Below are 57,671 nucleotides of genomic sequence, written 5' to 3' on the forward strand. Positions count from 1 at the left end.
CAACTGCAACAGGTGACGCACGCCTGTTTTCAGGTGGCGTCCTACCCAGGCTACATCGAGCTGGCGCGGCGGCTGAATCAATTGATGATCGGCGACGAGCCTTGCAAGAGCGTGTTTTTCACCAGCGGAGCGGAAGCGGTGGAAAACGCGGTGAAAATCGCCCGCGCCCACACCGGGCGCAGCGGCATCATCGCCTTTGACGGCGCCTTTCACGGCCGCACATTACTGGGCGTGACGCTGACCGGCATGAGTCAGCCCTATAAACAGAATTTCGGGCCGTTTCCCGGCGATATCTATCGCATTCCTTACCCGAACGCCTTTTACGATATCAGCGAACAGCAGTGTCTGGCGGCGCTCGACACGCTGTTTGCCGTTCAGATCCAGCCGGAGCGGGTGGCGGCGATCATCATCGAGCCGGTGCAGGGCGACGGCGGTTTCCTGCCTGCGCCGGCCAGTTTTATGCAGGCGCTGCGCGACATCACCCGCCGTCACGGCATTGTGCTGATCTGCGACGAAATTCAGAGCGGCTTTGGCCGCACCGGCAAACTGTTCGGATTCGAACACAGCGGTATCGTGCCGGATCTGGTGACGGTGGCGAAAAGTTTGGGCGGTGGGCTGCCGATTTCCGGCGTGATTGGCCGCGCCGACATCATGGACGCGCCGTTGCCGGGCGGGCTGGGCGGCACCTATGGCGGCAACGCGCTGGCCTGCGCGGCGGCGCTGGCGGTGCTGGACTTGATGGAAGAGGGGCATCTGCTGGCGCGCGCCAACCAACTGGGACAGCAACTGCGCGCCCGGCTCGACCAACTGGCGGAAAAATATGCCTGTATCGGCGAGGTGCGCGGCGTCGGCTTTATGCTGGCGGCCGAAATGGTGGACCCGGAAACCCGTCAGCCGGATGCGCAACTGGCCCAGAAAATTCTGGATTTCGCCTGTCAGGAAGGGCTGCTGCTGATCAAGTGCGGGTTGCATCGCAACACCATCCGTTTTCTGGCGCCGTTGGTGACCAGCGATTCCCAACTGGAAGAGGCGCTGCACATCTTTGATATCGCGCTGGCGCGCGCCAGCGGTCGGCTGGGATAAGGCGAGGGCGGCATGGTCTGGATCGCCTGTCAGAAGCGTGTTATATCACTTTGGTTGCAACCACGTGCCGCAGTGATCCTGCCGCCTTGATCAAGAAGAGGTGCTATGAACGGCTTAATGAAACTTGACCGCATCGATATCAATATTCTGGTGCAGCTACAAAAAGACGGTCGTATCAGTAATGTGAACCTCGCGGACGCGGTAGGACTGTCTCCCAGCCCTTGCCTGCAACGGGTCAAACGGCTGGAGGCCGCCGGTTTCATCACCGGGTATGAAGCGCATATCAACCTGACCAAAATCACCGACTCGGTGACCGTTTTCACCGAGGTGACGCTGGCCGGTCACCGGCGCGAGGAGTTTGTCCGGTTTGAGAACGCCATCCGCGACGTGGATGAACTGATGGAGTGCCACCTGATCACCGGCGGCTATGACTACCTGCTGCGGTTCATCACCCGCAGCATCGAGCACTATCAGGATGTGATCGAAGGCCTGCTGGACCGTAAGGTCGGTATCGACAAGTACTTCAGCTATATCGTCATCAAGTCGCCGATCATGAAAAGCAGCGTGCCGTTGCGCTCGCTGCTGACCCGCCAGACGCACGCCGATTTTCCGTTGCCCTGACCCCGCCGTTGCCCTGAACCAACATGGTAGTATTCGCCCGCTGGCTCCGTTGCTAGCGGGCGAATACACGACAGCGCACCCCGGCCTGCGCCGGGGCGTGGCTTATTTCCCCATCATATCGGCCAGTTGCTTTTCATCGGGCAGACCAACGACCTGTTGCAAGGCGTTGTCGGCATTCATGTAGTAGATCGCCGGGGTGGCGTTGGCGCCCAGCTCGTCGAGCAATTGCTGGTTGTATTGCAGTTTTTTCACCGTCACGGCCGGTGTGGACTCCGGGAGCGGCGGCACGGTTTTCCCGTTGGATAACTCAAAGTCGCGCCAGGCTTGGGCGGGGTCTTTCGCGCTGAGGATGGCGGCGGCGTAACGGCCGCTGTCCGGGCGGATAATGCCGACCAGCAAGGTGCGTATCTGGACTTTACCGGACTCCACCCAGGGTTTGGCCATTTCCCAGAACTGTTTGCAGTACGGGCAGAACGGGTCGGCGAACACCACGATGGTGCGCGGGGCGTCCGTTTTGCCTTCGGCAATCCACGGCGCGCGTTCCAGTTTTTTCCACATTTCCCGCCCCGCCGGCAGGTAGAGCGTTTTTTCAATCAGCTGTTCGCTCAGGTTGTTGCCCTGTTCGTCGTACATATAGCCAGAAATAGCGTGCTTGCCGTCCGGCGTCAGGTAAATCGTGACGCCCATTTTTTGATATTCGCCCAGCCAGCCTTGCAAACCGCCCGGTGCGGAAAAGGGTTTGATGAGTTTAATCCCCTGCTTTTCGAACTGTTTGACGGCCGGGGGAATCGGCGTTTCGGCCTGCGCCGATACGGCGACAAGTAGGGCGGACAGCAGTAAGTAACGGTATTTCATCATGATATCTCGATAAATTTTCATGCGTTGACGGTCATTGTGCCTGCGGAAGAAAACGGGGTGAAGCATTGAGGGCGTTCTTTTCGGCGGCAAGGCGATATCGCCCGGCATGTGAACGCGATGTTGAGCCATCTGCTCTGGCACGAAACTGTAGCGGCGTGTGAGACGCGTGCCGGTCGTACGCTACCTATCCTCCGTCGTCGTTCACCGTTAAGGCCTATCATTGCGACGGGCTTTCAGCAGGCTGCCGGTCATGGGAACAGTCTGGAGCGGTCCGCCTGCATGGCTTCGGCAATCAGGCGGAAGTCATGCTCGCTGATGGAGAACAGGCCAAAGCGCAACGCGTAGCCCCAGTTCGTCCGGCCGGCGGTGAAATCAAGGCGGTCCAGCAGCGGGCGGATGGGCGCTTCCACGCCGCCCGCCCAGTCGATGTCGCGGCGATGTGGCACAAAGCCGTCTCCCATATCGAACCGGTAGGGATCGCCGCGTTTTATGATGCCGATGGCGGTGAAATGCTGGTGGCGTTCCTTCCCTTTGAAAGTCTGGTTGGGTGAGTAATAGACGAACCCGTCGCCGGGCTTTGCGCGTTTCAGAGCGCTGAGTTTGCCGTGGCAGACCTGGATGTAACCCCCGTCGAGCGCGTACCGGACGTGTTCGGCACAAACCACGCCGACCCAGTAATGGCGTGGTGGGTTCTGGTCAGGGGGACATGGCGCGATTGGGGCGAGGGATGACATGGCGTTTCCTTCTCGGTTGAGTCCCGGAAAAGGTACACGCGGCCACTGACAGATTGTGTCAGCAGTGATGGTCAACCGTGATTGTCATCAGGTCTTTCCAGCGCTGATTCCGGCCCATACCGGCTACTGGGCCCACCGGCTACTGAATGGTGCGGTTGCGCCCCTCGCGTTTGGCGGTGTAGAGGTTTTTGTCCGCCAGCGGAAATAACTGATGCACCGTATCCACCAGATATTTGCCCGGCGTCGGCGCATGCGCGATGCCGATGCTGACGGTGACCGGCACCTGCTGCTGGTTGAACATAAACGGGGTCTGCTGGATGGTCTGGCGCAGCCCATCGGCCAGCCGATAAAACGCCGACGGGCTGTGATTGAAGCAGACTACGGCGAACTCTTCTCCGCCGATGCGGCTGACCAGCCCCGGCGTGGGAATGGTCTGTTTTATCACGGTCGCCACCTGACGCAGGATCTCATCGCCGCAGTCGTGCCCGAAGCTGTCGTTGATGTTTTTGAAATGGTCGATGTCGATCAGCATGATATTGACCGAACTCTGCAGCGATTTGACGCTCTGGCCCTGTGCCGTCAGCGCTTCGGTAAAACCGTAGCGCGACAGGGTTTCGGTCAGAAAGTCATGGCTGGCCTGTTGCAGCAGGCGGGCGTTCAACTGGCGAATGGTGCGGGCGTTGGTCGCCATCATCAGCGGGCTGAAAATGGTGGCGGCGATGCCGATGCGGGCGATGGTGACCTGATGCATAAACAGCGGATCCTGCGAGCCATACAGCGCGTAAACATGTTCCGCGGTCAGAATCAGTTCGGCGGACCCGATACACAAGGTGATCAACCGAATCAGCCACAGCGGATAGACGATGGCGCACCAGGTCAGCGCCGGTAACGGAAACGCCAGAATGGCGACCGGGCCGAGCAACGGGGCTACGCAGATCGACAGCAGCAACAGCAACAGCGGCAGCGCGTCCGGCAGGCGCAGCGCCGGGAAACGCAGCGGGATTTGGCTGCGCAGGGTCAACAGCAGCGGCAGGAACAGTACCGCGGTGTAGAACTGGTCGCTGAACCAGTTGAGAAAGTTGCTGCGAAACACCGCAGCCGGAAAACGGGGCCAGGGTTGTTGCGCCAGCGCGCCGACGATGCCGCAGGCCAGCGCCGCGATCATGCAGGCGACGAAGACATACAGCGAACTGATCATGTCGGTTTCCCGGCGGGCAAGGAAACCGGGCCAGTTGAGCAACTGGGTGAGGACGACGATAAAGGCGATATTGGCGGAATTGATGGTAAACGCGGTCAGTCCCCAGCCGTAAAACAGCGAGTCCTGCAGGATCATCGCCGCGTAGGAAACGGCGTAATACCAGGGCGTATTCAGATACCGGCAACGGTAAAACAGCGCGGCGATGATGATGTTCACCGGCCAGAATACGGACAGGCCAAGCTCGGAAAGCCGGGCGTGCGCACCGATGTTGCAGCCTATCAGCGTCACCATAAAGACATTCAGGCTGTTTAACCCGGTGCTGTCGTTTTTAAATAAAGCCAAATTCAGATGCATGCCGTCAATCCACTTTCCGTTTATAGCCTTCCCCTGGCGCTATGTCGCTGGCGGCCTTTGCTGCGCTCTGGCAGCGGCGGGTCATGCGTAGAGCCGGTATGATACATCGTTATAGATAAAAGGTATGAAAAAAGCCTGTTTAGCACTGTTTCCCTTCTATTCTATTTCTGACAATTCGTTACGAGCAAGCAAACGAATATGAGGTAGTGTGTCCTTTTGTGATTGGCGCCGGCCCGCGCCCGGCGATATCGGCATGCGTGACGATACGATAAATAAGGGGATGATCAGGATAGGAGAACAACGGAAAGAATATAACAATGAATCATAGCGTTAGCAGGCATCCGGGCGGCATCGCCGATAGGCTTCTCACCAGGTTCGCCGCACGACGACCGCCATACGGTTTATACCCAAAATAATTCGAGTTGCAGGACAACACGACGCTGGCGTGTTGAACAACGCACCTGCAACTTGAAGTATGACGGATATATGCTTTTTAATCCTGTCACAGCGATACCGGGCATTAACTTTTTCTCACATTAATTGTTCCGTCAATAAACCTACCGTAATGATTATCGTCAGGCCGCCGGCGATCCGGCCGACGATTGGACGAACCGCTTTCCGGATGACCCGGCGTTTATGCGATAAATAACGGCGATGCGGGACGCGCGATTTCGGGCGTCAGCGAAAGCGCCAGGCGGTCAGGTGCCGTTCCGCCAGCGTGATGAGCCGATAAAACAGCGTGCTGACCAGTGCTATCAGCACCACGCCGGCGATCACCCGTTCCGACTGAAACAGTTGCTGGGCGCGGATCATCATGCTGCCAAGTCCGTTGCCGGAGGAAATGAAGTATTCCGCGCCGATGGCGCCGACCCAGGCGTGCATCAGCGACAACCGCAGCCCGGAGAACAGTGCGGGCAGCATCGCGGGCAGCGTCAACCACCGTAGCCGCTGCCGCACGCTGAGGCGCAGCACGCGGACGGTTTCCAGCAGCGACGGCGGCAGATGGCGAAGGCCCTGATAGCTTGCCAGCAGCGCGGGGAAAAACGCCGCCAGTGCGATGAATGCCACTTTGGCGCTCTCTTCCAGCCCGAACCAGGCGGTGAGCAGCGGCAACCAGGCAAACAACGCGACGCTGCGCAGGGCGGAGAGCAGCGGCGTCAACAGGCGATCGGCAACGCGGCTGCGGCCTAACAGACAACCCAGCAGACAACCCAAACCCGCCCCCAGCGCGAACCCCGCCAGCGTGCGGAACAGGCTGGCGCTCAGCGCGGATGTCAGTTCTCCGCTGCCGAACCCGGCCAGCAGGGCGGTAACGACGTCATCGGGTGCGGGCAGAAACGCGGCATGCACCCAGCGCTGATAGGTGACAAGCTGCCAGAGCAGGCACAGTAGCGCGGGCAGGAGCCAGCCCGCCAGCGAGTGCCAGGCGGCGTGCGGCGTCGGACTTTCGTGACTCAGCACCGGCGCGGGCCAGAAAATCCAGCGTCGCTCCAGTCGTTGCAGCGCCTGCTCGCCCGCCAGACCGAAAGCGCCGATCGCCAGAATGCACACGAACACCAGATCCAGCATAAACAGCTGGCGGCTTTGCACCATCAGGTAACCCAACCCTTCGCTGGACGCCAGCAATTCCACCGCGATCAACGATACCCAGCCTTGCGAGAACGCCAGCCGCGTGCCGGTCATCACGTACGGCAGCATGGCGGGGATTATCAGCCGACGCAGCCGGGTCAGCCAGGGCAGGCGCAGCGTGCGCGCCAGCTCGTAGAGCGTCTGCGGCGTCTGACGGATGCCGGCGCAGGCGCAAAGCGTGACCGGCACCGTCACCGCCTTGATCAGCACCACCAGTTTCAGCGCTTCGCCGATGCCCAGCGCCAGCATCAGCAGCGGGATCCAGGCCAGCGTCGGAATTTGCGCCAGCACGTTGAACAGCGGCATGCATAGCCGGTCCAGCGTGCGGCTAAGACCGAACAGCACGCCGAGCGTCAGGCCAAGCGCGATGCCGCCCGCCAGCCCGATCGCCAGCCGGGCAAGGCTAACCCGCAACTGAGGCGCCAGTTCCTGCGGGATGAAGTCGCGGGCGCTGTCGGCCACCGTGGCGGGGGAAGGCAGAATTTGTTCCGACATCCAGTCGTAGTGGCTGGCGAGCCACCAGCCGCACACCAGCAGCAGCGGCATCAGCAGTGCGCTGCACGCCGCCGACAGGCGGGCGGAGGGCCACGGTCGCGGCGGGTTCAGCGTGAGTTTGGGCATCATCGGCATTATATGGCGCGCCGTGGTCACTTGCGGGTTAGCAGCGACAAACGGGTGATGCCCGCTTTTTCCAGATCGGCCAGCAGCGCGGCCACCGCGCCATAGTTGGCGGCGTCTTCCGCCTGCACCTGCACCACCAGCTCCGGATTGGCGGCTTTGGCCTGTTGCAGGCGCGCCGTCAGCGTCTCGCGGGGCAGGGCTTCCTGGTCGATAAACAACTGCTGCGACGCATCAAGGCTTACCACCAGCGGGCGTGGCGAGTCGGCCGGCGCCACCGCCGCCGTTTTAGGCAGACGAATCGGGATGCTGTTGGTCAGCATCGGCGCGGTGACGATAAACACCACCAGCAGCACCAGCATCACGTCCACCAGCGGGGTGATGTTCATTTCGCTCATCACCTCGTCATTATCGCGGGAAGCAAACGCCATGATTACACCACCTCCCGGATCGTCTGCACCGCATAAGGCGCGGCCGGTTGTTCCGGGGCGAGACGGAATTCCTGCGCCTGCGCCACGCTGTAAATGTCATGGGCAAAGTCGTCCATGTCGGCCACTTCCAGTTTCAGCCGGCGCAGAAAATAGTTGTAGATCAGCACGGCGGGCACGGCGACGGCGATACCGATGCCTGTTGCGATCAGCGCATTGCCGATGGGGCCGGCGACGGTATCCAGACTGGCGGAACCCGACTGGCCGATCGTCTGCAAGGCCGCCATGATGCCCCACACGGTGCCGAACAGGCCGATGAACGGCGATGTGGTGCCGATGCTGGCCAGCAGCGCCAGGCCGGTTTCCAGCGAGCGGCGCTCGCGCTGAATTTGCTGCTGCAACGCCCGCTCGACCCGGTCCTGCAGATGCGCGATCGGCGTAATGCGGTCTTTCACCCGTTCCAGCGTCAGTTGCGTGGCGCGCGCCAGATTCGCCAGCGCGCCGGGCTGGGCGACGTCGCGCAGCGCCGTATCGATGTTTTCCTGTTGCCAGAACAGCTGGCGGAACTGTTGATTACGCCGCCGCTGGCGGGCGTACTGCGTCAGCTTGAGCAGCCCGATGGACCAGGTGACTAGCGAGAAAAACAGCAACAGCAGGATTACGCCCCCTTCCGGGGACAGCAGAGCGATGTGTTCGAGCGTCATAATAATGAATGCCTCTATGAGTTCAGGGTGAAATCGACAGGAACCACGACCCAACCGCTTTCCGGCTGATCGCCCCGGCGGGCCGGTACGAACGACCAGTGCTGCACCGCCTCGCGGGCGGCGTCGTCCAGCGCCGGGTGACCGCTGGAGCGTTGTAGACGAATGGTTTGTACCTTGCCGTCCGGTCGTACCTGGACATTGAGCAGCACCGTGCCTTCCCAGCCGCGGTTGATCGCCACATCCGGGTAAGCGGGCGGCGGGTTGCGCAGATACGCCGCGCTGGCGGAAGGCGGCGTCACCGTTGCAGCCGCCGCCGGTGCCGCGGCAGGGGTCGCCGTGGCGGTACTGACGGGCGCGCTCTGCGGCGCAGGCGTCGCCGACTGACGCGGCGGCGACGGTTTTTTAGCGAGAGGTTTGACCGGTTTCGGCGTCTTCCGCGCCGCGGTTTCAGTGGCGCGCGTTGGTTGTGGAGGCGGTGGCGGCGTCAGCGCTTGTTCATCCACTGGCGGTTCATCCACTGGCGGTTCGACAGCGGGCGGCGGTTCGACCGGCGCGCTATCGGTCGTTGGCGTCGCCTCAGCCGGCGCAGCGGCGAATTCAATGATTACCGGCAGCGGGCGCGGCGGAACCAGCGTCGGCGACGGACGCAGTGCCAGCGGCACCAGTACCGCGGCGTGCAACGCCAGCGCCAGCGTGAGAGTGAGCCACGTTTCCGAACGCCGCCCGGCCAAAGCCTTCGGCCAGACCGGCGCAATAGCGCGGGTGGCCGCCCGGGGGGCCGCGCTATTGCCCGATGTATCCGGCCAGTTGACGCTGGCAGCCCCGGCGTACAGGGGATGAGTCATGATGGCGTTACTCCTCAACTGAATAAGAGCCTGACCCGTCTGGGCCGTTCAGGCGGTATGCTTTACTCGCCGATGATGCGTTTTACTCGCCAATAGTTTTTTACTTGCCAGTAGTATTTTTTACTCACCAATAATGCGCTTTGCGCGTCAATAAGGCTGGTGCAGCGAATATCCGCGTGGCTGAGCGCCTGTTGGAGCGGCTTTTAGCAAAAATACCGGACCATAAAATAAATAACGGCGTTGTCGATTTTTAATCATTTGCCTTTGATGTCAAATGCCATATCTCTATATCAATATGCCGTCTTTTATTGGTTAGACCTGATGGTATTCCTGCGACATCCGCCGTTATTTATTTTATTTCCCCGCTCAGATGGCATTTACCCTAATCGTCGGCGGGAAAAAAAGGCTAATGCATCATCGGTATAGTTTTTTTGCGTTTGCTGCATGAGGCGGGCAACGCCGGTATTTCCTGTTTTAGTTAATTCATAAAAATACAAATGACATTTTTATATTAGCCAGTTTATTTCCCACCCTTTAAATGTTGCCGAAGCAAACACAACAACAGGGTCCGCTGATGACTTTTCACGCTGGGGGAAACATGAAGCAAACGGGAAAACACTGGTTACTGTCCGGCCTGCTGGCCTTAACGACGTTCTGGCACGCGGGCGTGCAGGCGGCCGGCGCCACCGAGATCCGCATTGCGGTATCGGATATCGGCGCCGGTTCTCAACCGAGCGGCGGCGGGCTGGTGGATCTGATTTACAGCCAGAAACTGCTGGAGCGGGAGTTCGCCCGCGACGGCATTAGCGTGCGCTGGTTGTTTATCAAAGGCGCCGGACCGGTGATTAACGAAGGCTTCGCCAATCATCAGATCGACATGGCGTATCTGGGCGATCTGGCCAGCATCATCGGCCGTTCGCGCGGGCTGGATTCGACGGTGATTGGCGCGGCGGCGCGCGGGGTCAACCACTATCTGGCGGTGTCCCGCGGCTCGCCGATCCGCCGGTTGGAGGACCTGAAAGGCAAGCGGGTGGGGCTGTTTCGCGGCACCGCGGCGGAACTGTCGTTCGTCACCGCGCTGCACTCCCGCGGGCTGAGCGAATCAGATATGAAAATCATTAATCTGGACTTCGCCGCCGCCAGCGCCGCGCTGGCCGCCGGCCAGATTGACGCCACCTGGGGCGGCAGCAACGCGCTGGCGTTGCGTGACAAAGGGCTGGCGGATATCGCGGTATCAACCCGCGATTTGCAGGGCGCGGGCCAACTGACCGGGTTGATTCTGGTCGCCGGTGATTTCGCTCGCCAGAATCAGAATCTGTTGACACGTATTATCAAGGTGCAGAAAGAAGCGTCCGCGTGGGCCAGTCAGCCCGCCAACCGGGATAATTATATTCAGTTGCTGGCGGCGCAATCCGGTTATCCGGAAAAATTGCTGCGTGAAGATTTAGACGGTATGCCGCCATTATCACAGTTATTATCGCCGGAACTGGACCCCGCTTTTGTCGCTATTCTCAAACAGTCCGTTGCGCTGGCGTATGACGCGAAATTAATTCGTAAATCCTTTTCGGTGGAGGAGTGGCTTGATAGCTCATTTTTAAAACATCAACGCTGATTTGTTTCTCATTCATTATTTTCTTCTCTCCGCCTTATTTATTGTCGCGCTGACGCGGCAAGGGCGGCTTTATTTAAAAACTGGGGGTGGATATGCGCAATAAAAAAACGATGTTCTGGCGATACCCGGTCGTTATCGGCAGCGTGCTGGCGATGCAGGGGCTGGCGCAGGCGGCCGATACGCCGACGACGGCGGCAAACGCCGTTGCGACGCCGGAGGCCGCGACAAATGCCGAGGCCACGGCGGCCCCCGCGCAGGCGGTACGGCTCAAACGGGTACAGGTCAACGCGCAGCGCCGTCAGGCGCAGCAGCAAACCAGCCTGGCGTCGGTGGTGGAGGGGAAGGAACTGGAGCAGGATCGGCTCTACCGCTTTGAAGATCTGTCGCAGGCGGTCACCGGCGTGGATATCGCCGCGGCGGATGCGCTGGATACCCGGGTGACCATTCGCGGCATCGGCGACGGCGGCGGCAGCGAAATCAACATCGGTATGCCAAGCAGCGTCGGTCTGTTTCTGGACGGGGTCTACCTGTCCCGCCCCGGCATGTTGTCCAACGACCTGCTGGATATCGATGCGGTCAGCGTATTGAAGGGGCCGCAGGGTACGCTGTACGGCTTTAACACCACCGGCGGCGCGGTGGATATCCGTAGCCGCAGGCCGACGTTCAAACCGGAAGTGTCGCTGGAACAGTCGTTCGGCCAGCGCGGCTACGTGCAGTCCAAACTGATGGCGTCCGGCGCGCTTGGCGATAACTGGGCCGGGCGCATCAACCTGTCGCACACCGAAAAGGGCGGCTACGTCTACAACGTGCAAAACGGCCACCAACTGGGCGGCAGCAACAGCAACGGCGTGCGCGGTCAGTTGCTGTACCAGCCGGATGACGGCTTTAGCCTGCGCATCATCGGCGATTACAGCGAGGCGACCAGCTACCCGGTGATGTCGCTGGTGGACAGCTACCCGGTCGGCGGCGTGGATCAGTTCCGGGCCCGCGCCGCGGCGGTCGGGGCGCGGGTGGTGGACGGCCGTCAGGTGGCGCTGGACGACGAAACCAAAAACCGCGTCGCGCAGGGCGGCGGCTCGGTGGAAGCCAACTGGCGGCTGCGTAACGGCTATACCCTGAATTCGCTGTCATCGCTGCGTTATTTCCGCTTTTTGCCGGGCACCGCCGACGGCCTGAGCATTCCGCTGTATCAGGACAGCGGCGCGGACGCCCGCGACCGCACCTGGGGGCAGCGCTTCTGGGTGGATTCGCCCAAAGGCGGCCTGGCGGATTATTCGTTCGGGGTGGATTACTGGGGCGAGAATCTGGACACCTTCGCGCATGACCGTTACTACAACAATGCGCGCGTCACCCGCTGGTACGGCAACACCAGCAACACCGGCAAATTCGTACAGCGTTTCGGCGCGTTGGAAGACACGGTGTATTCAGCCTTTGCCCGCAGCACCTGGCATCTGGGCGACCGCTTCGACCTGACCACCGGCGTGCGGGAAACCTACGAGAAGAAAACCGGCACGTTCCGCCGCATCAACAAAAACGATTTCGACTCCGGCGATCTGTCGCAGAGTAATCACCTGCCGTCCGCCACCGTCAGCCTTAACTGGTACGCCACGCCTAACGTGACGCCGTACCTGACGCTGGCCTATGGCGAAAAGGCCGGCGGCCTCAACATCTCCTCCGGGGCGGCAAAGCAGGCGGGGATCGATAGCCTGTACATCAAACCGGAGAAAACCCGCGCCGCGGAGCTGGGGGTGAAAACCCACTGGCTGCAACGCCGGGTGGAATGGAACACTGCGCTGTTCTGGAATGAGGTCAGCGACTTCCAAACCACGGCCTACGACGAAGAAACGCTGAGCAGCTATCTGGTGAACGCCGGTAAATTCCGCTCGCGCGGCGTGGAGTCGCAACTGGCGTTGCGCCCGGTCGACGGGTTGACGGTGAGCCTTAATGGCACCCTGCTGGACGCCAGCTATCTGGATTTCAAAAACGCCAAATGCCCGCCGGAAGTGACGCTGGCGGCCAACCCGCCCGCCTCCTGCGACCTGAGCGGCGAGCGGGTGTTCAGTTCGCCGAGGCTGACCTACAACGCCCGCATCCGTTATGAGTGGCAAGCCTTCAATAATCTGCAGGCGTTTGTGGCCGGGCGCTGGGCCTGGCGCAGCTGGGCCTACGGCACGGTGGACAATTCCGACTTTACCCGCATTCCAGCTTACGGCGTGCTCAACCTGTCCACCGGCGTGAGCGGCAAACAGGACGGACACGCCTGGCGCGCCACTCTGTGGCTGAATAACGCGCTGGATAAGACTTATTACCGCACCGTCAGGTCGGGCGATTACGGGTCGGCATACGGCGTGCTGGGCGAACCGCGCACGCTGGGGATCACGCTGGGTTATGACTTCTAAGGATACGCCGATGCCACTGCATGATACCTCGCGCCGTCGCTTCATCCGTAACGGCGCTTTGCTGGCGCTGTCGGCGCCGCTGTGGAACCGGGCGCTGGCGGCGCGCGCGCCGGGCGGCGGCGCGGCGGCCGACGCTACGCCAACGGTACGGCTGAACTGGCTGGAGCGGCAACCGCCCGCCAGCTTCGGCGGCGTGACCTGGGGCGCGCCCTGGCCGCAAGGGCAGGTGCCTGCCGACAGCGGGTTCGTGCTGCGCGAAGACGGCCAGGCGGATCGCGCGTTGCAGAGCTGGCCGCTGGCTTACTGGCCGGACGGCTCGCTGAAGTGGTCGGCGCACGCGCTCGGCGGCGGGTACGCGCCCGGCCAAGGGCTGTCGTTGCGGCCTGCGTCGCCGGCTACCGCAACGGACGCCGCCCTCGTCACCGAAACGGCGCAAGACTGGGTGGTGGATACCGGTCGACTGCGTTGTCAGGTGCCGAAAAACGGCGAGCGGCTGATCGGTGAGCTGTGGCAGGACGGCAGGCTGGCGCTCGGCAACGGTCGGCTGGTGTTGCAGATCCAGTCCGGCGAAGGGACGGACGGGCCGCTGACGGTGGAGACGTTTCAGGGGCACGCCGCGCGCGTCACGCTGGAGCAGAACGGGCCGCAGCGTGCGGTCATCGCCCTGCGCGGCGTGCATCGCCATGCCACGCAGGATGGCGTCACCCGTCTGCCGTTTGTGGTGCGGCTCTATTTCTATGCCGGTTCGGCGTCGCTGCGCCTGCTGCACACCATTATTTACGACGGCGATGAGCAACAGACCTTCATCAAAGGGCTGGGGGTGGCGTTTGATGCGCCGCAGCAGGGCGAACTGCACGACCGCCACGTGCGGTTCACCTCGGCGCAGGGCGGGCTGTTTCGGGAGGCGGTACGCGGCCTGACCGGCTTGCGGCGCGATCCGGGCGAGGCGGTTATCGCGGCGCAACTGGCCGGAAAGGCCACGCCGCCGGTTACGCAGTTTCCCCCGGCGGTGGGCAAGCGGCTGGACTACATTCCGGCGTTCGGCAGTTACCGGCTGACCCAGCATCACCCCGACGGTTACCAGATCCACAAACGCACCGCCGCCGGGCAGGGCTGGCTGCTGTCCGCCACCGGGCAGCGGGCTTCCGGCAGCGGCTATCTGGGGTCGCCCGCCGGCGGGGTGGCGTTCGGCATCCGTCATTTCTGGCAGAGCTACCCGGCCTGTCTGGAGATTCAGCGGGCGCATACCGATCTGGCCACCATCACGCTGTGGCTGTGGTCGCCGTACGCGGAACCGATGGATCTGCGCTTCTATCACGACGGCATGGGGCAGGAGAGTTTCGAACAGCAGCGCGAGGCGCTGGAGATCACCTACGAGGATTACGAACCGGGGTTCGCCACCCCGGAGGGCGTCGCCCGCACCAGCGAACTGTTTCTCGATGTGCTACCCGCCACGCCGGACAGCGACACGCTGCTGGCGCTGGCCCGCCGTCATCAGCAACCGCCGTTGCTGGTGGCCGACAGCGCCGATTTACAGCGCGCCGGCGCGTTTGGCCCGGTATGGTCGCCAGCCGCGCCGGGGCATAAGCCGCAGTTGGAGCTGGACGCACAGCTGGCGTGGTATTTCGATTTCTATCAGCAGGAAGTGGAGCAGCGCAAATGGTACGGCTTCTGGGATTTTGGCGATGTGATGCACACCTATGATAGCGATCGCCACGTCTGGCGTTATGACGTGGGAGGCTACGCCTGGGATAACTCGGAACTGAGCACCGATCTGTGGTTGTGGTACTACTTTCTGCGTAGCGGCCGGGCGGAGGTGTTCCGTATGGCGGAAGCAATGACCCGCCACACCGGCGAGGTGGACGTACACCATGCCGGGCGCTTCCAGCCGCTTGGGTCGCGCCACAACGTGCGTCACTGGGGCGACAGCGCCAAGCAACTGCGTATCTCCACCGTGGCGAACCGGCGTTTTCTGTATTACCTGACCGCCGATGAACGCATCGGCGAGCTGATGGATGAGCAGGTGGAGGCGCTGCGTACGCTGCAACGGGTGATGCCGGGCCGCAAGATCGGCCAGCAACCGCCTGCCGACGAGCGTCTGGTTAGCCTCTATTTCGGCACCGACTGGGGCGCGGTGGCGGCGGCCTGGCTGACCGCCTGGGAGCGGCGGCATGATGCGGCGATACGCGATCGTCTGCTCAACAGTATGCGGTCGATTGCGGCCCAGCCGCACGGCTTCTTCACCGGGCTGGCGGAGATGGACCCGGATACCGGCGTGTTCCGGTCGGCCGCGGCCGATCAATGGTTTATTTCACATCTAAGCGCGGTGTTCGGGTTGGCGGAAGTCTGCGCGGAACTGTTGCAGGTGTTGCCGGACCCGGCGTTCGAGCGCGCCTGGCTGGATTATTGCCGCCTGTACAACGACCCGGCGGCGCTGAGCAAGTTTGTCGGCCAGCCGGTGAAAAAACGCAATCTGGTGCAGGGCCATGCCCGGCTGAGCGCGTTTGCCGGCTGGCGTCAGCACGACAAGGCGCTGCTCCGGCGCGCCTGGCGCGAGTTTCTGGACGGCGAGGGCGGCATTGTCCACCCCAACCGGCGGGTACGGCTGATAACGCCGCCTGCGGTGCTCTACCCGGTGAAAGAAGCGCAGATCGACTCGTCGATCGATCAGCGTTCCGGCAGCGTCGCCGACACCAACCTGTCCACCAATGCGGTGGCGCAGTGGGGGCTGACCGCCATCGCCATGCTGGCGCTGGCGGGAGACGCGCCGCCCAGATAGCGATATCTCAGCCAGCAACAGACTCGATAACGACGAGCGCCGGACAATTACGCCCGCTGCGGCGGGCTTCAACAGGACATCATCAGGACATTATCAATGACGGACACAGGCTATAGCGCACAGAGCACGGTTATGGAAAGTCATGCCGGTCAGGCGTGTACCGCCGCCACGGAAGGCGGATCTCATCCGGAATCAAACCTCCATCGGGAATCAGACGCCCGGCAGTTCTCGCTGCAATGGGCGCACTCCGCTGACGGAAAACCGTTGCGCTGGCGGGTGGAACAGGAGGAGCCGGCGCGCACCCGTATCGGTATTGATGAGCACACCTTGACGCTGGATACCGCCGCCGGGCTAACGGTGTGGCTCGACCAGCCGCTATCCGGCAGGTATCGCATCAGCTATCTGCGCGAAGTGCTGGTGCAGGGGCAACCGAACGATCGACTCTCCGATCTCAATCAGTTTTGGGCGGCGCGGGACCCCGCCCGCGCCTCGTTGTTCACCCGCCACGGCGTGTTGGGCGAATACGATAATCTGGCGCTGTATTACGTGGGCATGGGCGGTAACTGGAACAGTACCACCCGTTTTCGCTACTACAACGGCCACGGCGAGCGGCAACTGCTGGGGGAATTCACCGATGAAGCGCATCTGCTGCGCGCCGGGCATCGTTATCGGGTGACCATCGAGGTGGACCGCACTGAAACCCGTTTCCTGATCGATAACCAACTCTACTTTCGCGCCCACTATGCCGAGCCGCCCGCCAGCGGCTATTTTGGCTTGCGGACGGTATTTTCACGGCAGGCGATCAGCGAATTCAGCGTTACGCCGCTGTAGAGGCGCTGGCGCGATGCGGCGCCTGATCCACCTGCAAAAACATGGCGATCAGCCGCTGCGACAGCCACGACAGGCGGGAGTCGGCGCGGCTGACGATGCCGTAATGGGTGTAGAACTCGTCGGTGTCGTCATCCAGCCCGGTGATTTTCAGCATGTGGATGCCGTCCGGAGGCTGTTGCAGCGGTCCGTGACGGTGATTGGTGGTGCCGATGGCGTCGGACTGGCGGATCACATCCAGCAGGCTGTAGCCGTTTTCGCACTCAATGCCGGTGCGGATATCCTGTTGACCGCTCAGCCGCACCAGCGCCTGACGCAGGTTAGGCGGGCGCACGGTGGCCGCCAACGGGTAGCTGAACAGTTGCTCGACGCTGATTTCATCAAACGCGGCCAGCGGATGCCCCTGACGACAGCAGAAGCCCCAGCGGTGCTGGCTCAGCGGCTGCACGTTATAGCGGGCGTCCAGCTCGAAATGGCGGGTATCGGCCACGATAAAGGCAAACTCTTCCGCCATCAGGCGTTGCCCCAGCGCCTGCCAGTTATCGACCCGGAACACCAGCCGCACCCGCGGATACTGGCGGGAGAACTCGCCGATCACCTGCGGCATCAGCCAGGCCGCCGGCGCCGGGCCGCAGCCGAAATGCACCTCGCCGCTCTCTTTTTCGCTGAACTGCTCGATGTCGTTTATCAAATCTTGCGCGTGGCGGGTGAGGCGGCGGGCGTGCTCCAGCACCAGCAGCCCTTTCTTGGTGGGTTCCAGATTATGGTGACGGTCGATCAGCCGCGCGCCCACGCTCTGTTCCAGCGACTGGATGCTACGGCTGAACGCCGACTGTGAAATGTTCATGGCCTGCGCCGCCGAAGTGAAATTCCGGTGCTCGATCAGCGCAATAAAGTGGCGTAACTGACGCAGGTCGATGTTCATGGCATTCAGGACAATGTTGTGCGGCGGACAGATTGAGCAGGCTATCAGCCTGACGCTTCCGTAAACAAATAACCAATAGGGCGGCCATATTACGGGTTGTTATATGTCGCAAGCGGTGCGTTCGGGCGGGAAGAACACCCCTCCCGCTGGCGCGGGAGGGGACGGAGGTTAGACGTAAGAATCGTCGTCGTCGTAGGAATCATCAGCCGCGTAATTGTCGTAGTCGCTGTTCTGCGGTTCGTCGCCGGGGTTGCTGTTCCAAAAGTTGTTGCCGGCGCCGGCGCCGTTGAACGTGTCCAGATTATTCGCGCCGAAATCCCGGAAGCTGTCGCTGACGTTACCCAGCGGATTCTCGTTGAGCATCGGGGTTTCGTTGATAATGTTGACGATCTCTTCCGGCTGCGAGCGGTGGAACATGCCGGTCAGCATGTCGGCCAGCACCACGCCGCCCGCCACGCCGGCTGCGGTCTGCAATGCGCCGCTCAGAAAACCGCCCGCGCGGGACGGCGCAGGTTGCGCATAGCCCGGCGCAGGCTGGCCGTAACCCGGCGCCGGCGGCGTATATCCCATCGGCTGGCTCGGCTGACCGTATCCGGCCGGCTGACCATAACCCGCCGGTTGCGACGGCTGCGGCGCGCTGCTGCGGTTGCCGCCGCCAAACAGCCCAGCCAGAAAACCGCCGCTGCTTTGCTGTGGACGAGCGGCGGCTTCCTGCGTCAGCCGATTGACCTCGGCTTCCAGTTCTTTCACCCGCTGATCCAGCTGTTTCAGCGCCGCTTCCTGAATAATCATCGCCTGCGCCATGTAGTAAGGCGCGGCCGGCTGCTGGCGAATGTGGTCATTGATTTGCTGTTCTGCCTTGAGATCCCGAGGGCCCGTGTTGGTCTCGGCTGTTTTCAGTCGGCTAAACAGACCATCAATAAGGCGTTGTTCTTCAGATTGCATAGGATTACCTCAAGAGATATTGGATTGCGGACCCGCCCGCTCAGGCCGGTCCTGCGGCTGTTTTGTCACACCCTTCGCCGTCATCCTACTGCGTTCCTCCGGGCTAATACATGATTGTCGGGTAAAGCTGCTTACAAATTTGTTACCAATTACGGCAAACCACGGCAAACCAATGCCGACCGCTCTGCCGGTTTACGTCTTACCTTTGCCGCTATTGATATTTTACCTGCCGGGGGAAATGGTGATTAATACTTTCACACGCCGGGAGCCTGCCGGCACTGGCTTTCAGGCCGTGCCGGCGACGCCGCTAAGGTCGCTGCCGCTCGTGGTATCCGCGAGGTGATGTCACGCTAAGCAGCGTGGTCTGAATGCGTCATTTTGGGTCCGTTTTGCCAACCGGTTTCCTATTTATCGACCAAGAGGAATCTTCATGTCTCGTTTGTGTTGTTGCGGTTGCTCCATGCCGAAGGTCTCGACATTTGTTAATTTCATTGATGGAGTCCGCCATGAGTCAACCCGTTTCCCTGCCTGTACTCGACTTTTCCCAGCTTGACGGCGATGCCCGGCAACGCGCCGATTTTCTGCAACGCCTGAATCACGCCGCGCGTGAAACCGGCTTCTTCTATCTGACCCACCACGGCGTCGACCCGGAACTGCAACAACGCGTACAACGGTTGTCGCGCGCTTTTTTTGCATTGCCGGACGCGGAGAAGCAGCGGGTGGCGATGATTCACTCTCCCCATTTCCGCGGCTACAACCTCGCCGGCGCGGAGCGTACCCGCAGCGAACCGGACTGGCGCGAGCAGTTCGATATCGGGGCGGAGCGTCCGCCGCTGCGGCTGTTATCCGGCGACCCCGCCTGGCGGCGGTTGCAGGGGCCGAATCAGTGGCCGGCGTCGCTGCCGGAACTGAAAATCGCGCTGCTGGAGTGGCAGCAAACACTGACCCGCATTTCGCTGCGCCTGTTACGCGCCTTCGCTGAAGCGCTGGGGCTGCCGATAACCGCGTTTGATGCGCTGTACGGCGATAAACCCAGCGAGCATATCAAGCTGATTCGCTACCCCGGCCGGGCGACGGCGGACAGCCAGCAAGGCGTCGGCGCGCACAAGGATTCCGGTTTTCTGACGCTGTTGTTGCAGGACCAGCAGTCCGGCCTGCAGGTGGAGGCCGAACCGGGTCAATGGGTGGAGGCGCACCCGCTGCCGGGTTCGTTCGTGGTCAATATCGGCGAACTGCTGGAACTGGCGACCGATGGTTATCTGCGCGCCACCGTACACCGGGTGGCGTCGCCGCCGGCCAGTCAGGATCGGTTGTCGGTGGCCTTTTTCCTCGGCGCGCAACTGGATGCGGTGGTGCCGGTGTTTCCGCTGTCGCCGGCATTGGCGAAACTGGCCCGCGGGCCGGCCAGCGACCCGAACAACCCGCTGCTGCGCGACGTGGGCTGGAACTACCTGAAAGGACGCCTGCGTTCCCACCCGGAAGTGGCTAAACGCTACTACGGCGATGTGTTGCAGGCGCAGCAGCAGGCGGTTATCGCCTGAGTTCGGTTAGTCATCAAAATGAAAATTATCAAGGGATAACAAAATGAAAAATCATAATTTTTTTGCTCTGACGGCGATGGCGTTGGCAATGGGATTGTCGGTATCGGCTCAGGCGGCCGATGCTTTGCGGGTAGCGGCGGACCCGGTGCCGCATGCGGAAATTCTGGCGCAGATTCAAAAGGCGGATCCGTCGCTGAAGCTGAAGGTGGTTGAACTGAGCGGCAACGTGAACGCCAACGAACTGCTGGCCAGCGGCGATGTGGACGCCAACTACTTCCAGCATGTGCCTTATCTGCGCGATCAGGAAAAAGCGCTGGGCAAAAAATTCGTGGTGGCGGCCACGGTGCATATCGAACCGCTGGGGATTTATTCCCGAAAATACAAATCGCTCGGCGAGGTAAAGGAGAACGCCACCGTGGCGGTGCCGAACAACGTCACCAACCTCAGTCGGGCGCTGTACCTGTTGCAGGGGCAGGGGCTGATCAAACTCAAGGCGGGTTATAGCGACCCGTCGAAAGATCAGGCGACGCCGAAAGACATCGCCGACAACCCGAAAAAACTGAAGATCAAAGAGATTGACGCGGCGCAGATCCCCCGTTCGCTGGATGACGTCGATCTGGCGGTGATTAACGGCAACTACGCGCTGGAAGCCGGGCTGGTGCCGTCCCGCGATGCGCTGGGGCTGGAAAGCGCCAGCCATAACCCGTACGCCAATATTCTGGTGACGACACCGGCGCTGCAAAACGATCCGCGCATCAAACAACTGGCGAAGGATCTGGAGTCTAAAGCCACGGCTGACTTCATCAGCCAGCGCTATAAAGGGTCGGTGATTGCGGTGGCGGGGCAATAACGCATGATTCGCATTGAACGGCTGGGGAAACGCTATCCGGGCTGCGCGCAGCCCGCGCTGGAGAATGTGTCGCTGACCATTCCATCAGGGGCGGTGTACGGCATTCTCGGCCGTAGCGGCGCGGGCAAAAGCACGCTGATTCGCTGTCTCAATCTGCTGGAGCGGCCCACCTCGGGCCGTATTCTGATGGACGACTGCGATATCGCCAGCCTGTCGCCGCGGGCGCTGCGCCAGCAACGTCAGCGCACCGGCATGATTTTCCAGCATTTCAATCTGCTGCATGCCCGCACTGTACGGGATAACGTGGCGGTGCCGCTGGAAATCGCCGGGGTCGGCAGGCGCGAGCGAGAGGCGCGCGTGACTGAATTACTGGCGTTAGTCGGGTTGAGCGACAAGGCGCAGGCCTATCCGTCGCAGTTGTCCGGCGGGCAGAAACAGCGGGTCGGCATCGCCCGCGCGCTGGCGGCCCAGCCGCGTTATCTGCTGTGCGACGAGGCCACCAGCGCGCTCGACCCGGAAACCACCGCGTCGATTCTGGCGCTGCTGGCCGACATCAACCGGCAACTGGGGCTGACCATTGTGCTGATCACCCATGAGCTGGAGGTGGTCAAAGCCATTTGCGATCACGCGGCGTTGCTGGAGCAAGGCCGGGTGGCGGAAAGCGGCGCGCTGCGAACGCTGCTGGCGGACCCGACTTCCCGCCTGCGGCAGGCGCTGTTGCCGGATCTGGACGCCGAGCGCGCGTTTTTGCGGCGGCACGGCGTAGAGGAGGGCGGATTGTGCAAAGTCGCCTGAGCTGGGAAGATTTTTTCCCGATTATGCTGAACGCGACGCTGGAAACCCTGTACATGGTGGGGCTGGCGGCGCTGTTTACCGTGCTGGTGGGGCTGCCGACCGGCGTGCTGCTGTTTATCAGCCGTCAGTCGGGCATCATGCCGCTGCCGCGGGTGAACGCGGTGCTGGGCGGCGTGATCAACGTCGGGCGCTCGCTGCCGTTCGTGGTGCTGTTGATTGCCCTGATTCCGTTTACCCGCTGGGTGGTCGGCACGACGCTGGGCAGCACCGCCGCGGTGGTGCCGATTACCGTCGGCGCGTTTCCGTTTTTCGCTCGCATTGTGGAAAACGCGCTGGCTGAGGTGGATCGCGGCCGGATAGAGGCGATTGTGTCGATGGGCGGCACCGTCTGGCATGTGATTACCAAGGCGTTGTTGCCGGAAGCTCTGCCGTCGATTCTGGCGGGCATCACGCTGACGGTGGTGATGCTGATTGGCTTTTCGTCAATGGCGGGGGTGATTGGCGGCGGCGGGCTGGGGGATCTGGCAATCCGCTACGGTTATCAACGCTTTAATCAGCAAGTGATGGCGGGAACGGTGATCGTTCTGGTGCTGCTGGTGCAACTGGTGCAGTCGCTGGGCGATCGACTGGTGCGGTCGCTGGCCTACCGGCGCTAATCACGGCTTTCCAACGGTACGCGCCTGCCCGGCGGGCGCTTATCCCCAGTTTCCCCGCCATTCAATCGATTGGCTGTGAGTAATTTTGATGGTGTAATTCGCCTTATCCCCCGGCGATGGGAAGAATCAAATAAAAATAAGGTATAACCTGTTATTTATCCATACAGGTGGACAGAATATAAAATAATCAGGTCGGATGAGTGGAGTGATTTCTAGGAATATTCCATATTCTTTTTATTTCCAGCTTTGATTTAATCACTCCCGAGGCGGTTACCTAAACGCTTCAGTTATTAACCAGAGAATAAAACTTTATTTCCGGTTAATCGCAAATGACTTGTTAAAGGAAATTCATAATGAATATGAAACCCCTGTTTTTAGGCGTTATCCTGGCTGCTTCTTACGCACACGCGGCATCGACCGAAGTGAGCGCCAAACCGGTAACCGGAACGGCAGCCAGCGCGGAAGTGAAAACCACGGCCGCCACCGACGCCACAGCGAGTCAGGAGGCGAGCGGCAAAACGCTGACGGCAGCGCAACAGACGGCTGCCAGCACCGATGCCCAGGTGAAAACGCACAACGAGAAAAAAGTCGTACATAAAAAAGCGGTAACGACGGAAAAAGAAACGGTCGCGTCGAAAAAAGCGGAAGAAGAAAAAGTAACCGGGCACAAAATAACGGCGGAAAAAAAGAAACATAACGTTGATGAGAAAAAAACCACACCGATAACTTCCGCCAAAACGGAATAATGGATTATTGCTGTAATTAAAAATTATGCCAGTCACTGAAGGGAGTCAGTAATAACCGAAGAGGCATCATCGGGCTGGCGCCCTTATTTCCCGGCTGGTCATCGTCTGTTTTTTGCCTGATGCAGAGAACAGGTATGATGCCCAGCCGGGACTCATTAATATCGCCGTCGGGGCAGGCATCGGTGCCGGGTGTGTGCCAGCGCCGGCATTTCCGGACGATGTTAATACGCCCAGCGATGAAGCTGGGCTTGCGCTATTTGGGCTGGCGCTATTAATGTCAGACTTTCTGTTGTTCTTTTTCCGCTGCGGTTACGGTTGCGGTTTCAGGAACTGTTTCCGCGGTTGTTTCCGGCACGGTTTCATTCCCGGCATCGTCTTGCGCTTGCTGCGGTTTTTTCTTACCGGAAAATAGCTTTCTGAAGATGGCGCCGACGGCGAAAATACCCACCAGAATAATTTTCCAGAATTTCACGAACGCCACGCCCATCATCGCCAGCAGGCCCAGTTTCTTGGCGGCAATCCCGCCGATTAACGCCGCCAGGCCATATTCCGCGACGCGGTCGGTGCTGGCGTTAAAATCGCTGTAGCGCTTGCCGTTGTTGAAGGTCACGGCATTGAGCAACTGTCGGGCTTTGGGTTTTTCTTCGTTGACGGTACCGCGATTGGTGACCAGATTCAGCGACAGATAGCCTTCGCGGCCGAGCAGATAGGTGTTGTAGTTGACGCCCTGATCGTTTTCCGCCATGTTGCTGCCTTCATCGCGCAACGCGGCGGACCAGACTAGCCGGTGGGTTGCCTGCTCGTAGTTGGGTTTTTCAATCCAGCCGAGGATTTCGATCGACGCAATGCCTTTCTTCACCCGTTCTTTATTAGCTTCACGGGTACCTTCTTTCAGGTTATCCAGCAATTCATCGGCATTCCATTCTTTGGCATCGTCATCCTTGATATAACCCGACGAGGTGTAGTCGATGGAAATAAAACCATCGATGTCAGGGTGCAACACCAGACCATAAAAATTACCGCCCACATAATTTCCCAGTTCGCGCATAAATACACGCGCTTCCCGCACCGGAATATAAATAAATCCCTGCGGGAGTTTCAGCACCGCCTGATTACCGAGGCCGATCTCTTTGGGGCCTTCAACACCGGCGCGTTGCATGGCTTCAACGGCGTTGTCCAGCGCGCTGTGAACCTGCGGCGCGGCATTGTCTGCGGCCATGCTGCGAAGAGAAAAGGAAAGGAGAAATATCAGCGCCAGCTGGCTGATTAAACGTACGGAGAGAGCCATAAATCATCCTGATTAATAATAAAAAGAGAGCAAATAGAAAAGCGGGGGGATATTACTCTCGTTATTAATCTATCTCAATTATATTCGCGCTTACTTATTCAATCGTATTTATAATTATAAATAAAATAATCACTAATTAATAATAATGGCGTGATTTGGTATCTCTCGGCCAACGGGACACTTCCCGGCCGGTATCGTGCCGGGAAGCGGGGCGATTAGCTCTGAATGTCGCCTAACCACTGGCGCAGCTTATCCGCGCTCTGTGCGCCGGTCAGCCTTGCCTGTTCCTGACCGTCTTTCAGCCATAACAGGGTGGGCAGCGAGCGTACCTGTAACTGTGCGGCGTGCGGCACATGATGGTCGGCGTCCAGATAGTGGCAGGACAGACCGTTAAACGCCACGTCGCCGATGACCGTTTCCAACTGGCGATACAGGCTCTTACAGTGTACGCAGCGTTCCGCGCCCACCAGCAGCAGCTGGTTGCCGGCGGGCAGCGACAGCGCTTCATCCGGCGCCAGCGATAAGGCGGTAAAGCGATGACGGTTGACGGCGAACAGCTTCGGGCTGCGTTTCAGCTCTTCGCTGTCGGTCGCGACGCACAGCGCATCGCCGCCGCGCTTGTACGGCCGGGTATCGCTGACGGGAACGACGCTGGCGAAACCGGGCTGCGCGGCGCCAGGCTGACGCAGGCGGGTGTTGTCCGGCGCTTGCACCGGGGTTTCCTGCGGGCGCGGCAGTTGCGGCACCCAGTCGTACGGCACCCGGTAGGCGCGGTACAGCATGTTGGTGTTGACGCTCTTGCCCCAGAACGGCGAGATGTATTCCCAGACTACCTCATGGTCCGCCGTCACTTCGAACAGGCGGCCGTTGGCGCCTTCGTTGATCAGCGTGTTGCCGTTCGGCAGACGCTGGATATTGCTGATATACGGGCTGTAAAACCGGAACGCGTCGGTCGGGTGCGGAATACCGGCTTCGTACGGCGAATAGCGCCAGACGATGTCCAGCGTCACCGGGTTGATTTCCAGTACGCGCGAGTAGTCGCGCCAGGCGTTTTTCACCCCGTCGGCCGACGCCGGATTGGGGGCGCCGTAACCGGCCCAGCCGCCGTTGTCGAACAGCAGAATATTGCCCGCGCCCGGCAATCCGGCCGGGATCATGTGCGCATGATGTTGACCGATGATCCAACCCAGGTGCTTCAGTTCCGGCGTGCTGTAATCCGGGCCGAGCCGCCACACGATGTCGCCGCTCTGTTTGTCGATGATGGCGATAATGTTGGATTCACGCGCGTCCCAGATGATGTTGTCCGGGTGGAAACGGGCGTCGCCCTGATCGAACCACGGGTTGGGGCCAAGGGTGGACATGGAGTTGATATGCATCCAGTCGCCCATGCCGCCGCCGCTGCTGCGCATATTAGGGTTGCGGTACAGCGCGGTTTTGGCGGCGTCGTCAAAGCCCAGTTCGTCGAAGTGATCGCTGCAGCGCCACTCCCACACCACGTTGCCGTTCCAATCCACTTCGATGATGGTGTCGTCGAGCAGCAGTTTGTCGCTGATTTTCGGGTTGTGCAGGTTCTGGTGCGCCAGAATCAGCGTATTGCCGCCGAGCGCCTGCGGTTCCAGCCCCGGCGCGTAGTACCCCACCGGGTTGCCGCTGCGCTGGTAGTCGTGATGGGCGCGCGCCATCCACTCCGGCGGCAGATCCGGGTCGCTGATGTGCTCGTAACGGTTGAATTGCCAGACCCGGTTGCCGTCCCAGTCCAGTTGCACCACGTCCACCATGTCCTGCATGCCGTAACGGGCGTCGCGCTGGCCGCTGTGGCCGAGGATATAACCGCCCGGCAGAATTTTATTGGGAAAACCGTGCAGGCCTTCCCACAGCCGCAGCGCCGCCCCGTTCATGTCGATCAAGACCGCGCCGGTTTCCAGCGCCTGAAAGACGGTGTAGCCGCCCCAGGCTTTGTCCGGGTGATAAATCGTGGTGCCGGTCGGGTAAACGGAAGGGTGTCCCATGTGCGTACTCCATTTAGTCAGTGATAAGCGTAGCGTCGGGCAAGGCCGAGGCGTCGGAGTGAGTCAGCAGCGTGAGCAGTTCGCTGCACTGCTGGTGGAAGGCCTGGCTGTCGCGCTGACGCGGGTGCGGCAACGTCACCGTGGCGATGTGTTTCAGTCGGCCGGGGCGCGGCGCCAGCACCACAACGCGGTCGGCCAGATAGACCGCTTCTTCCACATCGTGGGTGACCAGCAGGGTGGTGGTGCCTTCCTGCTGATGAATCCGCCGTAGTTCCTGTTGCATCTGCTGTCGGGTCAGCGCGTCCAGCGCGCCGAACGGTTCGTCGAGCATCAGAATGCGCGGGTTGCCCACCAGCCCGCGGGCGATCGCCACGCGTTGCGCCATGCCGCCGGACAACTGGGCGGGCAGGGCGTCGGCGAACTCGTCCAGATGCACCAGCCGAATGAAATGGTCGACCCGGCGGGTAAGGTCGGCGCGGCCGATCTTCTCGCTCGCCAGCCCCAGCTCGATGTTCTGGCGCACCGTCAGCCACGGAAACAGCCGCGGTTCCTGAAACACGATGCCGCGCTCGCCGCCGATGCCGTTAATCGGCGCGCCGTCCACCAGAATGCGGCCCTGATAGTCGTCATCCAGCCCGACCAACAAGCGCAGCAGCGTGGATTTGCCGCAGCCGCTGCTGCCGACAATCGCCACCAGCTCGCCGGGATAAATCGCCAGCGAGAGGTCGTCGATGACCGTCAGCGGGCTGCCGCCGACGCGAAACTGTTTTTTCAGGCGGTCGAAAGCGACCACCGGTTGGGGGCGCGGTTGCGTCATAGGGTGTCTCCTGTGGTGCGCCAGCGGGTCACGCGGCGTTCCAGCCGCTGGCCGAGGTAGTCGATCAGCGCGCCGGTGACGCCAATCAGCAGCATGCCGCTGAGAATGATGGGCATATCCAGCAATTGCTGGGCGTTGATCATCAGGCTGCCGATCCCGACGCCGGACGACATGAAATATTCCGCGCCGATGGCGCCGAGCCAGGCGTAAATCATCGCCAGCCGTAGCCCGGTGAACAGCGCGGGCGCCGCGCCGGGCAGGATCAGTACGCGCAGACGGCGCAACCACGGCAGGCGCAGCACCTGCGCCACTTCCTGCAAGGCGAGGGAACGCTGGCGCACGCCGCGATGACTGGCGACCAGCATTGGAAAGAACGCCACCAGCGCGATGAAGGTCACTTTGCCGCCGTCGTCGTTGCCGACCCAGGCGGTAATCAGCGGCAGCCAGGCAAACAGCGCCACCTGACGCAACAACGTCAGCGTCGGGGTAAATACCGCCTCGGCGCGCGCGCTCAGCCCCAGCGCCAGTCCGGCCAGCAGACCGGCGCTTGCGCCGAGGGCGCCGCCCGCCAGCGCGCGCCACAGGCTGTGGCGCATGGCATCGGGCAATGAACCATCACTCACGCCATGCCAGATAGCGCGGAGCACGTCGCCGGGCGGCGGCAACAGCAGCGCGTCAATCCAACTGTGATGGCTAGCCAGTTGCCACAGCGCCAGCAATAACAGCGGCACCACCAGCCCGATGGCCTGACCGGCGGGTGCGGCGTGCAGCCGACCGACCGGCGGATGCGGCCAGGCGATCAACCGCTTGTCCAACTGGTTGATGCCCCATTCCATCAGCAGGCCGGTCAACCCGATGACGGCGATGCACACCAACACGATATCCAACTGGAATAGCTGGCGTCCCCACACCATCAGATAGCCGATGCCCTGCGACGAGGCGAGCAATTCCACCACAATCAGCGACACCCAGGCTTGCGACAGCGCCAGCCGCAGGCCGGTAAACCACACCGGCAACGCGGCGGGCAGAATCAGCCGGGTCAGGCGAGTAAGGCGCGGCAGGCGCAGGGTGCGCGCCACGTCGAGCAGCAGCGGCGGAACATCGCGCACGCCGCGCTGGCTGTGCAACGTCACCGGCACGATCACCGCTTTGATCAGCACCGCCAGTTTGAGGCCGTCATCGATGCCGAACAGCACCATAAACAGCGGGATCCACCCGAGAGTGGGGATCTGGGCCAGCGCGTAGACGGTGGAATACAGCAGCCGTTCCGCCCGCACCGATGCGCCCATCAGCGCGCCCAGCAGCGTCCCGGCCAGTACGCCGGCGGCAAGTCCGCTCACCAGACGGCGCAGGCTGATCAATAACTGACTGAGCAGGTCACCCTGCAACAGGTCGACGGCCGTTGCCGCCACCCGCGACGGAGCGGGCAGAATTTGCGGCGGCATCCACCCCAGCAGGCTGCTGAGGCTCCACAGCAGCAACACCGCCAGCGGCAACAGCAACGGCGCGGCGATACGCCGGGTTTGACGCGGCGCGAGCGAGCGCGTCGCCTGCGGGGTTTTCACAAACCAGGATTTATGCATGACCAATGGCTTATTCATTTTTCTTTGTAATCTCAGCCAAAATGAATCGATAGGGTATAAAAACCTGATTTTTCGGTGATACGCCAATGCAATAAACCGATATTGCGCGTGCAAGAAATGCATATGACCCGCTACCCGGCATCGGTGCTGATTTATGCTTTTTTTTGCTGATAAATCATGGAAATGTTATTTACGGCGCACCGGTCGCGTTCGCTAGTTTCTCGCCATTGAAACCGCCTGCAATCAGTGGAGAAAAGCATGCAACAACAACAAGATCGTCATCATTACCGTGGCTGGCGTCGCCTGCTGAAAGGCATGGGGCTGGTGCTGGCGACGGTCGTGGCGCTGGGGAATACGGCGCAGGCACAGGAGGCTAAACCGGCGGAAATCCGCATCGGGCTGCCGGATCAGAGCGCGGGCAGCAAGCCGTTTATCGGCGGACCGCTGGGGCTGGCCTATATTCGCCACAGCCTGGAACAGGCGTTTGAAGCACAGGGCATCAAGGTGCATTGGTCGTTCTTTAAAGGCGCGGGACCGGCGGTGAACGAGGCGTTGGCCAACCAGCAGTTGGATGTGGCGTACCTTGGCGACCTGGCGGCGATCATCGGTCGTTCCGGCGGGTTGCCTACCCGGGTGCTGCTGGGGTCGCGCGGCTCCAGTTCGTATCTGGCGGCGACGCCGGAGTCCGGCATTCAGCGCATCGAGGATCTGCGCGGCAAACGGGTGGCGGTCTACAAAGGCACCGCCGACCAGCTGTCGTTTGAGCGGGCGCTGAAAAGCGCCGGGCTGAACGAGCGGGATATCCGGGTCATCAACCTTGACTGGACCGCCGGCAAAGCGGCGCTGGCGGCCCGGCGCATCGACGCGGTGTGGGGCGGCGTGTCGCTGCTGGCGCTGCGCCCGCAGGGGATTCGCATTATTACTTCCAGCCGTGACCTGGGTTGGGCCAATACTACTCAGGCGGTCGTGCTGGCGACGCAGGGTTTTATCCAGCGTTACCCGCAGGTCACTCAACAACTGGTGACGGCGCTGGTGCAGGAGGCGCAGTGGGCCGGCGACCCGGCGCATCTGGCGGACTATATCAAACTGATGGCGGACCAGAGCCAGATTCCGGCCGCGCTGTTTGAAGAGCAGTTCCGGCCGGATTCGCTCAACCTGCAAAGCTCGCCGCGTCTGGACCCGTTCCTGCGCAGCAACCTGCAGGACAGCGTGCAGCGCGCCGGCGCGGCCGGATTAATTCGTTCCGCTTTTTCGGTGGAGGAGTGGCTGGATAACCGCTTTGTCGAGCAGGCGCTGACCTACCTGAAGCTGGAACGACAGTGGCCGGCGTATGACGCCAGCGGCAAATCGCAGTAATGCTTTATCCCGGTAATGCTTTATACGGGAACGGACTGGCGTAGCCGGTCCTGCTCCAGAATGGCGTCGATCATCAGTTGCGCCAGCGGCGGCAGCGGTTTTTGCAGGCTGGAGATAATGCCGAACCGGGTCTGCATTTGCGCCCATTCCGCGGGTTGTTCGGTGAGGGCGATCTCCACCAGTTGATGGCTGTCGCGGCCGAGCGCAAATCCGTCTTCGCTGGAAAAACTGATGGCCTGGGTATGGCGCAGTACGCTGAACACCGAATGGATGTGGTCGCACTGTATCTGCGGGCGATAGTCCGGCTGGCCGGTTAACGCCGCCAGCACTTTGCGCATGCCGACCGGCAAATAGGGCGACGCGAGCGGAAAGCGCAGCAGGTCGTCGGGCGTGACCTGCGCCTGCTGCGCCAGCGGGTGGTCGCGGTGGCAGATGAAGAAACAGCGGCGCGGGTTGAGCGGCTGCACCCGGAGCTGCGGGTCCAGTTCGGCTTGCCAGGCGTCGGCCACAAAAAACGGCCACTCTTCGGCCTGTAGCCGCTGATGCAGCGCATGCCAGTTGTCGACGCAGTAGGTGACGCGCGCTCGCGGCCGCAGCAGGTGGAAGGCGGATATCGCCTGTGGGATCAGCGCCGCCGCCGGCGCCGGGCCGCAACCGAACGCCAGCTCGCCGGCGTCATCCTCGCCGAGTTGCCGCATATCCTGAATCAGCTCCCACGACAGCGCCTGCATGCGCTGGGCGAAAGGCAGCAGCTTTTTGCCCTGCCAGGTGAGCGCGAACTGCTTGCTGTGCCGATCCACCAGCGGGTGGCCGAGGGTTTGCTCCAGCGTCTGAATGCTGCGGCTGAACGCGGATTGCGACAGGCAAACCGCCTCAGCCGCCTGCACAAAACTGCGGTGTTCCGTCAGCGCCAGAAAGTTGCGCAGTTGTCGTAAATCCAGATGCATGATGTTCTCGCCCGTGCATGGAAATCCGCGCCAGCCTAGGCTGACGAGCGTTGGCAAAGCAATGAACAAAAACGCATAACTTATAACAGGTTACCTGTCGGGTTTCTCTGGCGGACAGGTAATGGGAACACCGGTTGGGATACCCCGCTCTTCCGCGACCCGCTTGCCGAAGCCTGCGGATCCCGGTCTGAGCAATTTAACTCAGCTTTATGAACTGATGAATCCGGTGCGTTATCTCTTTATCCATGTGCAATGTTGTCACCATTATCAGCCCAGATGTATGGCGTCATTTTCTGGCTAATGCGGCAATATCCACGCCGCTCAACGCCCCCGACAAGATCCTGAAATAGTCATAACGCCCCTTTATACTAGCATCGCGTGCGTACTGCGAGCGGCCAAGATAGGCCGACTCAGCCACGCCAAGCTGATAAGGTGCTAGCGTAAATTTTTCATTACGTCCTACCTCTATGCCATCGAGATAGACGATGCAGACATTACCAGACAATGTCATCGCAACATGTACCCATTTACCGACTGGGAATGTGGTGTCTGCCGTCACGCCTTCGACCATGTAACCATGTAAAATCGATATCCTAAACGTTGGCTTCCCGTTATTTCCGAATGGTGCCAGGCTGATCCAGCGGCGTTCGCCAGAACCAATGTCGAAAATCCTGCCCCACGAACGTGAATCGTCCGCACAGAATCTGGTCTCAATAGTGAAATCGCCCAGTTTCGACAGGGGGCCATCCGGCAGTTTCAGGTAGCCGTCTACGCCATCAAGCACCAGCGCAGTACCCGTGCCATCCGGCCCTGTTCCCCAACTGGCGCCGCCTGACAGCGAACTCACTCCCCACTTGCCTGTGCTGTCTGCGGCAGTAATACCAGAGCCTTCGTTCAACGCAAGATGGAGTACTTCTTCCACCTGAATCGGTACTCTGACGGTGTCCGACGCCGCGGTTTCTCCCCCCGCAATGAACGCTTTCACGCGATAGTAGTAGCTCGCTGCCCTCGTAATATCGCTGTCCGAATAGGTCAAAAGATCAATGATGTCAGGCGCAATGACGGTGAACGGCCCATTAGCGACGGTGGCGCGTTCGAGGGTATAGTGCGTAGCGCCAACAACCCCCCACCAGGAAAGTTCTACCTTGTCGCCACGGCGGTTGGCAGTCAGGCCGGAAGGGCGCAACGCCGTCGTCTCAACGGCCAGGTCGCGTGAGAACAGTAAAGTACCGTATCCCGTTCCGTCGCCCCCGCCGCCGTATTCCGGGTACACTTTTTGTACCTGTTTGAACACATAGGGCGTTGCAATACCTTTTCGCTTTGCATAGTGGTTATAAATAGCCTCCCAGCATGGCCGTTTATTCCCTTGGCTCGACGAGGAAACGGCTTCCATCAAGCCATGCCTGTTGCGGTAGTTCATCCAGGGCATTACATAGAACCCGCCCGTTTCGTCGTTCAGGTTCGATTTCGCGGCAAACTCCGCACCGGCAAGAAAACGGTTGTTGTCGTATCCATAAATGTCATCACCTTGATTCCACGCCATTTCACAGAAAGCCGCGCCCAGACTTATTCCTAGCGTAGTGTGCCCCTGATCGCGCCCGCTTTCCTGCCATTGTCCAAGGTAACCGGGATGCACATGTACCACTGCTTGCATGCCAGCGCCGTTGCCCTGGCCGTATTTGTAGTAGTCGATCGCTTCCTGATAGATATCAGGGCGATCGCACAGCACACCGATCGCCAGAATATTAGCGATCGCGCACTGATCCCAATTGGCCCAGTAATTGGTGATATCCGCACCGTTATGCACATCCAGGAATTGCCTCGACATCGGATAGAACACCGTCAACATCATATTCTGGAACCGTTCCAGGTCTGCTGCAGACCACCCGGAATAGCTGCGCATGATTTCAGCAACGTTGGCGAATTGATAGCCATAGATACCCGCAGCCAGCCAGCGATCGGCGTTGCCAGTGACCGTCTTTAGCGTGGAAGACCATGCATTAAGATACTTGATCGCTTCCTCTGCATACGCGGTGTCTTGCGTGATTTTCCAGCGTACCGCCAGACGGTAGGAACGTTGCACATCAACATACAGTAATGAAAAATTCTGCCCGTCACCTCCCCGCACAATTGTCTCAGTGGCGCGCGGGGTCGCCCCCAACTGTGAATAGGCATCTTTTACAAACGGTTCCCATCCATCTACCCAGGGTTTCTCACCGGTTGCCAGCTTCTTGCTTATACGGACGAAGTCATCTTCAGTGTGCAACAAGCCGGGATGGGTGAAGGTGCGGTTTTCTGCGTGAAGCGCCGGCGCAACGGTGCCCGTTGCTGCGGCTACGATTGCACGAGTTAGAAAACTGCTTCTAAATCGCCCCAGCAGCCCGCTGAATACGATACTCGCGCCAGCTTGCAGAAAGCGACGCCGTGGCATGGAGTCCAGTTGTTTTTGAGTAGTCACAGGCGTGGCGTCTGCTTCTGGTGTCGACGGAAAATCACGCTGCAGCGTGTGTGGTATTCTCTTCATGATGGACTCTCTCCCTGATTGATATGAATTAGCAGTGCTCTGCGGCAGTTCTTTCTCAATAATTACCTGTAAAACCTAAAAGTGGGGAATTCCATGCGCCACTTCGTAAACGTGGCGCGTGTCCTCCGTCTCTCGTGAGAATATAACGGTATAGTCGATATGACTCTGCTTTTTGCGTGACGATGAACTGTACCTATATTTTTAATGCAGTGTAACCGCATGCCGTATATTACCCGCCGGACAGAAATCACCTTGCACGTCTGCTGAAGAGTAGGCACTAAAATAAAAACGACTTTCTGTGAAAAAAGCCGTTTTTGGATCGATTCTAATTAAAAACTATTAATGGTTAACGGCAAGAATGTTACATTTCTTGCCCTGGAGAGAATGGCTCAAATACCTATTTCGGGAACCGAATGAACCAATTTTCCTTTATAGTAGGTTTTTAGTATTTTAGTTTGATGAACTTGTTTGATAGGAATGTTGAACAGATTCCTATCAAGCACAATAAGATCCGCGGATTTGCCAAGCTCGATCGACCCCGTATCCTTTTCCAACCCCATCGCCTTCGCGCTGTTGATAGTGTAAATGCGAATCGCTTCCGCCAGATCGACAGCCTCATCGGGCGCCAGCGTTCCAGGGACATCACCCAATGGGTTCTGTCGTGTTACCAAACCTTCAATACCGATCCACGGAGACGGTGTTGGACCACCTGCAGGCCAGTCAGAGCCTCCGGCCACCAGCGCCCCTGCGCGGAGCAATTTCATCGTGGGGACAAAATCTCGCATACGCTCCTCACCGATAGTAACAACGCTGGCTTGCGTCATATCCGATGGGAACCACAGCATCGGCGACAGGTCGGCTGCTACACGAAGCCTGGCGAAACGCGGCAAATCCTGTGGCGCAATCAGATGCGTATGGGCAATCTGATGCATCGGTCCATTCGGACCATTGATTTTACGCACTTTTTCGACAGCATCTAACGCAAGTTGTAATGAACCATCGCCAGCCGCATGTAACTTGGTGGAAATACCTTGCTTGTCGAGCTTAGTCAGAATGTCAACTACCTGGTCTACCGTGTAGTGCGTTTCGCCATGAAAATTATTGCCGTGGACATGGTCTGGAACATAAGGAGCGAGAAGCTTAGCCGTGTAAGCGGGTGGCACACCATCAAGGACGAACTTGAAGCGATCGGGAAGGAAGTTCGGCGTACGGTAGACGTCGCGTCTGGCAAACAGTTCCATTCCGGCAGCGCCTTCATCCAGTAATGGGGTTGAGACGACAGAGGCCAAAATCTTCAGCGGTAAGCCTTCGGCTTGATCGATTTTGCTCCAGATCCGCAGATTCACTTCGGAGCTAACGGCTTCTTGTACACCCGTGATACCCAGGGAGATCATCGTCTTTGCTGCACCTCGCCCAGAGGCTATGCGTTGCTCCTCCGTTCGTGCAGGAACAAGGCTTTGTACATGCTGGAAGGCAGGGAACTCCTGTAACAATCCGGTAGGCTCACCAGTCACGGCATCTTTGACAATTACTCCGCCGGCAGGGCTGACGGACGCGGAGGTGATGTTTGCCAAACGCATCGCTTCACTATTGATCCAGCGGTTGTGATAGGAGTCGTCACGCAGAATAACAGGATGCCCATTGCTGACTTTATCCAGTTTGGCCAGTGCGCCGGTGCTCATAAGTTCAGACATGCGCGGACTCCCCCATGATGAGCCGATAACCCATCCACCCGGTTCCACCTGTTTCGCACATTCGGAGACTCGCTTTAGCATCTCGTCCAGCGAGCTCTTGCCAGGGAAATTACAGGAGAATAGATCTTCGTATCCGCCATCCAGCGGGTGGGCATGCACGTCATTGATGCCGGGCATCGCCATTCCCCCTTTGAGGTCAACAACCTTGGTATTGGGGCCGATGAGGTTGGCGACCTGCGCATTGGAACCAATAAATACGTAACGACCATCGCGCACTGCAATCGCTTCAACCCACGGTTGATGCTGAGTGACGGTGAAAATATTGCCATTACGTAAAACCAGTTCGGCGGGTACGTTCTTTTCTGCGACGGCAGAAGAGGGAATAGAAAAAAGTAAACCTGCTATAGATGCAACAAATCCGACCCGTACCAGAAAATGGTTTTTTGTCGGTATGTTCGAAGCTAATGGCGGCTTCCTTACACACGTCAATTGGGGGCTACACCCTTCAATATTACCTACACTGGCTCTTGTCATATATTCATCTCCCTATGTATTTTTTACGCTATTCCACTAGCTGGGAGTTACATCCTCCATATATTGTTACAACCAGATAATACAAATTGAGCTATTAATGATGCGAAGGCACAAATAGCAAAAACAACGGTGTTATTCGAGAAGCGTGGTTTTATTAAAGAAACATTAATGTATTCCCGAAAACGCCGTTTTTGACTTATTTGTGAAACGACATTAAGGCATTCTGGAGACGGTTCGACATCCTGTTAATAACAGGTAGTTCTGATTAAATCGTGTTTTTACGCAATCGTGTTTTTACGCAATCTATAGATCACGTCAAACTATGCTTGCCTCGTATTGGCTGGGGAACCCTATTCCCCAGCCAATACGACGTCTTAGGTCTGCGCCAGTGCGCAGCTCACATCCAGAATTTCCTCCGCCGAGCCGCGGTTGAACAGGCCGATAAAATCACGCCGCACCGCCAGCAGGATCAGTTCGCCCTGAACGTTGGCGGTCAGCGCCAGACCGTAGTTTTCCATCTTGTCTCCTTGCGCCTGCACGTACTGGTTGAGCAGTTTGAACGGGTCGGACTGCGTCAGGTCGTTATCGTTCAGCTTCTTCGCCAGATAATCGTGCCCCAGCAGCGGCTGGCCGAGCGGCGCCCAGTCGCGGCCGAGACTGGCGCTTTGGGCGCGCAGCGTCTGGTAGACCTCGGGTTTCAGGCAGGAAATATGGATATGCAACTGGCCTTGCGTGCGGCCATACAGCGAGTTGATCGCCAGCCCGAGCATGTCGTCCCCGATTGGTTTGCCCATCTGGCTTGACAGCCTGTCGCGGTAGCGCCAGGCGGCGGCAAAATAGGCCGGCGTGCCGGGTTGCAGCAGCAACGGGCTTTCAATGCCGCTGATGCGATCGGTCGGGATCAACAGGTCGTGATACGGTCCGCGCCGGTCTTTGAACAGGGTGTAATGACCTTGCAGATTGACGTCCAGACAAGGGGCGGGCGAGTTATTTTTCTGCTGGTTAGGCACGCACTGCTGGCTGACAAACGTCCACAGCGCGTTGCCATTGCCGCGGCGGGCGAAGGGCTGCCAGAAGTAGATCAGCAGGGCGACCAGCAGTAGCGTAACGAGCAAACCGATAAGGTATTTCTTGCGTATCATGGCCGGATTCCGTCGAGGGTCATTGCCGCATGGTTATTGATTGCAACGCAAATGTCGCAACGTTATTTGTTGCAAGGTTATACGTCGTATGACGGGCATATAGATTAGTGCGACCATCGTGCCGCGCGCAGATGGCGCCGTGATGACACATGCGGTTGATGTTGTTACCCGGCCTGAGCGCTTTCGCTGATGAGCTTACGGATGTGCTGAACGACTTCTTCCACCAGCAGGCTACGCGCATGCTGGGGCGGGAAGATCGCCAGATAGGCGACGTCGATCTTCGGTTCGAAGGGTTTGATCAGCAGCGTCGCTTCGCTGGTACGGGCGGTAATGGCATCGACAATTCCCACCCCTAATCCGGCGCCCGCCATGACGCAGCAATGGCGCAGCGAGGTTTCGATCGGGCTTTGCAACGCCACGTCTTGCGCGGTGATAGCCTGTGCCAGCTGCTCCCGCAGCACGGTTTTGCGCCCTGGAAGGATCGAGCGGTAGTGGTTCAGGTCGTCAAGGGTGATACCGGCGCGCTCCGCCAGCGGGTGGCTCGGCGCGACGACCGCGACGGCCTGGGCGACGCCCAGCAGGTCGGCCTGCAATCCCTTGATCGCCGGCGTACTGTTGATAAAACCGATGTCGTACTGGTTGCTCAGCACCATCTCGGTGATCGCCAGCGTGCTTTCCACATCCATAGAAAGCGCCACATCCGGGTATTTTTTCAACAGCGAGGGGAAAATGCGTTCGGTACAGAGGTTGGCGAGCGCGGACACCGCGCCGATGCGCAGCACGCTGCCTTTGGCGTGACGGATGTCGTCCGCCACCCGCAGAATGTGGTCCAGCCCCAGATACAGCCGTTCGATCTCCCGGAAAAGCTTAAGTGCTTCTTCACGGGGTTCGAGTCCCCGCCCATCCCTGTCAAACAGTTTTAGTTTAACCGCGTACTCAAAATCCTTGATCAGCCGGCTGACCGCCGGTTGGGTGATATTCATGATGTTGGCGGCCTGTGTGATGCCGCCGGTCAGAATCACCTTATGGAATGCTTCAACCTGTCTTAAGTTGATACGGCTCATAGATGTTACCAACCATAATGTTTATTTATGAATTCGGTACAAAATACGATTTTTAATTATTTTAACCAACACGTAGACTCCATCCCGAAGGTTACAGTTTGTCATAGATTTGCACAAAGCGTGATAAACCCGAATGCGGGATGGATCCGAATTTAAAGGAGTAACCATGAAAGGAATGTTGCTTGTTGCCGGCCTGATGACGCTGACGCCCATCGCGCAGGCAGCGGATTTGACGATTGGACTGGCGTCATCCACCACCTCGATGGATCCGCAGTTCTATGTCGGCGGCGCTAACAGCGCAATGGCCCGTAATCTGTTCGACGGGCTGGTTAACCAAAACGAAAAACAACAAATTACCCCTGCTCTGGCGGTGTCATGGAAAGCTATCGACGACACCACCTGGCAATTTAAATTGCGACCGAACGTCAAGTTTCACGATGGCACCGATTTTAGCGCCCGGGATGTGGTGGCCAGTGTGAAACGCATCGCGTTGGCGGCAAAAAACAGCCCCAGCGCCTACACGCCCTACGTGGCGGACATCAGCGAGATTCGTGAAATCGACCCGCTGACGGTGGAAATCAAGACCAAAGGACCGGCGGCGCTGTTGCTCAACAACCTGAGCCGCATCGCGATACTGCCGGCGCGGTTGGCCGACCAGCCGACCGACGTGCTGAACGGCGGTAAAGACGTGATTGGCACCGGCCCGTTCAAATTTGTCTCCTATACCCCGGATGACAAGGTGGTGCTGAGCCGTAACGACCACTACTGGGGCGGCAAAGCCGAGTGGGACAAGGTGACGTTGCGCGTCATCAAGAACAGCAGCGCGCGCATTGCCGCGTTGTTGTCCGGCGATGTGGACATGATCGAAAGCGTACCGACCGCAGACCGAGCGTCTATCGCGCGTCAGCAGGCTTTCGCCACAGAGTCGGTGCCGGGCAACCGCATTTTGTATCTGCACCCGGATCAGGACCGAGACGAGTCGCCGTTCGCCAAAGGCGACGACGGCAAAAATCCGCTGAAAAAAGCGGAAGTGCGTCAGGCGATGTCGCTGGCGATCAACCGCGACGCGCTGGTGCAGCGTATCCTCGACGGTCAGGGGCTGCCTTCGTCGCAGCTGGTGCCGCAGGGGTATCCGGGATATTCCGCCAAAATACCGGCGCCGGTTTACGACCTGGCGCAGGCGAAACAAAAACTGGCGGCGGCGGGCTATCCGAACGGCTTTACCCTGACGTTCCACGCCTCGAACGATCGCTATCCCAACGACGCCAAAATCGCGCAGGCGCTGGGGCAGATGTTCAGTCAGGCGGGCATCAAGACCGAGGTGGTCACCATGCCCGGCAACGTCTACTTCGCCAAGGCGGCGCAGCGTGAATTCAGCCTGGTGATGGGCGGCGCGGCGATTGAAACCGGTGAGGCGTCCGGCGTGCTGGGGCCGTTGCTGGAAACCTTTGGCCCGAATGCCGGCCAGGGAAACCGGGGACGGTATTCCAATGCCGAATTTGACAAGCTGCTGAGTCAGGCACGCGCCACGCTGGATGAACAGCAACGCGATGCGCTGTTGCAGCAGGCAACCGAATTGGCGATGAAAGAGCAAGGGGTTATCCCGCTGCTGTTTCTCTCCAATACCTGGGCAATGAAAAAAGGCTATAGCTACGTGGGCCGCACAGACGGCTACACATTGCCCTATTTCGTTCACAAGCAGTAAACGGTGAGTTTTTCACCCGGCGCTGGTGGTGAATGAAAATGATGTATACCCCAATAATTCGGGTTGTCCTGTAACTCGAAGTATGACGGGTATAGTGCGATTTTTACGTTAACACCAGGGTTCTCCCATCAGGCCGTGTCCCGCTGCATTTCGCGGCGGGACACTCCGCCTGCCACTTTCAGGGTCACTCCATGAGCGAATTCTTCGGCGTATTTCCCTATCTGGTTTCTCCTATAAAAGCGAATGGCGATGTGGACAAAACCGTCCTCACCGAATTGGTCGAGCACCTTATCGCCAGCGGCGTACATGGTTTGACGCCGCTTGGCAGCACCGGCGAATTCGCTTATCTGACCGCAAAGCAGCGTTTTGATGTCGTCAGCACCGTGGTTGAAGCGGCGCGCGGCCGGGTGCCGGTGATCGCCGGCGTAGCCGCCACCACCATTCAGGACGCGGTGGTGCAGACGCAGGCTTACCTTGGCCTGGGCGTCGACGGCATTCTGGCGATACTTGAGGCTTATTTCCCGTTGACCGATGCCGGCGTGGAAAGCTACTTTCGGGCGATTGCCGAAGCCGCGCACCCCACGCCCGTGGTGCTGTACACCAATCCTCATTTCCAGCGTTCCGACTTAAGCCTGCCGGTGATCGAGCGTTTAAGCCACGTGGATAACATCCGCTACATCAAGGATGCCTCCACCAATACTGGCCGGTTGTTGTCGATCATCGAACGCACCGAAGGACGTATGCAGGTTTTCGCCGCCTCGGCTCATATTCCCGCCTGCGTCATGCTGATCGGCGGCGTCGGCTGGATGGCCGGCCCGGCCTGCATCGTGCCGCGTCAGAGCCTGGCGCTGTACGAGGCGGCCAAACGCGGCGACTGGCAACTGGCGATGGAATTGCAGCGCCCGTTGTGGCGGGTGAATGAAATTTTCGCCAAATACTCGGTGGCCGCCTGCATCAAGGCCGCGCTGGAGATGCAGGGATTCGCGGTCGGTAACCCGATTGCTCCGCAGCAGCCGTTGAATCATCACGCGCGGGAAGAGGTCGCCAGCGTGCTGAAACTGGTGGGCGCTCTGTGAAGTCGATTCCCATCATCATCGATTGCGACCCCGGTATTGACGACGCGCTGGCGTTACTGAGCGCGTTTGTCGCGCCACAGCTGGCGATTCAGGGCATTACCGTGGTGAACGGTAATCAGCCGTTGCCCAACACGTTGCGCAATGCGCTGCAGATCGTTGAACTGGGCGAGCGTACCGATATTCCGGTGTTTGCCGGTTGCTGGCAACCGATGCTGCGCGAGCCGATTCACGGTCAGTTTCATGGCAAGAATGGGTTGGGCGACAGCGATTTTCCCGCGCCGCGTAAAGCGGCGGAAATGCAGCACGCGGTTAACTTTCTGATCGCCCGTTGCCGGGCGGCGGCGCAGCGCGGCGAACGCATTACGTTGTGCTCGCTGGGGCCGCTGACCAACCTGGCCAGCGCCTTTTGTATCGCACCGGATATCGTGGACGGCATCGAACGGATTGTATCAATGGGCGGCGCCTGCCGGGAGTTGGGCAACCGCACCATGACGTCGGAATTCAACATGCTGGCCGACCCGCACGCGGCGCACATCGTCTTTTCGCAGGAACTGCCGATGACGCTGTTGCCGCTGGACGCCACCCATCAGGTGATTCTGACGCCGGAGCGTGTCAGCGAACTGGTGACTCACGCCGGGCGATTGCGCGCTCCGCTGAGTCAACTGATGGCGTTTTGGGATCGCAATGACGTTAAACGTTACGGCTCCCGCGGCGGGCCGCTGCATGACCCGCTGGTGATCGCCTGGGTATTGCGCCCCGATTTGTTCCAGACCGAACGGGCGCGGGTGCTGGTGGAGCATCAGAGCGAACTGTGTATGGGACAGAGCGTAATGGATATCTACGGTAAATCCGGCCTGTCGGCGAACGTCGATGTGGTCACCGGCGTGGCGGTCGACGAGGTGTTTCAGTTGTTCTGTCAGCTGTTTTCAGCTTATGGAACCGCGTGATGACACGTCAGCGAATCATTATTGACACCGATCCCGGCGTAGACGACGCCATTGCGCTGTGGCTGGCGCTGGCCTCGCCGGAACTGGACGTATTGGGTATTACGGTGGTGGCCGGCAACGTGGCGCTGGAGAATACGCTGGCGAACGCCCGGCGGATTGTGGCGCTGTCCGGTCGTGATGACGTGCCGGTGTTCGCCGGTGCGAAAAGGCCGCTGATCGGTCCGCAGCGCTACGGCAAGTACGCCCATATCGGCGCATTCAGCGATGAGCTGGTGCCGGCGGGCGAGTGCCGGGTCGTGCAGGAGCACGCGGTGGATTTTATCGTTCGCACCGCACGTCGGGCGGCGGAAGAACAGAACCCGATTACCTTTTGCGCCATCGGGCCGATGACCAATCTGGCGCTGGCGCTGATTCAGCACCCGGACGTCGCGCGCGGCATCCGTCAGGTGGTGACCATGAGCTGCGCCTTTACCGCGCTCGGCCACCGCACGCCGTGGGCGGAATTCAATATCTATGCCGATCCGCACGCCGCCCGCCGGGTATTCGGCAGCGGCATTCCTTTGGTGATCATGCCGCTGGACATGACGTTTCAGGCGCTGATTACCCAACAGGAGATCGACGTTTTGCAACGTGACGCCGGGCGGCCCGGTGAGGCCATCGCCCGCCTGTTGGGCGCTTTTGACCGCAGCGACATGGCGCGTTTCGGCCGCGAAGGCGGTCCGGTGCATGACGCCACCACCGTGGCCTGGCTATTGCAACCGTCGCTGTTTGCCGGACGGGAGGCGCTGGTCGGGGTGACCGTCGCCGGTGAAACCGCCGGGCATACCTGGGCGGATTTTTATGGCAAGCTGTCGCAGGCGCCTAATGCGCAGGTGATGCAGTCGGTAGATGAACCCGGTTTTCTGTCGTTGCTGGTCCGGGTGCTTAGCCGCTACGGTCGGCCGGATATCCCGGAGCGCCACGCTTAGCGCCTATCCCAATAGCCCTATTGGGATAGGCTCTTAACCCATCGCTAACCAACAAGGACGCGTCATGGCCCGCTTTTTACTCAGTCGTTTTCTGCAAACCCTGATAACGCTGGCGGTCATGTCGGTGTTGGTGTTCGCCGGCGTGTATCTGGTCGGCAACCCGGTGGATTTGCTGTTGGGCAGCAACGCCACCCCGGCTGAGCGCGAGGCGGTGATCCGCGCGTTTGGGCTGGATAAAACCCTGTGGCAACAGTACCTGCTGTTTGTGACCCACGCGCTGCAGGGCGATTTGGGCAACTCCTTCATTTTCAACCAACCGGCGCTACACCTGATTTTGCAACGCATGCCCGCCACGCTGGAGCTGGCGCTGGTGGCGTTTCTGCTGTCACTGCTGATCGGTATTCCGCTGGGGGTGTTCGCCGGCCTGCGGCCGGACAGCCTGGCGGCGAAATCGGTGATGACGGTATCGATTCTGGGCTTTAGCCTGCCGACCTTCTGGATCGGCATGATGATGATCATGCTGTTCAGCGTGAAGCTGGGGTGGCTGCCGTCGTCGGGGCGGGGCGACACCGTGACGGTGGCGGGCGTGCCGCTGAGTCTGCTGACGGTGGATGGCTGGCAGCACCTGCTGCTGCCGGCGCTCAATCTGGCGTTGTTCAAGATTTCGCTGATTATCCGCCTGACCCGCGCCGGCGTGCGCGAATGCCTGCAACAGGACTACGTGCGTTTTGCCCGCGCCAAAGGGTTATCGGAGCGTCGCATTCTGTTTGTGCACGTGTTGAAAAACACGTTGATCCCGCTGATTACGGTGATCGGTCTGGAACTGGGCGCGCTGATCGCCTTTGCGGTGGTGACCGAAACCATTTACGCCTGGCCGGGGATGGGCAAACTGATTATCGATTCCATCGCGGTGCTGGACCGGCCGGTGATTCTGGCCTACCTGATGATGACGGTGGTGATGTTCAGCCTGATCAATCTGTTGGTGGATGTGCTGTACGCGGTGGTGGATCCGCGCATCCGGTTAGGAGGAGGGCAATGAGCATGTCGGGACGCTCGGTACATACCCCATCGGCCGCGCCGCCGGCGCGTTCGGCGTTGGCGCGTACGCTGTCGATGCTGTTTCATGACCGGCTGTCGCGGCTGGGGCTGGTTACGCTGACATTGATTGTGGCGCTGGCGCTGCTGGCGCCCTGGATTGCGCCGCAGAATCCCTATGACCTGACCCAACTGATGATCATGGATAACCGTCTGCCGCCGGGCTCAACCGGCATGGGCGGGCTGACTTACTGGCTCGGCACCGACGATCAGGGGCGTGATTTGCTGAGCGCCATTCTCTACGGCACCCGCACCAGCCTGACAGTCGGCGTCAGCAGCGCGCTGGTGGCGCTGGTCATCGGCATGGCCGCCGGTATGTTGAGCGCCTGGCTGGGCGGCAAAACCGACGCGCTGCTGATGCGTATCGTCGATATCCAGCTTAGCTTTCCGCCGATTCTTATCGCCCTGATCCTGCTGGCGGTGCTGGGGCAGGGCGTGGATAAAATTATTCTGGCGCTGGTGATCACCCAGTGGGCGTATTACGCCCGCACCATCCGCGCTTCCGCCCTGTTGGAAAGTCGCCGCAATTATGTGGATGCGGCGCGCGGCATGGCGTTTTCCGCTCCGCGCATTCTGTTCCGCCATATGCTGCCCAATTGCTTGCCGCCGTTGATTGTGGTCGCCACCATGCGCATCGCCTACGCCATCATGCTGGAGGCGACGCTGTCGTTTCTCGGCATTGGCCTGCCGATTACCGAACCGTCGCTGGGGTTGCTGATCGCCAACGGGTTTGACTATCTGCTGTCCGGAGATTACTGGATCAGCCTGTTCCCCGGCGTGATGCTGCTGTTGCTGATTGTGGCGATCAACCTGATCGGCGACGCCCTGCGTGATGCGCTGAATACCAGACAAGAGGAGTGAGGCGTGAATCAGCCGGTGCTGTGCGTTGAACAACTGAATACCGCCTTTCGGGTCAACGGTGAGTGGCTGAAGGTGGTGCAGGATCTATCGTTTGACATTGGCGAACGGGAAACCGTGGCGCTGGTGGGCGAGTCCGGCTCCGGTAAAAGCGTCACCGCGCTGTCCATCATGCGCCTGCTGGCCGGGCCGCAGGTGCACACCACCGGACGAGTGCTATTCGACGGCCGTGACCTGCTGGCGCTGCCCGCCCGCGAGATGCAGCGCATCCGCGGCAACCATATCGGCATGGTGTTTCAGGAGCCGATGACCAGTCTCAACCCGGTGCTGAAAATCGGCACCCAGATTACCGAAGTCTTGCGGCGCCATCGGGGAATGGACCACGCCAGCGCCCGGGCGGAAGCGGCGCGTCTGCTGGAAAAAGTGCGCATCCCCGCCGCCCGCTCCCGGCTGGACGAGTATCCGCTTAGCTTTTCCGGCGGCATGCGCCAGCGGGTGGTGATCGCCATTGCGCTGGCCTGCAACCCCCGCTTGCTGATTGTCGATGAACCGACCACGGCGCTGGATGTCACCATTCAGGCGCAAATTCTGGCGCTGATCAAAACGTTGCAGGACGAGGAAGGCATGTCGATTCTGTTCATCACCCACGATATGGGGGTGGTGGCGGAAGTGGCCGACCGCACGATGGTGATGTACCACGGCGAAGGGGTGGAAATGGCGGACACTCGCCAACTGTTTCGCGCGCCGCAGCACCCGTACAGCAAGACGCTGTTCTCCGCGGTGCCGCGACTGGGCGAAATGGCTGATAGCCGTCTGCCGCGGCGGTTTGCGTTGTTTGGGCAGTCCGCGGCGGCGAGCGAACCGCTGGCCGACACGGTAACGCCGGGAGAGCCGGTGCTGGCGGTGCGCGATCTGATCAAGCGTTTTGACGTGAAAAGCGGCTGGCTACGGCGGGTGACCGGCCGGGTGCATGCGGTGGAAAAGGTTTCTTTCAGCCTGCAACCGGGGGAAACCCTATCGCTGGTGGGGGAGTCCGGTTGCGGCAAGTCCACCACCGGGCGCGCCATTCTGCGGTTGCTGGAGCCGAACGGCGGCGCGGTGTCGCTGTGCGGCGAGAACATGCTGGCGGCCGGCGCGTCGGCGCTGGCCGGATTGCGGATGCGGGCGCAGATGATTTTTCAGGACCCGTACGACAGCCTCAACCCACGGTTGACCGTGGGCAGCGCGATCGCCGAACCGATGATCAGCCACGGCCTGGCGTCAGCGCGACAGGCGCCGCAAAAAGTGGCGGAACTGTTGGAGAAGGTGGGATTGCAGGCCGACATGGCCGACCGCTATCCGCATCAGTTTTCCGGCGGTCAGCGTCAGCGTTTATGCATCGCGCGGGCGCTGGCGCTCAATCCGCAGGTGATTATCGCCGACGAAGCGGTGTCCGCGTTGGACATGACCGTCAAGGCGCAAATCGTCAACCTGCTGCTCGATTTGCAACAGCAACTGGGGCTGGCCTACCTGTTTATTTCTCACGATATGGCGGTAGTCGAGCGCATCAGTCATCGGGTGGCGGTGATGTATCAGGGCGAAATTGTGGAGATCGGCCCGCGTCAGGCGGTATTCAACGATCCGCAGCACCCGTATACCCGCCGCCTGCTGGCCGCCGTGCCGGTGCCCGATCCGGAAAAGCGCGTGCTCAGATCGACGCAGGCCGATGAACTGCACAGCCCGCTGCGCCCGGCTGACTATCAGCCGCCGATGCGCCGTTATCAGCAGGTTGGCGACGGCCATCTGGTGCTAGTATCCTGAGCGATAAAGCAGCGTGTGGCGCCTGCCATACGCTGGGATGACGCATCGCGCCGCCGGCATGAAGAGGCCTATCAGCATGAATCGCAGACGTTTTCTGACCGCCATCACCCTTTCTGCCGTCGCGCTGAAAATCGCGGGCGCGTTCGGTGTGCCGTTGCCGGCGTCGCGCCCCCGCATCCCACTGTGGCATGACTCGCCGCCGGGCGGCGGCGGGCCCTCCGGCGCGCAGCGGTTGAGCGCCAGAGGCGCGCTCAGCCAGATCGCTTCTCCCTATCTTGAGGTGTTTTCGCCGGAAAAACCTAACGGTCAGGCCATACTGGTGGCGGCCGGCGGCGGCTATCAGCGTATCGAGATGGGCAAAGAGGCCTGGCCGGCAGCGGCCTGGCTGGCGGAGCAGGGTTATACCGCCTATGTGCTGGCGTACCGTTTGCCCGGCGAAGGCTGGCATGACGGCAACCGGGTAGCGTTGCAGGATGCCCAGCGCGCGTTGCGCCTGATTCGCCATCGCGAGCAGCGTGTCGGCGTGCTGGGATTTTCGGCGGGCGGGCATTTGGTGGGCATGGCGGCGCTCAGACACGACGTCGCTTATGCGCCGCAGGACGCGCTTGATACCCTCCCACTTCAGGTTGACCATGCCGCGCTGATCTACCCGGTGATTACGCTGGAAAAACCCTATCAGCACACCGCCACCCACCGGGAACTGGTGGGGCGTAACGCCACGCCGGCGGCGGAATCCGCATGGTCGGTGCAGTCCTACGTATCGCGGCGCTCGCCGCCGTTCTTTCTGGTGCAGGCTGACGATGATCCGGTGTCCGACCCGCACAATACCCTGATCATGGCGCAGGCCTGCCGGCGTGCACAGGTGCCGGTGGAGATGCGACGTTACCCGGTCGGCGGACACGGTTTTGGGCTGGGTGAGCCGGGCACGCCGGTAGCGGCCTGGCCGTCGGCCTACCTGAGCTGGCTGCGCCGTCAGAATCCAGCCGTCGCTGCTGAAAAGGAGCATATAGCATGAGAATAATGATACCGACGGGCGTGGTTCGATGGGGGCTGGGGGTACTCGCCGTCGGCCTGATCACGTCGGCGCAGGCTGGCGAATCGTTTTGTCTGGCGGTAAAAGCGCCGTCAAAATCCGCCCTGTTGTCGACCGCCTCCCGCCCGCCGTCGCCGCAACCGCAGGCGATACCGGTCATGCACACCGAAGGCACGCTGCCGCATCAGGGCATTTATGATATGTCCAACGCGGCCAGGCGCGACTTTGGTTACATGCGCGATCTGGCGCTGGCGTGGCGCATGGCTGGGGATGCGGCGTCGCTGTCACGGCTGGCGGTTTATCTGGACGACTGGATCAAGACTTACCGCCTGAGCTTCAATCCTATTGATGAAACCAGCCTTGACGGGCTGATTGACGCCTATCAGCTGACCCGAAACGACCTGCCGGAAGCCACGCGGGAGCGTACCCGCCGTTTTCTGAACGACCTGACGACGGGGTATCTGCAACGGATGCAGGCGCATCAGCAGGATAAACGCGGCACCTGGAACAATAACTGGCAAAGTCACCGCGTCAAGCTGGTGACGATGGGGGCGGCCGCGCTGGACGATACCCGCCTGATGGCGGCGGCGCAGCAGGCCTTTGTGCGCCAGTTGAACGCCAATGTCCGCACCGATGGCGAAGTGCTGGATTTCAGCCAGCGCGATGCGCTGCACTATGTGGTGTATAACCTGGAGCCGTTGGTGCGCGCCGCGCTGGCCGCTCGCACGCAGGGGCATGACTGGCTTGATCTGAAAGGCCGTGACGGGCAAAGTCTGCGCGCTGCGCTGGCGTGGCTCAAACCTTACGCCGACGGCGCGAAGACCCACGAAGAATTTGCCCGCACCACGGTGCGTTTTGATATCGAGCGTCGGCAGGCCGGGGTGTCGGGATTCGACGGATTATGGCCGGCCAAAACCGCGGCCGCCCTGTACTGGTCGGCCAGCCTGCTGGATGAGAGCTACCTGGAGACCGCCCGCAAACTCAATGCTACGCCGCCCAGATGGCTATGGGCGGCGGCATCGTGCCGGTGAGTTCGTCGGCGCGCGTTATCCGGTGGGGTTAGCCAGCCAGCAACTGGCCGTAGCGGGCGAGGTCGACGTTGCCGCCGCTGATGATCACGCCGACGCGTTTCCCCCGCAGTTCGTGCTGGCAGGCGCGGGCGGCGGCAAAGCCGAGGCAGCCGGTCGGTTCCACCACCATTTTCATCCGCTCGGCGAAAAAGCGCATTGCCGCGATCAGTTCATCATCACTGACGGTCAGAACGTCATCCACGTTGGCGCGAATCAGCGCGAACGTATACTGGCCCAGATACTGCGTTTGAGCGCCGTCGGCAAGGGTGTTGGGTGTATCGATACGCACGATGCGGCCGGAACGAAAGGACTGCTGGCCGTCGTTGCCGGCTTCGGGTTCGACGCCGTACACCCGGCAGTTGGGCGACAGACGCCGCGCCGACAGCGCCGAACCGGACAGCAACCCGCCGCCGCCCAGACAGACAAACAGCGCATCCAGTTCGCCTACCTCTTCAAACAACTCCTTGGCCGCGGTTCCCTGACCGGCGATAACCTGCGGATGGTCGTAGGGGGGAATCAGCGTCATACCGTGCTGTTGCGCCAGCTCGCGGCCGATGGCTTCACGGTCTTCCGTGTAGCGGTCATAGGTAACCACCTGCGCGCCGTACCCTTTGGTCGCGGCGATTTTGGCGGCGGGGGCGTCCTGCGGCATGACGATGGTGGCCGGGATTCCGAGCAATTTTGCCGACAGGGCGATCGCCTGCGCGTGGTTGCCGGAAGAGAATGCCACCACGCCGGCGGCTTTCTGCTCATCGGTAAATTGCAGCAACGCGTTCATCGCGCCGCGAAATTTGAACGCGCCCATGCGCTGAAAGTTTTCGCATTTGAAGTAAAGTTCCGCGCCGAACGCATCGTTGACGGTACGGGAGGTGAGAACCGGCGTGCGGTGAGCATAACCAGCAATCCGGTCGCTGGCGGCGGCGACGTCGTCATAAGAAGGCAGAACAATCGGGTTCATGGCGGTACCTGTGCGTAAACGATTTATCCAGTTTTAAACAAAATGTCTTGTTTTTTTATAGCTTGTATTTTGGGCGTTGCCAACCGTTTTTAGCGGGCTGACGGGCTGCCCGGTCGGACGAGAGTCGGGCTGGGTTTGACATAATGTCTATTTATAAATATTTTATCCAAAAATGAGTCGATGAAAGGATAAACAGAATGACGGATCTGCCTGATTCGCTACTGTTTGAGCAGCTTAGCGCCATTGCGGAAGGGCTGGGGGAGACGTTCGCGCCGTTTTGCGAAGTGGTGATCCACGACCTGAAAAACCCGGAACACGCCATTCTGGCTATTTACAACAACCTGTCCGGGCGGGAAGTGGGGCAACCGGCGACCGAACTGGGGCTGGCGCGTATCGCATCGCCGGAGTTTCCCCGTATCGTGGCTAATTACGCCAACCAGTTCGCCGATGGCCGGCCGGTGAAAAGCACCTCGATCGGCATCAAGGACGCCAGCGGCGAGTATGTTGCGTCGCTGTGTCTCAATGTCGATATGACGCTGTTTCGCGGCATCCAGCATGCATTCGCCCGCTTCAATCAGGTCAGTACCGGCGTGCTTAACGAGAGCCTGGAACCGTCTGGTTCCGAAGCGATTCGTCAGCGCATCGATCAGTTTGCGGCGCGTCTGGCGACCACGCCGCGCGCGCTTAAAGCGCCGGAACGGCGCCAGTTGATTCAGGAACTGCGGGAAAATGGCTTGCTCGATGTGAAAAAATCCATGGAAACCATCGCCCAGCATCTGGGGATTTCTCGCGCCTCGGTTTACAGCTATGCCAAATAATTCCCGCGGGGCCGGATAATCACGGCCATGTCGGCAAACGCGGCCTGCCCGCCGCGTTTGCCGATGATGCGCGGGCGAGGTTAAGGTTAGACGTTAAGGTCAAAAGCGCTTAGGGCGCGTCGTGTTCCCTTTACAGCATCGGCTGACCGTGAGCGCGATAACGAAAAAGACGCCGCTGATCGCAATAAACAGCCCCCAGAACCAGGGGACGATGTCACGAGAATGGAAATAGTCGAAAAGGATGCCGTTCAGGGTGTAGCCGAGGCCGACGCCAGTCATCGAAAATAACCCCAGCAAGCCCATGACGGTGCCGTTGGCGTTTGCCGGCGCATTGGCTATTGCTTGTGCGTCTATCATTACCGTGAAAAACACCTCGGCGATGCTGAAGAAAAATATTCCAATGGCGTAAAAAACCAGTTGTAACGGGGAGTTTATTAATGACGAAATAGCAATCAGAATAAAGGCGATGGAAAAAACCAGAAAACCATAGGAAAGCTCAATAGCGGCTGTTTTTACTCTACTGATAATAAACAGGTTTGAAAAGATTACGGTGATCGCATTAATGGTAAATGTCATTCCGGATGCCAGCAATGAAATATTCAGAGAGGAATAAAGCGGAAATACCAATTCGAGAAAGGTATAGAAATAAAAAAAGCATAATTGCATCAGAAATAGCGGCCGTATATTGACCTGCCGGAGCATTGATAGCCATTGCCAGGGCGATGCCCGTTCGCGATCGACATTATAACCGCGGAAATTGGATAGCGTAATCAGGTAGATTATCGCGACCGCCACCAGACAGGCGGCGTTGGCGTAGCACAGAAAAGCGAAATCATAACCCATCATCAGGTAACCAAATAGCGGACCGGCTGCCACCCCCATATTGATCGCCAGGCCGATAAACGCGAAGGCTTTCATGTCGCTGTCAATGAGTTCAAGCATGGCTTTCTTGCTGGCTATCATGCCGCATGCCAGACCGACGCCGCTGATCAACGCGGACGCGACTAATCCGGCAAAGGTATGGGCATCCGCCAGCAGGATTAACCCGATGATACGCAAGGCAATGCCCAGCAGCGCCACCTTTTTGGCGCCGATGTGGTCGGCCATCATGCCGGCGGGCAAGGTGAGCCCCTTTTCAAGGGTGGCGCGTAGCATCAATAATAGTGAAACTTGAAGTACGCCCATCCCCAGGGTCTGGTATAAATGCACAACGTAATAGGGGATAATAAAAAATGACGATAATACAGATAAAAATGTCCCTGATAGCAAAAACCAGGATTTATTGTGTAATAATACATTTTTTGTGAATAAAAACTTCATTATGGATAACCCTGTGATTTTCAAACCTGTGGAAAATTTATAATCTATGAAATGACTTCCAATTTATGGCGTTATTTTCAATCTATATGGCGCCAAACGGCTGCGGCGATAATATAGATGGAGAATGTGGTGCATGAGCGTAAACGACGATAATTTCATGCTGTGGGATTTCTCTTATTCATTTAAGCTTTTTGTTAAATCCTGTTCTCTGGTGTTTTTAAGTGTGACCTTATTTATAAAGTTAATAACAGCGATGGCGCGGATGCCGTTGCGAGGTCTTTTTTCCGATAACCGTGGCGATGTATCGAATACCTGACCGGGCGGCGCGGCAGGTTGTTATTTAACCATTTACAGCGAGCGTGCTTTGTCATGCGCCGTCCTGACGGTTTACGTGTCGGGCGAATGGTTTGACGGAGAACCGGATAAGCGCCTGATTGTTAAATCGAGCCAGACAGCAGGGAAATGACGCCGATTTAATCATTGGTCACAGGATGCGGATCAATTGCCATAGGAAAATGGTGGATAAATGACCGGTGGTCTATGCTTTTCAAAACAGGAAGATGCGACGGATGACGTGAGACACATATTTTTCTTTTTGATGGTGTATAAGAAGTAAGAGCTATTTGAAGCGCGCCAGCAATCGCGTAGAGTGAGGTGGCAGGGTATTGCCCTGATTTGCCTGCATTACTGATGTTGCCTTGTAACCACACAATTAATAATTATTTGCATTGAGGACAGAATGGATAAATTTCAAAGAGAGATTGAGGAGAGAACCAATCTTACCTCATCCAACAAGTTTGAATTGTTATTGTTCCGTTTAGGGTCGGCTACCGGTGAAGGGCCATCCGAGCTGTTCGGCATCAATGTGTTCAAGCTTCGTGAAATCGTTCCGATGCCAACCTTGACCAAGGCTGCGGGTATGACACCGCCGATGCTTGGCATGATTAATATTCGCGGGCAGATTATTCCCGTTATCGATCTTCCGGCGGTAGTGGGATGTGCGGCGAGTACCGGTCGCAATATCCTGCTGGTGACGGAATATGCACGCAGCACCCAGGCTTTTGCCGTCGAATCGGTTGATGACATTGTTCGTCTGGACTGGAGTCAGGTAAATACCGCCGAAGCGGGCGTCAGCAACACCTATATCACCAGTATTGCGCGTCTGGACAGCGATCCGTCGAGTAACCGTCTGGCGCTGGTGCTGGATGTCGAACAGATTCTGCACGACATTATTCCGACCGAGCGCGAGATTAAGATTGAAAGCGTAGAAGCCAAAACCTTCAACCTGAAGCCCGGTGCGGTGGCGATTGTCGCCGAAGACTCCAAAGTCGCGCGAACGATGCTCGAAACGGGGCTGAAGGTGATGAATATTCCGTACATCATGCATATCACCGGACTGGAAGCCTGGAACAAGATCAAGGCGATGGCGCAGGAAGCGCAGGCGGAAGGCCGGCCCATTTCGGACAAGATTGCCTTTGTGCTGACCGATCTGGAAATGCCGGAGATGGATGGATTTACGCTGACGCGCAATATCAAGCGTGATGAAGTGCTTAAGAGCATCCCGGTGATTATTCACTCTTCACTGTCCGGCACCGCTAATGAAGACCACGTACGTAATGTGGGCGCGGATTCGTATGTGGCGAAATTTGAAATCAATGAACTGGCCGCCGCGATTCACAGCGTGGTGGATCGTGTGAAACCGGCATCAGCCAAATAAAGTAACTCCTGCTCGGCCCCGGACTGTTTATCCGGAACGGGGCCGATATTCTCACTACGTATCAGGCGGTGTGGACTCCTGCTGATATTCCCCGTTAGCGTCTGCACGCTGTTCCCTGCTCATCCACGATGGCGTTTTTCTGCTCTTGCTACCGTCTTTGCCACCATCAGGTTTTTCGCCGTCAACAATACGGCTGCGTTAAAAGCGCCAGCTCGATCACAATTTGCATTACATGAGAGCGTTGTGGAAAACCGCGGCCCGCGTGCGCTGGCGCGGTAATCACCTGGGGCGTGCCACTGATCTTTACTCTAAAGCTAATGATTGCGATACCGGCTTTATTGAAGCGGCATCGGCCGGGGAACATACTTTAACCAGACCAAGGCAAATCAAAATGATGAGCTGAATCAGGAGGTTAATAATGTTGTCTGGGCAAACGTCACCGCGGCTCTGGAATACGCGCCGCAGTGAAAAACAACGACGCAAGGCGTCGATACCCGTCCCGGGCAAGGTGCTTCCCACGGAACATCTTGCCGCTATGCTGGAAAAGCTGATCGCTCCCGGCGATAAGGTGGTGCTGGAAGGCAATAACCAGAAGCAGGCTGATTTTCTCTCCCGCATGCTGGCGGAGGTCAATCCGCAAAAAGTGCATGATTTGCATATGATCATGCCGAGCGTCGGGCGCAGCGAACATCTGGATATCTTTGAAAAAGGCATCGCCCGCAAGCTCGATTTTTCCTTCTCGGGCACGCAGAGTCTGCGTATTTCGCAACTGCTGGAGGATGGCACGCTGGAAGTCGGCGCCATCCATACCTATATCGAACTCTATTCCCGCCTGTATGTCGACCTTATCCCCAATGTGGCGCTGGTGGCGGGGTATAAAGCCGATCGCAAAGGCAACCTGTACACCGGCCCCAGCACCGAAGACACGCCGGCGCTGGTCGAAGCCGCCGCGTTCCATGACGGTATCGTCATCGCTCAGGTCAATGAGCTGGTGGACGACGAAACGGACCTGCCGCGCGTCGATATTCCCGGTTCCTGGATTGATTACGTGGTGGTCGCCGACAAGCCGTTCTTTATCGAGCCGCTGTTTACCCGCGACCCGCGCTTGATCAAACAAGAGCACATCCTGATGGCGATGATGGCTATCAAGGGCATTTACGCCGAGCATCAGGTGCAGTCGCTCAACCACGGCATCGGTTTCAACACCGCGGCGATTGAGCTGCTGCTGCCGACCTACGGCGAGCGTCTGGGGCTGAAAGGTAAAATCTGTAAGCACTGGACCCTCAACCCGCATCCCACCCTGATTCCGGCGATTGAAAGCGGCTGGGTCGACAGCGTCCACTGCTTTGGCGGCGAACTGGGGATGGAAGCCTATATCGCCGCCCGGCCGGACGTGTTCTTCACCGGCGCCGATGGCTCGATGCGCTCCAACCGCGCGTTTTGCCAACTGGCGGGGCAGTACGCCGTGGACATGTTCATCGGTTCGACATTGCAGGTCGATGGACTGGGCAACTCGTCCACCGTCACCAAAGGGCGTCTTTCCGGATTCGGCGGCGCGCCCAACATGGGGCATGACCCGCACGGTCGCCGCCACGCCACGCCGGCATGGCTCGCCATGATTAACGAACCCGATCCGATGCAGCGCGGGCGCAAGCTGGTGGTGCAAATGGTGGAAACCTTCCAGGCCGGCGTCAAACCGACCTTTGTGGAAAAACTCGACGCGGTGGATGTGGCGAAAGCAGCCGGTATGCCGCTGGCGCCGGTGATGATTTATGGCGACGACGTCACCCATGTGCTGACCGAAGAAGGCATCGCCTATCTCTATCGCGCCGACAGTCTGGAGGAACGCCGGGCGATGGTAGCGGCGGTAGCCGGGATCACCGACATCGGGCTGGGAGTGGACGCGCAGCGCGTGGCGGAATTCCGCCGCAGCGGCAAGGTCGCCTACCCGGAAGATTTGGGGATCCGCCGTACCGAAGCGACCCGCTCGCTGCTGGCGGCCGGCAGCGTGGCCGATCTGGTGGAATGGTCGGGCGGCCTGTACAACCCGCCGGCGAAATTCCGGAGCTGGTAATGAAGCCGCAGCGACAGTCCGACGCGCACGGGTATGCGCAATGGCTGGCCGAGGCTGCGACGCGCTGCCTGATTGAGGAGGCGCGACTCAGCCCCAAGCCGGGGCTGGTCGATAGCCGCGGCAGCGGCGCGCATCAGGATTTAACGCTCGCGCTGATGGAGCGCTCCGCCCGCAGTTTGACCGACACGTTCCATGCGCTGGCGCTTGAGAGCTGGCAACGCCCGGCGGATGCCGCATTGCGTCAGCTGGTCGGTCGGGTAGGGCGCGAAGGCGAACAGCGCATGATGCTGGCGACCGGCGGCGTCAACACGCACCGCGGCGCGATTTGGGCGCTGGGGCTGCTGGTCAGCGCGACGGCGATGCTCGGCGGCGGCGACGACCCACAGGCTATCGCGGACACGGCGGCGCGTCTTGCCCGCCTGCCGGATAGCGCCGCGCCGACGGTGTTTAGTAAAGGACGACGGGCGACGCAGCGTTATCAGGTTCCCGGCGCGCGCGAAGAGGCGCAGCAGGGGTTCCCGCACATTACCCGACTGGCGCTGCCGCAGTTGCTGCGCAGCCGTCGGCAAGGCGCCGGTGAGGACGCGGCGCGTTTGGATGCGCTGATGAGCATCATGACCTCGCTGAGCGATACCTGCGTGTTGTCACGCGCCGGGCTGGACGGGCTGGAAACGATGCAACGCGGCGCGCGGGCGGTATTGGCGGCCGGCGGCGTGTCTCGTCCCACCGGGCGGCTGGCGCTGGCGCAACTGGATGCGCACATGCTGGCGCTGAACGCTTCGCCGGGCGGCGCGGCCGATCTGCTGGCCGCCACGCTATTGCTTGATGGTATCGCACAGCCATCTTTATACGATTAAGAGGGTGTTATGGAACACATTACATTGTCATTCCCGGCTACCCGCACGGCCAGCGGCAACGCGCTGGCGGGCGTGGTGGGGTCCGGTGATATGGAAGTGCTGTTGACGGCTGACGCCGGACAGACGCTCACCATCGACATCACCACGTCGGTGGATAACAGTCGGGCGCGCTGGCAGGCGCTGTTCGACCGGTTAAGTTCGCTCGGCGGTCTGCCTGCCGGCGCCATGAAGATTCATGACTTTGGCGCCACGCCCGGTGTGGCGCGCATCCGTATCGAACAGGTTTTTGAAGGGGTGAATCATGCGTGACGACCGCAGTTTTATCGAACTCAAAGCGCGGGAGCGCGCCCGCGCGCTGCTGGATGACGGCAGCTACCGCGAATTGCTTGACCCGTTTGACGGCATCGTCTCGCCGTGGCTGGGGCCGCAGGGCATTGTGGTGCAGTCCGACGACGGCATGGTGGTGGCGAAAGGCACGCTACAGGGCAAACCAACGGTGGTGATCGCCATTGAAGGGGCGTTTCAGGGCGGCAGCATGGGAGAAGTCTCTGGTGCCAAAATGGCCGCCGCGCTGGAACTGGCGGCGGACGATCAGCGCAAGGGCATTCCGACGCAGGCGATCTTGTGTCTGGAAACCGGCGGCGTCCGGTTGCAGGAGGCCAATCTGGGGCTGGCGGCGATCGCCGATATCCACGCCGCCATCGTCGACCTGCGTCGTTACACGCCGGTGATCGGCATCATCGCCGGTACGGTAGGTTGCTTTGGCGGCATGTCGATCGCCGCCGCGCTGTGCAGCCACCTGATCGTCACCCGCGAGGCGCGTCTCGGGCTCAATGGCCCGCAGGTGATTGAACAGGAAGCGGGGATTGCCGAGTACGACTCACGCGACCGTCCCTTTATCTGGAGCATGACCGGCGGGGAAATCCGTCACCGCATCGGCCTGGCCGACAGTCTGGTGGCCGATGGCGTTAACGCCGTCAAACAGGCGGTGAATGACGCGCTCGCCAGCGGCGTTCCGGCGCAACACCGTTCGGATAACTATGCGTGGTATCTGGCGCGACTGACCGGCGCCGATACGCGGGTGCAGGCCGACACGCAACAGATCCAACAGCTTTTCGGGGAGGTAAACCCATGAGTCACGTAGCACATCGCGGCGCGTTATGGCTGGAAACGCTGGCGCCCGGTAAACCACGACTGGCCGGGCTGTGCCCGTCGGTACAGGCGGCTGACGGAAACATCGCCGGCGAACCGGTCCGTTTTATCGCCGTT

Annotated in this window: 48 protein-coding genes (2 of these 48 only partly in view); 28 read left to right on the top strand and 20 right to left on the bottom strand. The window is 59.7% G+C overall.

All coding sequences use genetic code 11. From position 1 onward, the window contains the following. Positions 1-1,083: the 3' portion of a 4-aminobutyrate--2-oxoglutarate transaminase gene (gabT, locus tag DXX3274_RS08425; RefSeq protein WP_042859412.1), read on the top strand. Its footprint begins 234 nt before the window's first position; the window shows 1,083 of its 1,317 coding nt (coding positions 235-1,317); the start codon falls outside the window, past its left edge; it ends in the stop codon at positions 1,081-1,083. A gap of 105 nt (positions 1,084-1,188) precedes the next feature. After that, positions 1,189-1,704 carry an Lrp/AsnC family transcriptional regulator gene (locus DXX3274_RS08430; RefSeq protein ID WP_042859413.1) on the top strand — a complete coding sequence of 172 codons (516 nt, stop codon included), beginning with the start codon at positions 1,189-1,191 and terminating at the stop codon, positions 1,702-1,704. Positions 1,705-1,806: 102 nt separating this feature from the next. Here the strand turns inward: DXX3274_RS08430 and dsbG are convergent, their stop codons facing one another. The 7 genes from dsbG to DXX3274_RS08465 all read right to left on the bottom strand — a co-directional run bounded on the left by dsbG (position 1,807) and on the right by DXX3274_RS08465 (position 9,072). Beyond that, positions 1,807-2,559 carry a thiol:disulfide interchange protein DsbG gene (gene dsbG, locus DXX3274_RS08435; RefSeq protein WP_042861977.1) on the bottom strand — a complete coding sequence of 251 codons (753 nt, stop codon included), beginning with the start codon at positions 2,557-2,559 and terminating at the stop codon, positions 1,807-1,809. 251 nt (positions 2,560-2,810) lie between these two features. After that, positions 2,811-3,296 carry an EVE domain-containing protein gene (locus DXX3274_RS08440; protein ID WP_050569839.1) on the bottom strand — a complete coding sequence of 162 codons (486 nt, stop codon included), beginning with the start codon at positions 3,294-3,296 and terminating at the stop codon, positions 2,811-2,813. Between the two features lie 139 nt (positions 3,297-3,435). Beyond that, positions 3,436-4,848 (bottom strand): GGDEF domain-containing protein, encoded by a 1,413-nt coding sequence (locus DXX3274_RS08445; RefSeq protein WP_042859415.1) that lies wholly within the window; start codon positions 4,846-4,848, stop codon positions 3,436-3,438. Between the two features lie 678 nt (positions 4,849-5,526). Further along, a complete protein-coding gene (locus DXX3274_RS08450) occupies positions 5,527-7,101 on the bottom strand; it encodes an ABC transporter permease (RefSeq protein WP_050569945.1) in 1,575 nt (524 codons plus the stop codon). Between the two features lie 23 nt (positions 7,102-7,124). Next, positions 7,125-7,526, bottom strand: coding sequence for a biopolymer transporter ExbD (locus DXX3274_RS08455; RefSeq protein WP_042859416.1), 402 nt, complete (start codon positions 7,524-7,526; stop codon positions 7,125-7,127). Positions 7,527-7,528: 2 nt separating this feature from the next. Then, positions 7,529-8,227 (bottom strand): MotA/TolQ/ExbB proton channel family protein, encoded by a 699-nt coding sequence (locus tag DXX3274_RS08460; protein WP_042859417.1) that lies wholly within the window; start codon positions 8,225-8,227, stop codon positions 7,529-7,531. 14 nt (positions 8,228-8,241) lie between these two features. Beyond that, the gene (locus DXX3274_RS08465) at positions 8,242-9,072 is read right to left on the bottom strand and encodes an energy transducer TonB (RefSeq protein ID WP_042859418.1); all 831 of its coding nucleotides are present in this window, start codon (positions 9,070-9,072) and stop codon (positions 8,242-8,244) included. Between the two features lie 598 nt (positions 9,073-9,670). On the opposite strand from DXX3274_RS08465, the gene DXX3274_RS08470 reads away from it, so the two are divergent. From DXX3274_RS08470 to DXX3274_RS08485, 4 genes are all read left to right on the top strand, one after another. Further along, complete coding sequence (locus DXX3274_RS08470) at positions 9,671-10,684, top strand: ABC transporter substrate-binding protein (protein ID WP_042859419.1); 1,014 nt, start codon at positions 9,671-9,673, stop codon at positions 10,682-10,684. A gap of 92 nt (positions 10,685-10,776) precedes the next feature. After that, positions 10,777-13,083 (top strand): TonB-dependent receptor, encoded by a 2,307-nt coding sequence (locus tag DXX3274_RS08475; protein WP_152495241.1) that lies wholly within the window; start codon positions 10,777-10,779, stop codon positions 13,081-13,083. A 10-nt stretch (positions 13,084-13,093) separates the two neighbouring features. Continuing rightward, on the top strand, positions 13,094-15,862 hold the full coding sequence (locus tag DXX3274_RS08480) for a hypothetical protein (protein ID WP_042859420.1): 2,769 nt from the start codon (positions 13,094-13,096) through the stop codon (positions 15,860-15,862). Between the two features lie 96 nt (positions 15,863-15,958). Beyond that, the gene (locus DXX3274_RS08485; RefSeq protein WP_042859421.1) at positions 15,959-16,693 is read left to right on the top strand and encodes a DUF6250 domain-containing protein; all 735 of its coding nucleotides are present in this window, start codon (positions 15,959-15,961) and stop codon (positions 16,691-16,693) included. Here DXX3274_RS08485 and DXX3274_RS08490 read toward each other — a convergent pair. Together DXX3274_RS08490 and DXX3274_RS08495 are read right to left on the bottom strand one after the other, a co-directional pair. Next, on the bottom strand, positions 16,680-17,615 hold the full coding sequence (locus tag DXX3274_RS08490; protein ID WP_042859422.1) for a LysR family transcriptional regulator: 936 nt from the start codon (positions 17,613-17,615) through the stop codon (positions 16,680-16,682). The two genes, DXX3274_RS08485 and DXX3274_RS08490, sit on opposite strands and share 14 nt — an antisense overlap. Before the next feature lie 168 nt (positions 17,616-17,783). Beyond that, the gene (locus tag DXX3274_RS08495; RefSeq protein ID WP_042859423.1) at positions 17,784-18,560 is read right to left on the bottom strand and encodes a DUF2076 domain-containing protein; all 777 of its coding nucleotides are present in this window, start codon (positions 18,558-18,560) and stop codon (positions 17,784-17,786) included. Positions 18,561-19,066: 506 nt separating this feature from the next. Between DXX3274_RS08495 and DXX3274_RS08500 the strand changes: the two genes are divergently transcribed. The 5 genes from DXX3274_RS08500 to DXX3274_RS08520 all read left to right on the top strand — a co-directional run bounded on the left by DXX3274_RS08500 (position 19,067) and on the right by DXX3274_RS08520 (position 23,148). Then, positions 19,067-20,101, top strand: a complete 1,035-nt coding sequence (locus DXX3274_RS08500) for an isopenicillin N synthase family oxygenase (RefSeq protein ID WP_050569840.1) — start codon at positions 19,067-19,069, stop codon at positions 20,099-20,101. A gap of 43 nt (positions 20,102-20,144) precedes the next feature. After that, positions 20,145-20,951, top strand: a complete 807-nt coding sequence (locus DXX3274_RS08505; protein WP_042859425.1) for a MetQ/NlpA family ABC transporter substrate-binding protein — start codon at positions 20,145-20,147, stop codon at positions 20,949-20,951. 3 nt (positions 20,952-20,954) lie between these two features. Next, positions 20,955-21,746 carry a methionine ABC transporter ATP-binding protein gene (locus DXX3274_RS08510; RefSeq protein ID WP_084478738.1) on the top strand — a complete coding sequence of 264 codons (792 nt, stop codon included), beginning with the start codon at positions 20,955-20,957 and terminating at the stop codon, positions 21,744-21,746. Next, the gene (locus DXX3274_RS08515; protein ID WP_161131149.1) at positions 21,743-22,402 is read left to right on the top strand and encodes a methionine ABC transporter permease; all 660 of its coding nucleotides are present in this window, start codon (positions 21,743-21,745) and stop codon (positions 22,400-22,402) included. Before DXX3274_RS08510 ends, DXX3274_RS08515 begins: the two co-directional genes overlap by 4 nt. 353 nt (positions 22,403-22,755) lie before the next feature. After that, positions 22,756-23,148, top strand: coding sequence for a hypothetical protein (locus DXX3274_RS08520; protein WP_042859426.1), 393 nt, complete (start codon positions 22,756-22,758; stop codon positions 23,146-23,148). Positions 23,149-23,425: 277 nt separating this feature from the next. Here the strand turns inward: DXX3274_RS08520 and DXX3274_RS08525 are convergent, their stop codons facing one another. From DXX3274_RS08525 to DXX3274_RS08540, 4 genes are all read right to left on the bottom strand, one after another. Then, positions 23,426-24,436, bottom strand: a complete 1,011-nt coding sequence (locus tag DXX3274_RS08525) for a DUF2167 domain-containing protein (RefSeq protein ID WP_071603928.1) — start codon at positions 24,434-24,436, stop codon at positions 23,426-23,428. A gap of 215 nt (positions 24,437-24,651) precedes the next feature. Continuing rightward, positions 24,652-26,445 (bottom strand): aryl-sulfate sulfotransferase, encoded by a 1,794-nt coding sequence (locus DXX3274_RS08530; protein ID WP_042859427.1) that lies wholly within the window; start codon positions 26,443-26,445, stop codon positions 24,652-24,654. A 13-nt stretch (positions 26,446-26,458) separates the two neighbouring features. Then, positions 26,459-27,262 carry an ABC transporter ATP-binding protein gene (locus tag DXX3274_RS08535; RefSeq protein WP_038659998.1) on the bottom strand — a complete coding sequence of 268 codons (804 nt, stop codon included), beginning with the start codon at positions 27,260-27,262 and terminating at the stop codon, positions 26,459-26,461. Continuing rightward, entirely contained in the window at positions 27,259-28,968 is a 1,710-nt protein-coding gene (locus DXX3274_RS08540) for an ABC transporter permease (RefSeq protein ID WP_042859428.1), read from the bottom strand. Before DXX3274_RS08540 ends, DXX3274_RS08535 begins: the two co-directional genes overlap by 4 nt. Positions 28,969-29,103: 135 nt before the next feature. Here DXX3274_RS08540 and DXX3274_RS08545 point away from each other — a divergent pair, with 135 nt between their 5' ends. Beyond that, complete coding sequence (locus DXX3274_RS08545) at positions 29,104-30,201, top strand: ABC transporter substrate-binding protein (RefSeq protein ID WP_042859429.1); 1,098 nt, start codon at positions 29,104-29,106, stop codon at positions 30,199-30,201. A 20-nt stretch (positions 30,202-30,221) separates the two neighbouring features. Here the strand turns inward: DXX3274_RS08545 and DXX3274_RS08550 are convergent, their stop codons facing one another. The 5 genes from DXX3274_RS08550 to DXX3274_RS08570 all read right to left on the bottom strand — a co-directional run bounded on the left by DXX3274_RS08550 (position 30,222) and on the right by DXX3274_RS08570 (position 38,106). Beyond that, the gene (locus DXX3274_RS08550) at positions 30,222-31,148 is read right to left on the bottom strand and encodes a LysR family transcriptional regulator (protein ID WP_042859430.1); all 927 of its coding nucleotides are present in this window, start codon (positions 31,146-31,148) and stop codon (positions 30,222-30,224) included. A 286-nt stretch (positions 31,149-31,434) separates the two neighbouring features. Then, a complete protein-coding gene (locus DXX3274_RS08555; protein WP_050569841.1) occupies positions 31,435-33,672 on the bottom strand; it encodes a LamG-like jellyroll fold domain-containing protein in 2,238 nt (745 codons plus the stop codon). A 389-nt stretch (positions 33,673-34,061) separates the two neighbouring features. After that, positions 34,062-35,900: an amidohydrolase gene (locus DXX3274_RS08560; RefSeq protein WP_084478739.1), complete on the bottom strand. Its 1,839-nt coding sequence runs from the start codon at positions 35,898-35,900 to the stop codon at positions 34,062-34,064. 374 nt (positions 35,901-36,274) lie between these two features. After that, the gene (locus tag DXX3274_RS08565) at positions 36,275-37,042 is read right to left on the bottom strand and encodes a CDP-diacylglycerol diphosphatase (protein WP_042859431.1); all 768 of its coding nucleotides are present in this window, start codon (positions 37,040-37,042) and stop codon (positions 36,275-36,277) included. Between the two features lie 164 nt (positions 37,043-37,206). Next, on the bottom strand, positions 37,207-38,106 hold the full coding sequence (locus tag DXX3274_RS08570; RefSeq protein WP_042859432.1) for a LysR substrate-binding domain-containing protein: 900 nt from the start codon (positions 38,104-38,106) through the stop codon (positions 37,207-37,209). A 166-nt stretch (positions 38,107-38,272) separates the two neighbouring features. Here DXX3274_RS08570 and DXX3274_RS08575 point away from each other — a divergent pair, with 166 nt between their 5' ends. From DXX3274_RS08575 to DXX3274_RS08615, 9 genes are all read left to right on the top strand, one after another. After that, positions 38,273-39,811 (top strand): ABC transporter substrate-binding protein, encoded by a 1,539-nt coding sequence (locus DXX3274_RS08575; RefSeq protein WP_042859433.1) that lies wholly within the window; start codon positions 38,273-38,275, stop codon positions 39,809-39,811. 191 nt (positions 39,812-40,002) lie between these two features. Beyond that, the gene (locus DXX3274_RS08580) at positions 40,003-40,887 is read left to right on the top strand and encodes a dihydrodipicolinate synthase family protein (protein WP_042859434.1); all 885 of its coding nucleotides are present in this window, start codon (positions 40,003-40,005) and stop codon (positions 40,885-40,887) included. Next, complete coding sequence (locus DXX3274_RS08585) at positions 40,884-41,834, top strand: nucleoside hydrolase (RefSeq protein ID WP_042859435.1); 951 nt, start codon at positions 40,884-40,886, stop codon at positions 41,832-41,834. Before DXX3274_RS08580 ends, DXX3274_RS08585 begins: the two co-directional genes overlap by 4 nt. After that, on the top strand, positions 41,834-42,802 hold the full coding sequence (locus DXX3274_RS08590) for a nucleoside hydrolase (RefSeq protein WP_038659973.1): 969 nt from the start codon (positions 41,834-41,836) through the stop codon (positions 42,800-42,802). The genes DXX3274_RS08585 and DXX3274_RS08590 overlap by 1 nt, the downstream gene beginning before the upstream one ends. Before the next feature lie 64 nt (positions 42,803-42,866). Further along, positions 42,867-43,841: an ABC transporter permease gene (locus tag DXX3274_RS08595; protein WP_042859436.1), complete on the top strand. Its 975-nt coding sequence runs from the start codon at positions 42,867-42,869 to the stop codon at positions 43,839-43,841. Then, a complete protein-coding gene (locus DXX3274_RS08600; RefSeq protein WP_084478740.1) occupies positions 43,838-44,758 on the top strand; it encodes an ABC transporter permease in 921 nt (306 codons plus the stop codon). The genes DXX3274_RS08595 and DXX3274_RS08600 overlap by 4 nt, the downstream gene beginning before the upstream one ends. A gap of 3 nt (positions 44,759-44,761) precedes the next feature. Continuing rightward, positions 44,762-46,555 (top strand): ABC transporter ATP-binding protein, encoded by a 1,794-nt coding sequence (locus tag DXX3274_RS08605; RefSeq protein WP_042859437.1) that lies wholly within the window; start codon positions 44,762-44,764, stop codon positions 46,553-46,555. Between the two features lie 76 nt (positions 46,556-46,631). Continuing rightward, positions 46,632-47,570, top strand: a complete 939-nt coding sequence (locus DXX3274_RS08610) for an alpha/beta hydrolase (protein WP_042859439.1) — start codon at positions 46,632-46,634, stop codon at positions 47,568-47,570. After that, the gene (locus DXX3274_RS08615; RefSeq protein ID WP_042859440.1) at positions 47,567-48,619 is read left to right on the top strand and encodes an alginate lyase family protein; all 1,053 of its coding nucleotides are present in this window, start codon (positions 47,567-47,569) and stop codon (positions 48,617-48,619) included. The genes DXX3274_RS08610 and DXX3274_RS08615 overlap by 4 nt, the downstream gene beginning before the upstream one ends. A 28-nt stretch (positions 48,620-48,647) precedes the next feature. Here the strand turns inward: DXX3274_RS08615 and DXX3274_RS08620 are convergent, their stop codons facing one another. Continuing rightward, positions 48,648-49,616: a threo-3-hydroxy-L-aspartate ammonia-lyase gene (locus DXX3274_RS08620; RefSeq protein WP_042859441.1), complete on the bottom strand. Its 969-nt coding sequence runs from the start codon at positions 49,614-49,616 to the stop codon at positions 48,648-48,650. Positions 49,617-49,813: 197 nt separating this feature from the next. Between DXX3274_RS08620 and DXX3274_RS08625 the strand changes: the two genes are divergently transcribed. Further along, on the top strand, positions 49,814-50,434 hold the full coding sequence (locus DXX3274_RS08625) for a transcriptional regulator (RefSeq protein ID WP_042859442.1): 621 nt from the start codon (positions 49,814-49,816) through the stop codon (positions 50,432-50,434). Positions 50,435-50,533: 99 nt separating this feature from the next. Here DXX3274_RS08625 and DXX3274_RS08630 read toward each other — a convergent pair whose 3' ends face one another. Further along, the gene (locus DXX3274_RS08630) at positions 50,534-51,754 is read right to left on the bottom strand and encodes an MFS transporter (protein WP_071603929.1); all 1,221 of its coding nucleotides are present in this window, start codon (positions 51,752-51,754) and stop codon (positions 50,534-50,536) included. A 739-nt stretch (positions 51,755-52,493) separates the two neighbouring features. Here DXX3274_RS08630 and DXX3274_RS08635 point away from each other — a divergent pair. The 6 genes from DXX3274_RS08635 to mdcE all read left to right on the top strand — a co-directional run. Continuing rightward, positions 52,494-53,471 (top strand): chemotaxis protein, encoded by a 978-nt coding sequence (locus DXX3274_RS08635; RefSeq protein WP_042859444.1) that lies wholly within the window; start codon positions 52,494-52,496, stop codon positions 53,469-53,471. A gap of 418 nt (positions 53,472-53,889) precedes the next feature. Continuing rightward, the gene (gene mdcA, locus DXX3274_RS08640; RefSeq protein ID WP_042859445.1) at positions 53,890-55,545 is read left to right on the top strand and encodes a malonate decarboxylase subunit alpha; all 1,656 of its coding nucleotides are present in this window, start codon (positions 53,890-53,892) and stop codon (positions 55,543-55,545) included. Beyond that, positions 55,545-56,402, top strand: coding sequence for a triphosphoribosyl-dephospho-CoA synthase (locus DXX3274_RS08645; RefSeq protein WP_042859446.1), 858 nt, complete (start codon positions 55,545-55,547; stop codon positions 56,400-56,402). Before mdcA ends, DXX3274_RS08645 begins: the two co-directional genes overlap by 1 nt. A 9-nt stretch (positions 56,403-56,411) precedes the next feature. Continuing rightward, positions 56,412-56,711, top strand: a complete 300-nt coding sequence (mdcC, locus tag DXX3274_RS08650) for a malonate decarboxylase acyl carrier protein (protein WP_038659941.1) — start codon at positions 56,412-56,414, stop codon at positions 56,709-56,711. Then, on the top strand, positions 56,704-57,537 hold the full coding sequence (locus tag DXX3274_RS08655) for a biotin-independent malonate decarboxylase subunit beta (protein WP_042859447.1): 834 nt from the start codon (positions 56,704-56,706) through the stop codon (positions 57,535-57,537). Before mdcC ends, DXX3274_RS08655 begins: the two co-directional genes overlap by 8 nt. Further along, positions 57,534-57,671, top strand: the 5' portion of a protein-coding gene (gene mdcE, locus DXX3274_RS08660; protein WP_042859448.1) for a biotin-independent malonate decarboxylase subunit gamma. 663 nt of this gene lie beyond the right edge of the window; 138 of the gene's 801 nt are visible here — the first part of the coding sequence; the start codon lies at positions 57,534-57,536; the stop codon falls past the right edge of the window. The genes DXX3274_RS08655 and mdcE overlap by 4 nt, the downstream gene beginning before the upstream one ends.

The sequence above is a fragment of the Dickeya sp. NCPPB 3274 genome (assembly GCF_000406205.1).
GTDB classification, from domain to species: Bacteria; Pseudomonadota; Gammaproteobacteria; order Enterobacterales; family Enterobacteriaceae; genus Dickeya; species Dickeya fangzhongdai.

Bases quoted from the DNA above. Each gene is read 5' to 3' on its own strand.
- DXX3274_RS08430 (WP_042859413.1), top strand. From the start codon at position 1,189: ATGAACGGCTTAATGAAACTTGACCGCATCGATATCAATATTCTGGTG.
- dsbG (WP_042861977.1), bottom strand. From the start codon at position 2,559: ATGAAATACCGTTACTTACTGCTGTCCGCCCTACTTGTCGCCGTATCG.
- DXX3274_RS08440 (WP_050569839.1), bottom strand. From the start codon at position 3,296: ATGTCATCCCTCGCCCCAATCGCGCCATGTCCCCCTGACCAGAACCCA.
- DXX3274_RS08445 (WP_042859415.1), bottom strand. From the start codon at position 4,848: ATGCATCTGAATTTGGCTTTATTTAAAAACGACAGCACCGGGTTAAAC.
- DXX3274_RS08450 (WP_050569945.1), bottom strand. From the start codon at position 7,101: ATGATGCCCAAACTCACGCTGAACCCGCCGCGACCGTGGCCCTCCGCC.
- DXX3274_RS08455 (WP_042859416.1), bottom strand. From the start codon at position 7,526: ATGGCGTTTGCTTCCCGCGATAATGACGAGGTGATGAGCGAAATGAAC.
- DXX3274_RS08460 (WP_042859417.1), bottom strand. From the start codon at position 8,227: ATGACGCTCGAACACATCGCTCTGCTGTCCCCGGAAGGGGGCGTAATC.
- DXX3274_RS08465 (WP_042859418.1), bottom strand. From the start codon at position 9,072: ATGACTCATCCCCTGTACGCCGGGGCTGCCAGCGTCAACTGGCCGGAT.
- DXX3274_RS08470 (WP_042859419.1), top strand. From the start codon at position 9,671: ATGAAGCAAACGGGAAAACACTGGTTACTGTCCGGCCTGCTGGCCTTA.
- DXX3274_RS08475 (WP_152495241.1), top strand. From the start codon at position 10,777: ATGCGCAATAAAAAAACGATGTTCTGGCGATACCCGGTCGTTATCGGC.
- DXX3274_RS08480 (WP_042859420.1), top strand. From the start codon at position 13,094: ATGCCACTGCATGATACCTCGCGCCGTCGCTTCATCCGTAACGGCGCT.
- DXX3274_RS08485 (WP_042859421.1), top strand. From the start codon at position 15,959: ATGACGGACACAGGCTATAGCGCACAGAGCACGGTTATGGAAAGTCAT.
- DXX3274_RS08490 (WP_042859422.1), bottom strand. From the start codon at position 17,615: ATGAACATCGACCTGCGTCAGTTACGCCACTTTATTGCGCTGATCGAG.
- DXX3274_RS08495 (WP_042859423.1), bottom strand. From the start codon at position 18,560: ATGCAATCTGAAGAACAACGCCTTATTGATGGTCTGTTTAGCCGACTG.
- DXX3274_RS08500 (WP_050569840.1), top strand. From the start codon at position 19,067: ATGAGTCAACCCGTTTCCCTGCCTGTACTCGACTTTTCCCAGCTTGAC.
- DXX3274_RS08505 (WP_042859425.1), top strand. From the start codon at position 20,145: ATGAAAAATCATAATTTTTTTGCTCTGACGGCGATGGCGTTGGCAATG.
- DXX3274_RS08510 (WP_084478738.1), top strand. From the start codon at position 20,955: ATGATTCGCATTGAACGGCTGGGGAAACGCTATCCGGGCTGCGCGCAG.
- DXX3274_RS08520 (WP_042859426.1), top strand. From the start codon at position 22,756: ATGAATATGAAACCCCTGTTTTTAGGCGTTATCCTGGCTGCTTCTTAC.
- DXX3274_RS08525 (WP_071603928.1), bottom strand. From the start codon at position 24,436: ATGGCTCTCTCCGTACGTTTAATCAGCCAGCTGGCGCTGATATTTCTC.
- DXX3274_RS08530 (WP_042859427.1), bottom strand. From the start codon at position 26,445: ATGGGACACCCTTCCGTTTACCCGACCGGCACCACGATTTATCACCCG.
- DXX3274_RS08535 (WP_038659998.1), bottom strand. From the start codon at position 27,262: ATGACGCAACCGCGCCCCCAACCGGTGGTCGCTTTCGACCGCCTGAAA.
- DXX3274_RS08540 (WP_042859428.1), bottom strand. From the start codon at position 28,968: ATGCATTTCTTGCACGCGCAATATCGGTTTATTGCATTGGCGTATCAC.
- DXX3274_RS08545 (WP_042859429.1), top strand. From the start codon at position 29,104: ATGCAACAACAACAAGATCGTCATCATTACCGTGGCTGGCGTCGCCTG.
- DXX3274_RS08550 (WP_042859430.1), bottom strand. From the start codon at position 31,148: ATGCATCTGGATTTACGACAACTGCGCAACTTTCTGGCGCTGACGGAA.
- DXX3274_RS08555 (WP_050569841.1), bottom strand. From the start codon at position 33,672: ATGAAGAGAATACCACACACGCTGCAGCGTGATTTTCCGTCGACACCA.
- DXX3274_RS08560 (WP_084478739.1), bottom strand. From the start codon at position 35,900: ATGACAAGAGCCAGTGTAGGTAATATTGAAGGGTGTAGCCCCCAATTG.
- DXX3274_RS08565 (WP_042859431.1), bottom strand. From the start codon at position 37,042: ATGATACGCAAGAAATACCTTATCGGTTTGCTCGTTACGCTACTGCTG.
- DXX3274_RS08570 (WP_042859432.1), bottom strand. From the start codon at position 38,106: ATGAGCCGTATCAACTTAAGACAGGTTGAAGCATTCCATAAGGTGATT.
- DXX3274_RS08575 (WP_042859433.1), top strand. From the start codon at position 38,273: ATGAAAGGAATGTTGCTTGTTGCCGGCCTGATGACGCTGACGCCCATC.
- DXX3274_RS08580 (WP_042859434.1), top strand. From the start codon at position 40,003: ATGAGCGAATTCTTCGGCGTATTTCCCTATCTGGTTTCTCCTATAAAA.
- DXX3274_RS08590 (WP_038659973.1), top strand. From the start codon at position 41,834: ATGACACGTCAGCGAATCATTATTGACACCGATCCCGGCGTAGACGAC.
- DXX3274_RS08595 (WP_042859436.1), top strand. From the start codon at position 42,867: ATGGCCCGCTTTTTACTCAGTCGTTTTCTGCAAACCCTGATAACGCTG.
- DXX3274_RS08600 (WP_084478740.1), top strand. From the start codon at position 43,838: ATGAGCATGTCGGGACGCTCGGTACATACCCCATCGGCCGCGCCGCCG.
- DXX3274_RS08610 (WP_042859439.1), top strand. From the start codon at position 46,632: ATGAATCGCAGACGTTTTCTGACCGCCATCACCCTTTCTGCCGTCGCG.
- DXX3274_RS08615 (WP_042859440.1), top strand. From the start codon at position 47,567: ATGAGAATAATGATACCGACGGGCGTGGTTCGATGGGGGCTGGGGGTA.
- DXX3274_RS08620 (WP_042859441.1), bottom strand. From the start codon at position 49,616: ATGAACCCGATTGTTCTGCCTTCTTATGACGACGTCGCCGCCGCCAGC.
- DXX3274_RS08625 (WP_042859442.1), top strand. From the start codon at position 49,814: ATGACGGATCTGCCTGATTCGCTACTGTTTGAGCAGCTTAGCGCCATT.
- DXX3274_RS08630 (WP_071603929.1), bottom strand. From the start codon at position 51,754: ATGAAGTTTTTATTCACAAAAAATGTATTATTACACAATAAATCCTGG.
- DXX3274_RS08635 (WP_042859444.1), top strand. From the start codon at position 52,494: ATGGATAAATTTCAAAGAGAGATTGAGGAGAGAACCAATCTTACCTCA.
- mdcA (WP_042859445.1), top strand. From the start codon at position 53,890: ATGTTGTCTGGGCAAACGTCACCGCGGCTCTGGAATACGCGCCGCAGT.
- DXX3274_RS08645 (WP_042859446.1), top strand. From the start codon at position 55,545: ATGAAGCCGCAGCGACAGTCCGACGCGCACGGGTATGCGCAATGGCTG.
- mdcC (WP_038659941.1), top strand. From the start codon at position 56,412: ATGGAACACATTACATTGTCATTCCCGGCTACCCGCACGGCCAGCGGC.
- DXX3274_RS08655 (WP_042859447.1), top strand. From the start codon at position 56,704: ATGCGTGACGACCGCAGTTTTATCGAACTCAAAGCGCGGGAGCGCGCC.